This is a genomic window from Vibrio harveyi NBRC 15634 = ATCC 14126 = KCTC 12724 (genome assembly GCF_001591145.1).
Classification (GTDB): domain Bacteria; phylum Pseudomonadota; class Gammaproteobacteria; order Enterobacterales; family Vibrionaceae; genus Vibrio; species Vibrio harveyi.
This window is the reverse complement of the sequence record NZ_BCUF01000042.1, coordinates 1-53,507: the sequence shown is the minus strand read 5'-3', so window position 1 is coordinate 53,507 and position 53,507 is coordinate 1. Positions and strand designations below refer to the sequence as shown.

Sequence of the window (53,507 nt, the reverse complement as noted above, 5' to 3'; positions counted from 1 at the left end):
TGCGGTATTGAAGATGGTTGAGCATGCCACCGCCAGTTATTTCGAAATCCAACCCTTTGCCGTTAAAGACGCTATCTAAGCCCGGCAAGGTGGATTGCGGATAGAAGGTCATATTGAAGTCGCCATAACCCACTCCACCTAGGTAACGCACCGTGTCTTGCGCCCACGTCCGGCGGTGCCCTAAGAAGCCCATCCAAGTGCCGTTTTCGGTGGCAAAACCACCGATTGCAGTAATGGCTGGAGTTAGTAGCTGCGCACCACCATCGAGAGAGGTTTCTGCCAGTTTGCGCCTCTTCTCCCGTTGCTCATCGGATTCATGCAAAAACACGCCAGTGAAGTCCAAGCCATAGCCCACGGCGGGCTCGGTAATCACTATCGGGACGGGCAGAAATCCATAAGCGTTTTCAGCCAGATATTCTCCCATGTCCAATTGCCCATCAATGGGATCAAAAAAGTTGATTGCCTGAGCCATTGGAGAGGCGAGCAAAAAGCTGAAACAGGTGGTACTAATGATAACTGACAATGTTTTTTTCATAGGGTCCTATTCGGGTCTATAAACCCTAGTAAGCGAATAGCGTTCCCTTACAAGTTAGACACCAATCAGAGCAATTGCAATGGTGGTTTTGTAAAGAGAAGGTGAGTGTTTTTAAAACGCAAAAAGCCACCCAATAAGTGGGTGGCTTTGTATATTAAACCATTCAGTTTTTTATCGTTTTTCTTATGTCACAACCAAGGTTAAGCAAATAAGTACTTAGCGTGGAAGTTCAAGTGTTCAGCGATAAAGCTAGAGATAAAGAAGTAGCTGTGGTCGTAACCTGGTTGCATGCGCAGTTCAACTTCAGAATCATGAGCTTTTGCTGCCGCCAGTAACGCATCAGGCTTCAATTGCTCAGCAAGGAAGTTATCAGCATCACCTTGGTCTACCAAGATTGGCAATGGTGATTTCGCTTGTTTGAGTAATTCACTTGCGTCGTATTGTTTCCAGCTTTCAATATCGGTGCCTAGGTAAGCGGTAAACGCTTTCTGACCCCAAGGGCATTGCATTGGGTTACTGATTGGACTGAAAGCAGAAATTGAGCGGTACTGCTCTGAATTTTTCAAACCAATGGTAATTGCACCATGACCACCCATGCTATGACCCGAAATCGACTTCACGTCAGAGACAGGGAAGTTGCTTTCAATGATCGCAGGTAGCTCTTGGGTGATGTAATCGTACATGTGGTAGTGACGCGACCACGGCTCTTGAGTGGCGTTTAGGTAGAAACCCGCGCCTTTCCCCAAATCGTAGTTCTCGTCGTCTGCAACGTCGTCACCACGTGGGCTAGTATCCGGTGCCACAATGGCGATACCTAACTCAGCAGCCATGCGAAACGCACCGGCTTTCTGCATGAAGTTCTCATCAGTACACGTCAAACCAGACAACCAGTAAACCACAGGCACTGGGTTTGATTTGGTTGCATTTGGCGGCAAGAAGATCGCAAAGCGCATGTTGCAATTTAAAGCGCGAGATTCGTGTGTATATTGTTTATGCCAACCACCGAATACTTTGGCTTGGCTTAGGCTTTCAATGGTCATGGATAATCTCTCGATAAAACAATGTTTGTTTGAAACTGTGAGTATTTAAAACAATGATTTTTAACGGTGGACAAGACCGTTAAAGACAGCGGATGGCTCTCTTCCCAAAAGAAAACGTGTCCAAGAGAGAAGAGAGCCTGTTTCAAATTTTCAAATATCAGTCATATTACGTGAACCGTTATCTTGGATTATTTATCCATGTGAAGAACGGTACGGATAGATTCACCTTTGTGCATCAGTTCGAACGCTTCGTTCACGTCTTGTAGACCCATCGTGTGCGTGATGAATTCTTGTAGACCGAACTCGCCAGCCATGTAACGGTTTACGATTTCTGGAAGCTCAGAGCGACCTTTAACGCCACCGAAAGCAGAACCGCGCCATACGCGACCAGTCACCAGTTGGAATGGACGAGTTGAGATCTCTTGACCTGCACCAGCAACACCAATGATTACTGACTCACCCCAACCTTTGTGACAGCACTCAAGTGCTTGACGCATCACATTTACGTTACCGATACATTCGAATGAGTAATCAACACCACCGTCTGTCATCTCAACGATAACGTCTTGGATTGGCTTGTCGAACTTCATTGGGTTGATGACGTCTGTAGCACCAAGTTGTTTCGCTAGGTCGAATTTACTTTCGTTGATGTCGACACCGATGATGCGGCTTGCTCCAGCCATACGAGCACCGATGATTGCAGAAAGACCGATACCGCCTAGACCGAATACAGCAACTGTGTCGCCTTTTTCAACTTTAGCTGTGTTTAGTACCGCACCCATACCGGTGGTTACGCCACATCCTAGAAGACAAACTTCTTCAAGTGGTGCTTCTTTGTTTACTTTCGCTAGTGAGATTTCTGGAAGAACCGTGTACTCAGAGAAAGTAGAACAACCCATGTAGTGGAAAATAGTCTCACCGTTGATAGAGAAACGGCTTGTACCATCTGGCATCAGACCTTTACCTTGCGTTTCGCGAACTGCCTGACATAGGTTAGTTTTGCCAGATTTACAGAACTTACACTCACCACATTCAGCGGTGTAAAGTGGGATAACGTGGTCGCCAACTTCAACGCTTGTTACGCCTTCGCCAACCATTTCAACGATACCGCCACCTTCGTGACCAAGGATTGAAGGGAAGATACCTTCTGGATCGTCACCTGATAGTGTGAATGCGTCAGTGTGACAAACACCAGTTGCTACGATGCGTACTAGCACTTCACCAGCTTTTGGAAGTTGTACATCAACTTCTTCCATTTTAAGTGGCTCGCCAGCAGCCCATGCAACCATTGCTTTTGATTTAATGTGAGTTTGACCAGGTTTGATTTCAAGCGACATTGGATGTTTCCTTTATATTCTCAGTATATGGAGTGACGTCATAAGCGTAGTTGAGGTTTGTTCACTGCGCTGCGTCGTTTTGTTGGTGCCCATTTTAGGTGTTTCATGAAAAATGATAATCCGGCTAAATTGAAAATGATTTTTACGTATGTGTAATAATGAGTTCGATAACGTCATTGTTAGTGCGAGTGAGGTTAAGAAGAATGACAAAAATCGCATTGGTGTTTGACCTCAAGTGCAGTTGAGGGTTTAGTGTTGTTGCCACCGTAAAAACGTTGAATTGGAATGGGTATGAACCAAACAGATCTTCAAGCCTACTTAAAGAAAGTGGGTATCTCTCAATCGCTGAATATCAATACTGATACTTTGTTATTACTACACAATGCTCAGCATCGTCGTTTGCCTTTTGAGAACTTTGATATTGCGCTTGGGCGTGGCATTTCAGTTGCTGAACAAGACATTATTAACAAACTGATTTATCGCGAGCGTGGTGGCTATTGCTATGAATTGAATGCATTACTTTTGAATGTACTGAAAACCATCGGCTTTGATGCACGACCGTTGTTGGGGCGCGTTCATTTGTCTGGCACACCATCAGGTCGAACGCATCAATTCACTTTGGTGATCATGGGGGAAGATAAGTGGATCGTTGATGTGGGGTTCGGTTCTAACACGCCACGCGCACCACTACCCTTTGTACTCAACCAAGATATTCACACTGATCTTCAAACATTCAGATTTATCGAACATGAGTTAGTTGGCTATATGTTGCAAGTTCAATCCTATGATGACCCTGAGCAATGGATTGATTTGTATAGTTTAGACTTTGAACACGTATTTGACGGTGACATCGTATGCGGCAATCACTACACATCGACTTCACCAAATTCCCATTTCACTTCGAGTCGAGTTGCGGCGTTGGCGACAGATAGCGGCATCATTACTTTGTTCAATCACAGTTTAAAGTACCGAGCAAATGGTGAGGTCGTTGAGATTGAGCTGGAAGCGGGAGAAACGTATCTATCTGCGCTTAAAACCCATTTTGGTATCGCTCTTGATGCTGATTACTCATCTTTAAAGCCAGTGTAAGAGTCGTAACTGAGGGGGAATCGTGCTCGAAATGAGACTTCAAGCATCGCGTTACGCTTAATTTCCTTACTTATCGGCTCAAAAATGGAAAGCGCAGCTCAACCTGCGCTTTTTTTATTTGCGCTATATCTCAGTAAGTGAGTTTTCAAAGGTTTACTTTTAACCTTGAAGAATAAATGAGGTAAATCATGCGCTTTGAATACTTGCTTGATGATGAAGTCACCCAAGAACTCGATGCTAAGTTAAGAGCTTTGCTGTCCACTTGCTTCACCAAGGAGCAAGACAAAATCTTTCAAACTCAACGTTATTTCAATGAAATACCTCGTCACCGCTATCTAATTTGGGATGGCGATAAACTCGCTGCCCACGTTGCCGTACACGAAAAACAAGTCATGATTGATGATCAATCTTTTCCCATTAGTGGTATTGCAGAAGTCTGTGTTGACCCCGGTTCTCGCGGGTTAGGGCTGGTGAAAATCTTGTTGGAAGCGGTTCATCAGGATGCATTGGAGCGAGGCGACGCATTTTCTGTTTTATTTGGTCGCACGCCAGTTTATCGATCCAGTGGTTATACACCCATCAATAACTTGAAGATAAAAGTTGCCCCAAATCATTGGGTCAGTACTGATGACACCATGGTATGCTCTCTGAAAATTATTTGGCCACAACAGACGGTTCATTTAGTCGGCTATCCTTTTTAAACGGGTTTTCTCCGCGATTAACTTTGTGTGAGAATACGTAATAAATTGAATTCCATAGGATCAAAATCATGGCGAATTGGGAAGGCGTCAGCGAATTTGTCGCCGTCGCAGAAACCAACAGCTTTACCGGCGCAGCCAATAAGCTCAAAACATCGGTCGCGCAAATCAGCCGTCGTGTATCAGCGTTAGAAGAACGCTTAGCAGTGAAATTGCTTCATCGTACTACGCGTAAAGTGTCGTTAACTGAAGCTGGTCAACTTTATTACCAACAGTGTAAGCACCTTGTGGAAGGGTTAGAGTTAGCTGAGTTGGCGGTAACTCAGATGCAAGCCGAACCGAAAGGTGTGCTCAAAGTGACTGCGCCCGTGACCTATGGGGAAATGAATCTTGCTCCGCTGCTGCACCAGTTTTTAGAAAAGTACCCGCAAGTAAATCTCGATCTGATTCTTACTAACCAAAAGCTCGATTTGATTGAGCAAGGTGTCGATGTGGCGATTCGTTTGGGACGCTTGCAAGACTCGAGCTTGATCGCTAAACGCCTTTCATCGCGTCAGCTGTATGTGTGTGCCAGCCCGGCTTACTTAGAGCGCTCTGGTGAGCCGCATACCTTGTCTGAACTGAGCCATCATCAATGCTTGGTGGGTACCGCTGACTATTGGCACTTCAAAGAGCAAAAACGTGAGAAGTCTCTGCGTGTCTCTGGTCGTATTAAGTGCAACAGTGGTTTTGCCTTGGTGGATGCAGCGAAACGAGGCTTAGGCTTGGTACAACTGCCAGACTATTACGTGCAAGAGGCGTTAGACAATGGCGAGCTGGTGGAAGTGTTAACCGATTATCGAGACGATCGCGAAGGTATTTGGGCGCTCTATCCGCAAAACCGTAACCTCTCACCTAAAGTTCGTCTGCTGATTGATTTCTTGGCTGAGAGCCTAAATTAGAAATAGGTATTTATGTGTTTAAAAGCTAAGTAGCAAATCTTGTTACTTAGCTTTTTTTGCGTTCTTAAATCACTGTTCGTTTAGCTCGGCATCTTCGCGTTTGATGACCTTATGACCATCTTCTGATACGCCTTGTTTCCAGTAACTGCTGAGGTAAAGGTTTTCACGCTCCACTTCTTTTTCGTTACGGAAGTATTGGCGTAGCGCGCGCATTGAATCGAAATCACAAGCACACCACACTGCTGCTTCACCCGTTTTCCACTCCAGTGAGCGAACCTTATCTTCGAGTGATTGCTCGGTGATCCAATGAATTTCCATACCAGCTGGTGCTTCGAGAGCTTGGATATCCGCTTCAGAAATCACGCTGATCACGGCATAGCCTTTTGCGTCTTCTGGCAGAGTGCGAATCTTCGCTGATAGCGCTGGCAACGCCGTCATATCCGCAGCCATAAAGAACCAGTCGGCTTCAGTGTTTAGGTTCGAGATACTGCCAGGACCGGCGATATTGATGGTGTCGCCTTCTTTTGCGGACATCGCCCAGCGCGCTGCAAATCCACATTGTAGGTCTTTAGTAATGTGGCGAACGAAGTCGACTTCAATCGTGCATGCTTGTGGATCGAAGCGACGAATGGTGTAGGTACGCATAACTGGACGGTTTTCTTCAGAAAAGCCTTGGATGTCAGTACCGCCTGTTTCGTTGAACAGCAGCTTGATGTAGCTGCCTTCGCAATCTTGTGGAAAGTTGCCTAGTGCTTCGCCTTGCAGGGTAATACGCTGCATGTTAGGCGTTACTGTTTGTGTGTTGATAACAACGAGGCTTTTGGGTTGTGGTTTCTTTTTCATTTTAATTCACATTTCACTACGTTTGATAACTATTCTCTTTCTCATCTAAGATTAACAGCATCTCAGTAAGGCAGATAGCGTCTTTATCTAAATTTACACTCTGATGTGAAAACCGGCGATTTAATTCCGACAGACCTCGCCCGAATGAACACTTCGTCATCCATGTTTATAAGATTTGGGTTTAAAGAATAAAAAAGGGCACCGAAGTGCCCTTGGTAGAATGAGAGAGGTTGCTTATTGCGTTTGCTCTAACAAATGTGTCTTCAAGAATCGATCCATCGCTTGGTAACCATCGAGGCGATTTTCAAGAGAGCGGAAGCCATGACCTTCATTCTCTTTCACAATGTATTCCACTTCGACGCCACGTTCACGAAGAGCATTGACGATTTGGTCAGATTCGCTTTTCACTACACGTGGGTCTTTCGCGCCTTGTAGAACCAATAATGGAGCTTTGATTTGGTCAACATGGAATACTGGTGAGTATGCTTTCATCATCTTCGCATCTTCTGGGTTATTCGGATCGCCAACTTGCTCATGCAGCATAGCTAGGAATGGTGCCCAGTATGGTGGAATGGAATCCATGAAAGTAAAGAGGTTGGACACACCAACGTAGTCGATACCACACTTATATAGGTCTGGCGTGAACGTCACACCAGCTAATGTGGCGTAACCACCGTAGGATGCGCCGTAGATACATACTTCACCATCTTGTGCGTAGCCTTGGTCAATCGCCCATTTAACGCCGTCAGTAATGTCATCCTGCATCGACTGACCCCATTGCTTAAATGACTTCTCCCAGAATTCACGACCATAACCTGTTGAACCACGGAAGTTCATCTGTAGAACGGCAATACCACGGTTTGCAAACAACTGAACTTCTGGTTGGAAGCCCCAGTGATCGCGAGCCCAAGGACCACCGTGCGGCAGAACAAGCAGTGGCAAGTCTTTCGCTTCACGGCCTTTTGGTAACGTTAAGTAGCCATGGATGGTTTCACCATCACGAGCGGTATATGTGATTGGCTTCATCTTCGCCATATCTTCTGGCTTATGCCAAGGTGCGTTTGCAGCTAACTTCTCAAGTTGGTCTGAATCACGATCGTAGTAGTAGTAATTAGGACGGTCGGTGTCGCTGTAGGTCACGACGATCATTTTTCTCTCGTCGCGAGTGGTGTTGTTCACCGAGATTTCAACACCCGGTAGCTTTTCTTGCAGACGCTCAAAAGTCTCTTCATAACCTTTATCAAGGAAATGGTACTGACGTTTGTCTGTCACATAAGAGATCGTTGTGAGCTTGTTGAGTGCATTTGAGTAACTTGCACTGGTGACGTCCACTTCTGGGTGAGAGAAGATCTCGCGCACTTCTTTATTAGCCTTCACATCATATTCGATGATCGCTGATTTATCGCGAGTGATACGTGAGGCAACGTACAGGTTCTTGTTATCTGGTGTAAATGAGATTGGAGAGAAGTCTTCTTTGAAGGTGAGGTTCTTTAATGGACGGAACTCTTCATCCACGGTATCACGGTACAGAACCGCTGTATTTACGCCGTCTGAAGTTGAAATCACGCGGATGTTCCCATCGTGGTCTGTACCCCAGTAACGCACATTCCCTGGGTTTTGAGCCACAAGCGTGTTCTTACCCGTTTTTAAGTTATGACGATAAACATCAAACACTTGCGGGTTACGTTCGTTGGTCGTGATAAGAATGTCATCTGGTTGGCTTTCTAAAGTGTCGATCACATAAGCCACTACGCCAGATGTAGGTGTGATGGTTTGCTCTTCACCCGTTTTGACATTGACCGTTACGAGATAGAAGTTTTCATCACCGCCCGTATCGCGAGAGTAAATAATGGTGTCATCACCAACCCAGTAATAGTAAGCGATGTCACGACCAGTAATTGACGTAATACGTTTCACATCCTCTGGCTTACCAACTGGATGAACAAATACGTTTTTACGGTCTTGCCATGGTTTCATCATTGAAATGTAATCTCCAGCAGGGGAGATTTGGTAGCTAGAGACTTCAGCATTACGGAAGAAGTAATCTACGGGATATTCCGGTGGGATAACTTCGGCAGTCGTCGTGGTTGAAGTTTGGCTACAACCCGCGAGTAGTAGACCAAAAGCGGTAGCAAGAATAAGCTTGCGAGTACGCATTGTATAACGCTCCTTGTGTGACGGACCTGTCAGCATCGTGCTTGTCGGTCAGAATGAATCGATAGTCGCTATTCAAGAACAAAAGCGACAAAGCTGTGAAAGAAAAGCCAAAATCGAATATATCGATAGGGCCTATGTTTGAGGGTTTTTAATATTCTTGTCACTGCTGTTGCTACTATGACCCAATCCATCCTTGGAAGTGGCGATTTTTTGTACTTACCGAACAAGGGACTAGTCGAAATTTGGCATAAGTCACACTTATCTTTCGCTGTTTTGTCATTTATATCATTGGGATAGTCGACAAAAGCAAAAGTGCTGCCATGCCATAGTTGAATCCTTTCACTCGTTTGGAGGTAGTAAGCCAGCGCTGAAGCTGGATACCAGCAGCGGTCCAAAAGGTCACGGAAGGCAGATTCGCGAGGCAAAAAATACCCGCGATGAATGCCAGTTCTAGCCAAGAGCCACCACTGCTGTATACCGTGATTGCGGTTAATGCCATTGACCAACCTTTCGGGTTGACCCATTGAAATGCTACTGCACCTAAAAAGCTCATTGGGCGGTAATCATCGTTGACTTCCGTTTTACTGCTGGTGGCAATTTTATATGTTAGGTACAGCAAGTAAGTCAGACTCAATACCTTAAGAATGCTATGCGTGATCGGGTAAGCATGGAACAAGCTCATCAAGCCAATGCCAACTAAGATCAGCATTGCGCCAAAGCCGAGGGTAATCCCCAGCATATGGGGGATAGTGCGTTTAAAGCCGACATTGGCGCCAGATGTCATGAGCATGATGTTGTTTGGACCCGGAGTGAAGGTCGAGACAAACGCAAACAGCGCGAGTGCACCAAGTTGAGAGTATTCCATAGTGTGTTCCTACAAATATGTTTGCCACAAAGTGATGGGCAAGGGGTTACGTTTTCTGACCGGTCAAACACAATGATAGGTAGAAGTGTCATCAATTTTGTGCTTTTATTTGATGAAAATGCTTCGCTTAAACAACAAAAGAACATTATGGATAGATTTGACGAAAGAATATTGCAAGCACTGAAATCGGACGGAAGAATCTCCAATGTAGAGCTGTCTGAGCGCGTTGGATTGTCGCCGTCTGCTACTTTGCGCCGCGTACAAGACCTCGAACGCAAAGGAACTATCAAAGGCTATCGCGCAGTGTTGGACAATCAGCAAATGGGCGTTGGTTTTGTCGCTTATGTGTCGATAGGTTTAGCGTCGCACTCAAAGCAAGCGCAGCTCGGTTTTGAAGATCATGTACGTTTTGTTGATGAGGTGGTGGAATGCCATAACATCACAGGGGCAAATGAATATTTGTTGCGTGTCGAAACTCAAGACCTTGCGGCATACAAAGCGTTTCATGCAGACGTGCTTGGTGAATGCGAACATGTCAAAGCAATCACGACCATGGTGGTGATGGATACGCCAAAAGATGAACGATAACCGCTATAGGGAACATTGTGTTGTAGCACATCAATTTGAAGTGACTCGAAAGAGTGAGTCGAGTATGACTGCAGTCCACATAAAATGCTGGAAAGCAGGCAACAATCTGACAATTCCAGCATTTATTCTCACCTTCTAAATAATCGCATCCTGCTAGTTTTTCTACGTCGTTGCTTGGTTCGCGAGCAGCGTGATAGAAAATTTAAGGATGAATGATGAAATCATACGTAACCCTTCCCCTAGTGAGCTTGGGCGCGATTGCAGCGTTAAGCTCATTTAATGTTAATGCCCACGGCTGGGTCGAGTTTCCAAGCGCACGTCAAAATACCTGTTATTTAGACGGTGGCTTTTGGACCAATGAAATTCCAAACCAAGCGTGTCAGGCTGCTTATGACGAGTCGGGGGCATACCCATTTGTTCAGCGCAGTGAAGTGGCGGCTAACGTGCCAAATTATCGTGATATGGCACATGTACAAGCAATCGTTCGTGATGGAGAGCTGTGTTCTGCAGGCGATGCGGCGAAAAAAGGTCTAAACATTCCATCGCCAAATTGGCAGCGTACCAATGTCACCCCAGACGCCAACAACCAAATTGAATTGGTGTTCTATGGCAAAGCTCCACATAACCCTTCTTATTGGGAGTTCTACCTTTCCAAGCCAACTTATGACGACACGCAACCTCTTACTTGGGACGATTTAGAATTGATCGATACGGCTGGTGACGTTTATGTTGATGCAGAAAAACGCTACCGCATGCAAGTGACCTTCCCTGCTGATCGTTCGGGTGATGCGATCCTTTACACTCGCTGGCAGCGTATTGATGTAGCGGGTGAAGGTTTCTACAACTGTAGTGATATTACGTTGAATGGTAATGGCACCACACCACCAACTGACCCTGTCGATCCCACCGATCCGGGTAATAACCTCACGTCACTTGGCTATTTTGTTCCACAAGGGTTTGGTCCTGTCGAGGCGGGTGATACCGTGCGCTTTCGTACGTTTAATGAAACAGGTACTGAGATCGTCGACCTTTCACTCCCTATTAATGCCAATAACACGACGACATGGGCAGCAGAACTGGCAGATCAATTTAACTCACAGCAAACCGGTGATTGGTATGTAGGTATTTGGCATGAAGCGATGAATCACTACATGTTCGATACGAACAATGTTTATGCGAACCAAGTATTGGCTCCGAGTGCCAATTTTAGTTACGCATTATCGTTGATTAAAGGAGATACTCAACCACCAGTCGAGCCAACCAATCTTTGGAGCAAAGACGCGGTGTACAACCAAGGCGATGTCGTAACGCACAATGGTCGTGAGTGGACCGCACAATGGTGGACTCGTGGCGAAGAACCTGGAACAACAGGTGAATGGGGTGTTTGGCGCTAGCATTCTTTCTTCCCAAATAAATAAAACCCTTCTCGATTGAGAAGGGTTTCTTGTTTTTAACTGTCGGAACGACTAGCAGACCAAGGTTGCCAATTCATCGTGGCATGCTTTGCCAATTTGAGCATGGGGATGTCTTCATGTGTATCGCCATACGCGTAGATTGCTTGATATTGACTAACGTCGAACTTTGCTTGAACGCGTTCGACTTTCCTTTCCAAACTGCAGTCTTTACTGTGATAGAGCCCGCTAATGCGTTTGCTGTTCCCAAGGAGTTCACTGCACAGCAAGTGGTAACCTTGAGTGTCGCACCAAGGTTTTAAGTAGGCGTTAAGTGACGCAGAAACGACTACGATCGTATCTCCTTGAGCATGATGCCAATCTAATCGTGTTTTGGCTTCAGGGCGGATGTGTTGCACGATGATCTCTTGAGCAAACCGTGCTCCTAGTGTTTTCACTTCTTCGGTTTGTCGCCCCACAAAGGCAACAAAACTGGCGATTGGACGCATTCGTCTAGCAGGGAGGAACCCAGCTTTGTACATCGCATAAAATGGCAAGATGATAATGTTGCCTAGCCACTTGCGTGGACCCGTCACCGAGTAGTGAAGGAACAGGCTAAACATGTCCTCATCGGTGATGGTGCCATCAAAATCAAACAGTGCTAAAGCGGGCTTTCGAGAATCTGACAATCTACTGCCTTAAGGGTTAATGTGCGTGTCCGTGGGAGAAGTTTATCACCATCACGCCTGCAGCGATAAGTGCCATACCAATCCAAAGGCTGGTATCCATATGCTGGCGATACACTAGTTGAGAAATTAAGGTAACAGATACGATAGCTAAGCCAGCCCAAAGTGCGTGAACGATACCCACAGGCATACCGCCTTTCATTGCTTGTGCTAAGCAGACAAATGCTGCCAAGTGACCCAGCAAAACTAGTGTTGCTGGCAGTGGCTTGCTAAAACCGTCAGTCGCTTTAAGTGCAACATGTGAAAGGGCTTCTGCGCCCACGCCTAAAAGTAAGAAAAACCAGCTCATTGTTATCATTCGTCTTCAGTTGTTGTGGAGTGCGCTTAGTATATTGATGTCGAATAAAATGATAATCCTGCAAAAAATAAAATAACTTTTACTTAAATGTAATAATAGTGGCGTCTTACATACGCTTACACCAAGTCTTGGTTGTAGTCGTTACACTGCCGCCGTCTTTAGAGAGGAGCGTGTATTGATGCATAAAGCGATAGCGGCGACTGCGGTGATATTGGCATTGAGTGGGTGTGGCGGTGAAGGGATGTCAACGGATTCAATTCCCAAGTTCAAAGACCCTAGAGCAAGCTATCAAGTGGATGGGATCGATTTGCTCCATCACTCTATTACTGATGCAATCAGCGATGATTTACTTGGTTTTGAAGCAGAAAACTTATCGCGCAAAGTCACCTATACCCTAGACAGACTTTCTTTGGGTTTGCTGTGGGAGTTTAACGTGAGCACTTTAGAAGAGCTGCAAGCGCTAGTGCCCAATGTCGGTGACAGCAAAACCTCTTCATTCTGGAAATACCATCTCATGCGTCTTTCGCCTGATATGGTAATGGTGAGCACACCAGAGGAAATTGCGCACTTCTATTATGAACAAGAAATCATTGAAACACGCTTTGGTATCTCTACCTACAAGTTCAGTGAAAAACCAACACGTATCGCCATGGTGGTCTACCCTGAAGGCATCAGTATTGAAGCATTCAATGAAGGCTATCAGGCAGAATATGACGAGAGTAAAGGCACTTACACAGTGCGACTGCAATATGAAGACGCAAATCAAAGCAGTCATTACGAAAAGCTGATTGTCGAGCTGAACGGTGATCAAGTTCGACTTGAGAAGGGCACAAGTACGATGGAAGGTCTGGAAGTAAAAGACCACGCTAAGCAGAGCCATCGCTTCGAATATAATCGCAAACAAAACACACTCTCTATCCAATAACGATTTATTGAATATTGAAGTGGTGACTAGGTTCATTTCTGAGTAACGGTTGGGAGACTGGCTCGGAGGTCATGACTTCAATTCTATTTGCGCTTTACCAAGACCCTTTGCGCATTGGGGGGAAGAGATATTTCTTCCCCCCGTTTTTCTTGTGACTAACAGCGCCAATTAACTGCGATTTTCGCTTCTAGAAGGGGGAATAAAAGTGTGGTCTTGGACGCAATAGATGACGTTGGATGATTACAGCTTGGCTTTGATGAAGTCCAAACCATCAGTATCAACAAAACCGGAAGACTTGATCAGTCGACTCGGTTGAACCCCATAACGTCTCTTAAACACCCGACTAAAGTAATTAGGGCACCCAAACCCACTTTTGATCGCTGCTTGCTTGATCGACATACCTGACATAATGAGCGAAACTGACTTTTTTAACCTGATATTATTGGTTAACTGGGTAAAGGTAATGTTCGAGTTTTTGAGCTCAGTTAATAAGTAACTCTTGCTGATCCCTGTTTTTATCGAAACATTCTCCAACGTCCATGGGTACTCAGTGTCTGCTTGAATACAGTTAGTCATCTTATTTATGAGCTTTACAGATGATAAAATGTTCGCTTTATCGAACTCACTACAATTGCTTAAAAAAGACGTAAGTGCGAAGACGCTGATTGAGTGAACCATACATGACGAAACGTCAGATAAACAATATTCAATCGAAGAGTCGAAGTAGTCATTTGTATTAAATAACTTCTCTTGATCATCTCCCGTTCCAAAATCGAAGAAGTAATAATTATCTACAATGACTCTTAGCATTTCTTCTGTGTAAGTGAAGCGTTCAACTTCTATTTCTTTGTCCTTATTGATTGGTCTAAGTGAGACCCAACATTTAGAGTGCGCGGGAACATAAATAATGTCCCTTCCTTTAATCTGTATCATTCGACCACTCACACTAACAAAGCCTATCGCATTGGACACCCTGACTAATAAATGCCGAGAGACGTATGCTTCTATTAATAACTGTGGACTTTGATATTTGAGCGCTTTAAATGTAACTTTTTTCATAGGAATATAAACAAGTCTACGCGGACAAAACTGTTTCGAATCGAGGTGTTTCCTTTATCTCTCTAAAGTTCAATAAATCGAGAGTTTCAGAGAGTGAGAGCGGGTAATAATAGTTGTAACCTTGATGAAAGACCTCAGGATGAAGAAATGCGACTCGTTGAGAGGATGTTTCTACACCTTCTACAATGATCTTCTTGCTATGGAATTTAAGTAAAGGAATCAGCATTCCGATCATGGTCAAGCCATCTTGGTATAGCAAGTAACTCTTATCGAGTTTTATTGCATCCCAATCAATGCATTGCAACGCAGAGGTTTTGAGCTTCTCATCATGATGATAGTCGTCCAACCAGAATTGGTGTCCTTGTTTTTTGAGTTTAACGATGTTTCTTTTGGCAGCGTTGACCTCTTTAATACTTTCTATCTTCGTTACTTCGATGATGATGGGATTTTCAGTATTTTCTATGACTTCATCAACGAAGGATGAATCAAGTAAACAACTAAGAGGTAGGTTGAGTGATATATTTAGGTTAAACTGAGATAAATTTTCATTTAAGAATCTGATTTGACATAGAAAAATCTTTTTTATGAACTCATCATTGATATATTCAAAAAACTCCTCGCTATTCAACCTCTCCCCACTTGAATTAACTAAATGAGACAGCACTTCATAACCGTGAATCTTATAGTTCTTTGGATCTACGATTGGCTGAAGCTTGAACTCAAGGCTGACAAAATTTTGATTATTCCAGAAAACACTAACAATATTATTGTCAATTGATATTTCTTCTATTTTTATAGTCATCTGTTTTTATTCCTTAGGCAAACGTTTTTATAAAATACTAGATGACAGAATCACGTCAAAGAAATTATTTTAAAGATCCCAATAATATCTTTTTAAGATATTTTGTCAGAATTATGACGCCATCTCTATAGCGTCAGTGAAATCTAATTACCCACTAATATATATAATACTAATATTTTCATCTAACTCTTAATCGGCATGGTTTTTTATGCGGATTTTAATGGTTGGCTTTATTATTAAATAATAAAGCCAATTGCTTGAAGTGATAAAAGTGTCAATAAGTGAGCTTTTAACGAAAGTTTAAAAGGGAGGGAATAGGCGGTGAACTATCTCATTGATAGAAGATCGCTAGCCATATTGTCTCTTGCTCTGGGTCGGTCCAACTTACTCGATGCTTCGTGTGCGCTGGAATGTTGACGTGATCGCCCGCTTCCAAACGCTTCTTCGTGCCGTCCTCATAAGTCAGTTCGCCTACGCCTTTTAGCACCAATACCCACTCATGGCCTTCTTGATCGTACCATTCGCCTTCTGGCGTCGTTTGCCCCTTCGATACAATACGCTCGATTCGGAGCTGTCTGTGTGTGAGTAAATCTTCAAATACCTCTTCACTCAAATCACAAGGTAGGTCTTTTAAAAGGTTCATAATGTTTCCTAAATAACGATCAGGCCAAATGGCGAGAGCAATTGTTCTTGTTGCCAGTCGCAAATCTTAACACCGTATAAAGAGACGCGGCGGATGTCCAAACCCTCTAAATCAACATGGGTCAGGTCGCTTTCTTCTATATTAAAGCTGCCCCATTGTTCAGGGCTGAATTCTCCACGTGATAGATCCGCACCTTTAAAGCTTGCACCCATCAAGTTGGCACCATTCCATCGGTTCTCAAATAGATCGCATTTCTCTAGCAGTGCGCGCTCAAAATTAGTGTAAGCCAAGTTGCAACCCGTAATGTAGGCGATACAAAAGAACACAGTATTGCTGACGCGATTAGCGAAATTAGCACTTTGAAAGTTTGCACCCTTCAAATCGCATTTACGTAACTCAATGCCGACGCAGTCTGCGCCATTAAACTGAGACATCGCTAACATGCAGTTGCTAAAACTGGCATCTTTAAGTTTGGCATAGCGAAAGGTACAGCCTTCAATGTCGCTTGGTTGGATAAAGCGGCAATCAATAAACTTCACATCACTGAGATCGGCGTGGTCAAAGTTGCATTGATAAAAGCGGCAATTTTGAAAAGTGGTGTTTTGCAAATCGTGATGCGAAAAGTCTTCCTGTTCGAAAGTGAGATCGGTCTTAATCATGGCTTTTTATCTTTTCCTTACTTGGTTAGATGCAGACTATCACTCTAAGTAACTGATTTTCCAGAAATATAACTTCTTGTATTTCAGTGGTTTACAGACCCCGAAAATCGCCAATTTAAGCGGTCAAACGGGCTGTTTAAAGTCGATGTTTTGTAAAAATAATCCGAGCATATCGAGAAAAAAGTTTTGTTGAGCACAGAGGCTTACAGAAGAATTGAAATGAGAACTGCGACGTACTCTTCTCACACGCACAGTTTGCATTACAGAATTGTATCCGATTTGCATAATTTGTTGATCAAATTGGCGTTTTTGTATACGGAAAAGCTATATTTTTCACAAATTGATTTCCATCAAAATAGTAGGGTTTCTATATGCTATTTTGCGCGCAGCTCAAGAAAATAGTGATACTCGCGTGCTTCAAGGTTTTGGATTGATAACAGAACCGTCCGAAAAGGAAGAGCATAGCGGAGTACAAAAGAAACAAAGCCCTACAAAAGGAAATAACAATGAAAAAAACAATCTGCAGTTTAGCAGTGGTTGCTGCGTTAGTGTCTCCAAGTGTTTTTGCTCACAGTGAAGGTGACTTCATTCTACGTGTTGGTGCGGCATCGGTTGTACCAAACGACAGCAGTGACAAGATCCTAGGTTCTCAAGAAGAGTTAAAAGTAGATTCAAACACTCAACTGGGTTTGACGTTTGGTTACATGTTTACTGACAACATCAGCCTGGAGATTCTAGCGGCAACACCATTTAGTCACGATATCTCGACTGATCTTCTTGGTCTTGGTGATATCGCAGATACTAAACACCTACCACCAACAGTGATGCTGCAATACTACTTTGGTGATTCGCAAAGCAAGTTCCGCCCATACGTAGGTGCGGGTTTAAACTACACCATGTTCTTTGATGAGGGCTTTAACGGTAAAGCCAAAGATGTAGGTCTTACTGATCTAAAATTGGATGACTCATTTGGCCTGGCTGCCAATGTAGGTGTCGATTACATGATCAATGAAAGCTGGTTCCTAAACGCATCCGCTTGGTATGCAAATATCGAGACTGAAGCGACTTATAAATTTAATGGCGCAGCACAAAAGACTGACGTAAAGATCAACCCTTGGGTATTCATGATCAGCGGTGGTTACAAGTTCTAAGAAAAAGCAGTAGCAAAAGAACAATAAGATTATTGGCATGACTTTTAGGGGCAGTTGCGGGGATTGCCCCTCTTTTTTATCTATTCTTTCTGGTTTTCTTTTCCTTCCCGATACCTCTTCTCTCTCCCCATATGACTACGATAGTGGTGCACTACTTTGGTATTTGTAAACACGTGACCAAAAAGATGAATTTTCTGTTAATTCTCGGTTGCTGAGAAAAGTGCAAAATTACCATAGCTAGGTTTTGAAATTGTTCTGATAAATTCGATTGGAAGTGTTCGGTTAATTATTAATCGAACGCTGAAATAAAAATTACAAAATGAAGCTAAGGACTGGCTGACTAAGGAAAATTACTCATGAAGTGCGAAATTTTCACACGAGTATTTTCCGGTTTTGCTGTCTTTAGCTGAGAAAAATGTCTTTATTTTTCAATCGATAGACAGGAAGAACCTAAAATGAAAGGAACCACACTCATTGCAGTATTTGCTTCGGCAGTCTCGCTGTTCTCATACAGTGAGAAAATAAGTGCGGCAGAGAAATTTATTACTATCGGCACCGGTGGTCAAACGGGCGTTTATTACGTTGCTGGACAGTCGATCTGTCGTTTCGTAAACCGTGGCGCAGCAGACCACAGCATTAAGTGTAATGCTCCGGCCAGTGGGGGTGGCGTGGCAAACGTAAATGGTTTGCGCAGTGGTGAATACAACTTCGGTATCATGCAGTCAGACCATCAATACAAAGCCTTAGAAGGCGTGGCTCCTTTCCAAAATAACCAACCAATGACGGATATTCGTGCCGTTTTCTCCCTACAAAGTGAAGTGTTCACGATTCTTGCGCGCAAAGACGCGGGCATCACCAGTTTCGACGATTTGAAAGGCAAGCGCGTCAACATCGGTAACCCTGGTTCTGGTCAACGCGATACGTTTGAACAAGTGATGCAAGCAAAAGGCTGGTCGCAAGATGTGTTCAGTTTGGTATCGGATCTGAAGCCAGCAGAACAAGCTTCCGCAATGAGTGACAATAACATCGATGCAATGAGCTACTTCGTCGGTCACCCAAACGGCGCGATTCAGGAAGCATCAACCACCACCGATGCTGTGCTAGTACCAGTGACTGGTCCTGAAATCGACAAGCTACTTGCTGAGCGTGCGTACTTCACCAAAGCAACTATTCCGGGCGGAATGTACCGTGGCAACCCGAACGATACTCAATCTATCGGCGGTAAAGCGGTACTTTCAACCACAGCAGAGACGGACCCTGAGTTAGTGTATCAACTGACGAAATCTGTGTTCGATAACCTAGACCGCTTCAAACGCCTGCACCCAGCATTTAAAGACCTGAAAGAATCAGAAATGATTGAGGTGGGTCTGTCTGCGCCACTGCATGAAGGTGCGGTTCGCTACTACAAAGAGCGCGGCTGGTTGTAACTCTTAACACCTTCGATTTTTAGCAAGCGCTGCGATGGATTCTCAGCGCTTGCTTCTCTGTTGTTTGTGAGAAAATTATGGATAAGACGATCTCCACGTCCCATGCTGACATGCATCCGAATGAGCTGTCGGCAGAAGAACTGATTGCCCAAGATGTGGGTGCTCGCCTGCCAATCGGAATCATGGAAAAGCTGATTGCGGGTTTGGCGTTACTGTGGTCTTTGTTTCAACTTTGGATAGCGTCTCCGCTCCCATTTATTGTCGGTTTCGGTGTGATGAACGACACCGAAACGCGCGCCATTCACCTTGGCTTTGCCCTGTTGCTTGCCTTCCTCGTTTTCCCCGCTTTTAAGCGTTCTCCACGCGATCGTGTTCCTGTCTTCGACATCATGTTGGGTTTGATTGCTTGTGCCTCTTCGCTGTACTTATTTGTTATGTACGAAGCACTAGCACAACGTCCGGGCAGCTTAACCACTGAAGACTTTATTACCGCATTGATCGGCTTGCCTTTGCTTTTAGAAGCCGCGCGTCGAGTGCTTGGTCCTGCTTTGCCGGTGATTGCGTTGGTGTTTATCGGCTACAGCTTAGCTGGTCCGTATATGCCGGGTTTATTGTCCCATCGCGGTGTTCAGTTGGATGCGCTGGCTAACCACCAGTGGATCACCACGGAGGGTGTGTTTGGTATTGCGCTTGGCGTATCGACCAGCTTTGTCTTCTTGTTTGTTCTGTTTGGTGCGTTATTGGAACGCGCTGGAGCAGGGCACTACTTCATTCAATTGGCATTTAGCATGTTGGGGCACCTGCGTGGTGGTCCTGCAAAAGCAGCCGTCGTTGCTTCGGGCTTAACGGGTTTGATTTCGGGATCGTCGATCGCCAACGTGGTAACCACGGGGACGTTCACTATTCCTATGATGCGCAAAGTTGGCTTCTCTCCTGAGAAAGCGGGAGCAGTCGAAGTGGCATCATCGGTGAACGGGCAAATCATGCCTCCTGTTATGGGAGCCGCAGCGTTTTTGATGGTGGAATACGTCGGCATTCCTTATGTTGAGATCATCAAACATGCCTTCTTACCTGCCGCAATTTCTTACATCGCACTGCTTTATATTGTCCATCTAGAAGCGCTCAAGTTGGGCATGCAGCCAATTGATGCCGCACGCTCAAAACCTTGGCTAGCGAGACTCACGGGATTTGCATTTGGCGCGGCGTTGATTTCTGGATTGTCGATGGCAGTCTACTACGGTTTAGGATGGTTGAAGCCAGTATTGGGTGACTTTGTATTACCTGGGATGGCGTTAATTCTGGCTACGGTTTACTTGGCACTGCTAAAAGTCGCCGCAAGTAATGAGCCGCTACCAGAAGAAGATCCAGATGCTCCACTAGAACAGTTACCAAATACGCGCGCAGTCTTACTCTCTGGCTTGCATTACCTACTGCCTGTGGTGGTTTTGGTGTGGTGTTTGATGGTCGAGCGTCTGTCTCCGGGGTTGTCTGCTTTTTGGGGTAGTGTGATTCTGGTAGTGATCGTTTTGACTCAGCGTCCTCTTTTGAGTTGGATGCGTAAAGATGGCAAACACGATTATGGCAACTTCAAAGACGGCTGTATCGACTTGCGTGAAGGCTTGATTGCTGGTGCGCGCAATATGATCGGCATTGGCATCGCGACCGCCACCGCAGGCGTAATTGTTGGTGCGGTATCGCAAACGGGGGTTGGCTTAGTATTGGCTGATTTGGTTGAGATGCTGTCTATGGGTAACTTGCTGTTAATGCTGATGCTCACGGCGGTATTGAGCCTGATTCTAGGCATGGGCTTGCCAACGACGGCGAACTACATCGTGGTATCGAGCTTGTTGGCGCCTGTTATCGTTACGCTGGGTCAACAACACGGCTTGATAGTGCCGTTGATTGCGGTGCACTTGTTCGTGTTCTACTTCGGTATCATGGCGGACGTAACACCGCCAGTAGGTCTGGCGTCTTTTGCCGCAGCTGCGGTGTCGAAAGGTGATCCAATCAAGACGGGCCTAACCGCGTTTTACTATAGTTTGAGAACCGCGGCTTTGCCGTTCTTGTTTATCTTCAATACGGATTTGTTGTTGATTGACGTGGATTGGGCGCACGGTATCGCCATCTTTGTTATCTCTACTATTGCGATGTTGATATTCGCTGCTGCGACGCAAGGTTGGTTCCTGACTCGTAATCGTTGGTACGAAGGCGTGTTGTTGCTGCTCGTAGCATTTACCTTGTTTCGCCCAGGGTTCTGGATCGACATGGTGGTGGATCCGTACCAATCGAGCAATCCTGCCCAACTGGCACAAACGCTTGAACCGCTTGAAGAGGGCGGTGTACTCAGAATGCGAATCAGCGGTGAAGATGCGGTAGGTAAGATGCGTGAATTCTCGGTGCTGCTTTCGGTTCCTGAAGGGGAAACCGGACAAGATAAGCTGGACGCACTTGGCATAGCGACTTATCAGCAAGATGAACAAACTCTGATTGATATCGTTAGTTTTGCTAGCCCAGCAGAGGCGGCAGGATTGCAGTTCGACCAACAGATTGTCGATGTGCGTGTGCCAGTTGAGCGTTATCGCAAAGAGTGGATGTGGATTCCAGCAATGTTCTTGTTTGGTGTTGTGATTTGGCTACAACGTCGACGTGTGGCAATGCAGAACGACACAGCATGTTGATAGTTAAAGAAAAATAACCTAACAGCCCCGTTGGAGCCAAGACTGACGGGGCTTTTTTCTGTCTGAAATATTCATCATTTCTATTTTCAATGTCGCGAAATTATTAGCGCATTCTATACTTTATGTCTGATTACTTTGCGCATCATTTGAACAAATGATCAACGCTCAAAATCGGATCTTAACCTTTCAGATCATCTTGTTGTTCGAAAGCGGAAAAATCCTACACTGATCACATAATTGAACACTTGGACAATATAAATGAGCGACGATATCGCGAAGAAATCCTCTTCGAAATCTAAAATGACCAAAATCCTTTTCCTACTCGTTTGTGCAATCGCCTTTGGTGCGATGTACTGGTCTTGGCAATATTCCGACAGTCACCCGAGTACGGAAGATGCGTATGTAAGAGCCAAAATCCTATCTGTCGCTCCACAGGTTCAGGGTCAGGTGGTATCAGTAGAAGCGAAAGATTTCCAAGTCATCAACAAAGGTGACTTACTGCTTAAGATTGATTCTCGCCCTTACTTATTAGCAGTGAAACAAGCGAAAGCCGCTTATCAGTTGGCCGTTCAACAACACGATGTGGCAGACAAACAAGTGACCGAAGCCGTGGCTGGTTTGGATGCGGCGCGTTCTAACTTGACTGAAGCGCAAGTGGAGTACAAACGTACCGATTCTCTTGTGAAACGTAAGTTAGCGTCTGACCAAGACCTTGATACGGCGAAAAACAAACTCGCTAACGCGCAAGCTGGTCTAGAGCAAGCGCGAGCAACAGTTGAAAAAGCAATCGCAAACCGTGGTGAAGAAGGTGCAGAAGCGGCGGTTGTTCAACAAGCAGCAGCGCAACTTGCACAAGCTGAATTGAACCTGAGCTACACCGACATCACTTCTCCAGTCGATGGCATTGCAGGTGAAATCAACACTCATACGGGTTCGGTAGTAAGCATCGGTCAAACACTATTCCCTGTGATCATCAAAGACAGCTACTGGGTGCGCGCGAATTTCAAAGAGACTGACTTAACTCACATCAAAGCAGGTATGCACGCTGAAGTCGTGATCGACATGTACCCAGATGTGGTTTGGGATGCAAAAGTGGAGCAGTTATCGCCTGCAAGTGGTACCTCTTTCTCACTGATGCCACCAGAAAACGCAACCGGAAACTGGGTAAAAATCAAACAACGCTTCCCTGTGCGTTTAACTTTAGAGGTACCTGAAAGTGCGCCACAGTTGCGTGTGGGGGCGAGTTCTGAAGTCACTGTTGATCTAAAAAGTAACGCACAATGAGTAACGAAATTACGGCAGATAAACGGGGTATCGCCACCGTCGCCGTGATGCTTTCTGCCATCATGGTGCTGATAGATATGACCGTTGCCAACGTGTCGCTTTCGCACATGATGGGCGCACTAGGCGCAACGGCAGACCAAATCACTTGGGTGCTGACTGGCTACAGCATGGCAGAAGCGATCTTCATTCCGATGACCAGTTTTTGGGTATCGCGCTTTGGTGAACGCAAAGTCATGCTGGTGGCGGTGATTGGTTTTGTCATTGCGAGTGCCTTCTGTGGACAAGCCAGCTCGCTCGAAGAGATGGTGGTATTTCGTATCATTCAAGGTGCGTTTGGTGCTTCGGTTATTCCACTGGCGCAATCCACATTGGTTCAGATTTACCCTTCTGAGCAAAAAGGCAAGGCGATGGCGATCTTCTCTATCGGTATCTTGCTGGGTCCTATCTTAGGTCCGGTGGTGGGCGGTGTGATTACCGATAACATCAACTGGCGTTGGATTTTCTACGTTAACTTACCATTTGGTTTGGTGTGTACCGCGCTGATTTATCGCTACATCCACATCAGCAACAAGTCGAAACCAAACTTCGACTGGTGGATCATTGGCTATATGGCGCTCGGTGTAGGTGCGTTGCAGTTCGTGCTCGATAAAGGGAACGATGAAGACTGGTTTAACTCACGCATCATTCAAACCGCTGCACTGCTAGCGATAATGGGCTTAGTCATGTGGATCTACCGCAGCTGGAAGACTAAGAGTCCAATTGCGCCGCTGTGGCTCCTCAAAGACAGAAACCTCATGGTCTCATCTTTGATGATAGCGGTCGTTTCGATGGCGATGTTTGGCTTGACCACTCAACAGCCTATGCTGCTTGAGAGTTTGTTGAACTATCCAGTATCGACCACAGGTATGTTGATGGCACCACGAGGGTTAGCGTCCGCCTGTATGTTAATTTTGGTCATCATCATCAACCCGCAATTTGATCCAAGGTTGAAGATTGTATTCGGTTTAACCTGTATTGGAATTGGCAGTTATTTTATGACCCTATACTCGACAGAAATTGACACTTTCTGGATCGTGATGCCAAGTATGATTCAAGGTATGGGCTTAGGTTTGACTTTCTCGACTTTGTCGACGCTGGCTTACATGACGCTACCAAAAGAACAGTCAGTAGCAGGGGCGAGTATTTTTAACTTGTTCCGAACCATTGGTAGCTCATTTGGTATTTCCATCGCTACCACATACCAGTACCGTGATGGACAACAGCAATGGCACGCTTTGGGTGAAGGTTTCAATCCTTACAATCCTGTGTTGCATGATTGGGCTGCTAAGCAAGGATTGTCGATTACTGATCCTGCTGCATTGGAGCAGTACCAAAGCATGCTCCATCAGCAATCGCAAATGGTCGCGTTTGTGCACACCTTCCAGTTGGTCGGGGTGATGTTCGTGATCATGATGCCGATGCTGGTATTTATCCGTTCAAAGTAAACCTCTAAACATAAACTAAAGCGCCCTTAACTCAGCCAGTTAAGGGCGCTTTTTTACATCTGATTCTTAGGTGCTTAGGAGTTGATATCGAACAATCAACCGAAGGTGACTTCACTGAAATGCGGATTGTCTTTGAGTGCTTTCATCGCGACTAACTGTTCGGTTGGAAACGAAATGCGTTCACCTTCAATATCCAAAAATAAGCATTCTTGGCGTTCCATATCGTAACCAGTATCGAACGCGCTACCTTGGTGCTTCTCACCGTTCTTGAGCGTAATTTCTACGGGTAGCTTAAACATACAGGCGATTTCAATAAAATCGTATTGGCTGCAGGTCACCATAATTTTTCTCCTTTTCTGTTCTTTATCAAGACCGACTAAGAACAGGAATCCTTCTCTGAAACCTAATCTTCATCTTACGCCCTATTTTGGTCATGAAAAAGACACACAAGCAGGCTTAACTAAAACCATAGTTTAGTGAACAAGACGTAGATAGGACATGTCTGAAACGACACTTAAAAACACGTACTTGGCTCGTGAGCGCGCAACGCAATCACTGATTACTCCTCATACTTACTACGCGCAGTTGGCGCATCGCATCAACCACTCAGCTCAATTTGAAAATGGACGCGTCAAAGATAAGATGCCAAACGTGCCAAGCCCTCAGTCATTTTGGCAAGTGTGTTGGGCTTACATGGGCGGGCGTTCGCCGCTCAGTCCTGATAAGCAACTGCCTTATTCAGTGATAGAGCCCACGCGGTTTTTAGAGCGACAACAAGCGATGCGAGTCACTTGGCTGGGGCATTCCACTTTGATGATTGAGACCGATGGTGTGCGCATCCTGACTGACCCTGTGTTCGACTACGCGTCGCCGTTGATTGCGAAGGCGTGGTTTGAGCGCAATATTCCCAATACATCAGTTCGCGACAGCTTGCCGACTCCCGATGTCATCCTGATCTCTCATGATCATTACGATCACCTCGAAGCATCGACTATACGTTATTACTCTGATAGATCTGTAACATTTTACGTGCCACTAGGTGTCGGTAAGCATTTGATTCGTTGGGGCGTTAGACCGGATAACGTAGTGGAATTCGATTGGTGGGAGAGCGTTCAGTACGCCAACGTCGAGTTGATTTGCACGCCCGCTAACCATAATTCAGGTAGAACTTATCTGGATAAGAATGCCACTTTGTGGGCGTCTTGGGTGGTGAAAGGACAACAAGAGACGCTTTATTTCAGCGGGGACACTGCTTACGACAATCACTTTGTACAAATCGCTCAGCGCTGCGGACCGATAGACATTGCTTGTCTGGAAGTCGCGGCAGATGTGAAAGGCAATCAAGGTTATCCGGTAGAGAATTGGGGGCACATGCAAGCCCACCACACAGTGCAAGCTTTTAAAGATCTGCAAGCAAAGAAGCTGTTGCCAGTACACTGGGCAACGTATGAGTTGTTTACTCATAAATGGGATGAGCCGATTGAGGATTTGATAGCACATTGCCAAGTGGATCACATTGAGTTACTTACCCCTATGGCAGGCGAGAGTTTTTATGTCGCGCAACAATATAAAAACAACGCATGGTGGCAGGTGGAAAAATTATGTGAGCAAGCTAGAAAAATAAGGGTATAATATGACGACGCTTCAATAATATCCCTACCAATTTAACCAACTTTCTTGGTCCTTATAACAAGCTTTTTACTGGTCATCGAATCAATAAATTACCAGCAAGTCACCGTTTTTCTGTGATCTCTCACGTGACTAATTTTCTAAGTGCAACTTTTTGATACTCACCACCTAAAAATTTAATCTTTAAAAAGAAAACTTTTACTAAAAAACTAGGTGAACTTAATTTTACGCATCAAAACAATTATACTCATCGCATACTGATAAGGCTTGCAATAACTGGTTAAAGCTTAATCTTGGTGGGTAAAAATTGATCGGTTAATGCTTGGTAAAAAGTCTCATCATTGAAACATATTTAATAGATAGAAATTGCTGGAAATATTTGGAACCGGCATCACAAGAGTAGGGATTTCTTGAATATATCATCAGGGATGCTGACAAAAATAAAATAGGCATTGTTCGATGAATAATTCTGCAACGTATTTACTTGCTGCTTTGCGAGAAAAAATTAAAGAGAAGGGTATTTGTTATTCTGACCTCTCTATTGGAATGGGAATTCCTCTATCAACGATTAAAAGGCAGTTGCATAACACGTCTTTAGGGTTGGATAAAATACTCTCGTATGCCACTCATTTAGATACCGACTTAGTCGAATTGTCCATGCGTGGTAAACAGCTGCAACAAGAAAATGAGCAATTTATCACCGACACTAACAGTGAAATATTTCACCAGTATCCGTACCTATTTGATTTTTTGTATTTATTACGTCGGAAGGAATGGTCTCCGCAAGATATTGCGAGCAAATACCAATTGACCCATACCTCGATCACGCTTTATTTCCGTGCGTTGGAAATGATGGATTACATCGAGCTAAAAGGTGATGACCAATACCGTTTTAAAGACCAAGGTCGTTTTATTTTCGAAGAAGGTTCTAAGCTCGATACTTTGTTTGCTAAGCGCTTTCGAGATGAAGTGTTTAGCCATGATGTGCGACCACCGATTTGCATGGGACGCATTGCTATCACTGAAGAACAGGAAGAGAAACTGGCGAACGAGGTGTACAATAAACTGATAGAATTTGATGTGCAAAACAAGAGCGGAGAAGGCAGTAAGCGACTCCGAAACGTCTTGATGACTTACACTCCGGGCAATCAGATATTCCTTTCGGATACGATTCCGAATATTGACGGTGAATTATTAAAAGCCATCTCAATGGCGAATGAAAAATAGTGACTATTTAATCATAAAATAAAGAATTTATATTAAGTGGATGTGTTTGATAATGAATGCATCAAAGACCCACTATTATCCAAAATTAATGACCTGTTATTTAAATAGGTCAAACGAAGAAGAGACAAATTAACCGATCTCTTCTCAAATCCAAAAGTGAAATAAATAAGGCTGAATCTTCATCATCGAAACTCGGCAGGGCATGTCTCGACCTTTTTTCGTCTGATCAGGACCAAAAGCCAATAAATGAGGGATATAACATGCACTTTAAGACTTCTTTATGTGCGATTGCTGTCGGGGTTGCTCTAACACTAAGTGGATGCAACAGTAGTGATAATGACTCTAACGTGGATGCGCCATTGAAAGCGGCTGAATTCCATAACACCATCAACCGTGCAGGTGTGCCAGTGGCACTGCGCGATTTGCATGGTGGTCACCTTCGCTACATTCCTATGTTTGATAATGGTTCGTGGCATGGTCACACGCTAGACACCAAAGGTGGTGAGATCACGTTAGGTGGTACCGCGTTGCTAACCGAAGAGTATGTGTCATTCATGGCGGCGCGTTTCGACCGTTTGGCGTTAACGGTTGATGGTAAACCGATGCCGCTTAAGCTGACAGAAGCATACTCACAGCCAGGCGCGCTGATCCAAACATACACGGGTGATGATGGTGTCGAAGCGAAGCTGGAAATGCGCTTTGTCACCGACCGTACTTCTTTGGTTAAAACGACAATCAAAAACCCAAATAAACTGGCTATTCAAGGCGAATGGGATGGTGAGTTAATGCAAGTTTATCGCGCGGATGATGGTCAGCTATACAAGAACGATGACAGCACAGTTCGCAGCGTTGAAGAAGCTTACCCTACCTATTCTCGTGCTATCACAGCCACCGATAACGGTGTAGAAGTATCTTTTGGTGCAGTTCGTGACTCATGGTCTCTACTGACTTCGGGTGATTCGAAATTCGAAGTGACACGCTCTATCAAGCCAGAAACCTCAACCATCAGTGATGACAAAAAAGGTTTTGTACAAACCGCGTCCTTAGGTAACGGCGAAGAAATCACACTGTACACGGCTTACACTCACGTGCAAAACACCAAAGAGCAAGCTTCTGAGTTTGCTAAATTGGACGATGTGATGGCAGACCCGAACGGTTACATGCACAAATCGGCAATGCGCTGGGAAGAATACCTAGAAAAAGGTCTAACGAATGACGCGGCTTCTAAAGAGCATGAATTCGTTGCAGTAAAAGCGATGGAAACGCTCAGTGCGAACTGGCGTGGTGCTGCTGGCGCGATTGACCACGACACCGTAACACCTTCTGTTACCGCGCCGTACTTCTCTGGCAACATGACTTGGCCGTGGGATACGTGGAAACAAGCGTACGCGATGTCTCATTTCAACCCAGACGTTGCGATGGAAAACATTCGCACGGTATTCCAATACCAAGTTAAGTCTGACGACCCTGTGCGTCCATGGGATGAAGGCTACTTGCTTGATGTGGTGACATACAATTTACCGGCTGAACGTTGGCAAGGTATGTCTGCGGAATACAAAAAAGTCTTCCCACTGGCAACAGACGGTTTGAACTGGAACGAACGTAACACCAAACCATCTCTTGCGGCATGGGCAGTATGGGAAGTGTATACCGCACTAAAAGACGAACATAATCGTCCGGAAGAAGCGAAACAGTGGTTAGAAGAGATGTATCCGAAGCTCGTTGCATTCCACGATTGGTGGTTACGTGCTCGCGATACCAACAAGAACGGCATTCCGGAATACGGTGCAGCGAAAGACCCAATTCATACCGTATTTGAAGATGACGTGAATGATGGATCTTGGGGACCAGATGCGTCTGTAGACGACATGAAATTCCAGTACAAAGACGAAGCAAATGGTGACAAGTGGATCAAAGAGACTGGCATCGAAAAATACAATGAGTTGCTGACTTCTGGTGATTATACGGCGATGAGCATTCCGGCAAAAGTGGCTGCTGGTTGGGAATCAGGGCGCGATAACGCGGGTGTGTTTGGCTTTATCGATACCATCGATGACTTGCAAGGTAAGTCTGATCTACCAACGCAAGAAGAAGCAGAAGTGATTGACCAAATGGGTCGCTACGCTCACAACACCAATGATTTCGACAACACGTACGATATGGTGATGGGTGCACAAGGCTCGGAGATCACTTACCGCGATACTTCAGCTGCGAACATGGACAAACTGGCTCAGGCGAAGAAAGACTGGGAAGTGAAGTTCAACGAGAACACCAATGACGAGAACAAGTTGTCAGGTTACTCGCTCATGCAAGAGTCGGTAGACCAAGCCTCTTACTGGTACTCAGATAACCTGTACCTATCGCAAATTGCAGAGGTTCTGGGTAAAGCGGAGAAAGCTGCTGAGTTTAAAGCGAAAGCGGATGACACCAAAGAGTACATCAACCGTTGTATGTTCGATGAAGCGACAGGATTCTACTACGATATCGAAGTGGTACCTGGAGGTTTGAGTAACCAATGTGCGGGTCCAGCTCTAGTCAAACGCGGCATGGGTCCTGAAGGTTGGTCACCATTGTTCAACAACGCGGCGACACAAGAGCATGCTGATAAAGTGGTGAAGAACATGCTTGATACCAGCAAGTTTAACTCGCCGAAGATCCCGTTAGGTACCGCATCAATGGATAACCCAGCTTACGGTCCAGACATTTACTGGCGTGGTCGTGTGTGGCTCGATCAGTTCTACTTCGGTGTTCGTGGTATGGACAACTACGGCTACGGCGTGGAAGCTCGTCAAATGGTCGATAAGTTATTCAAGAACGCTCAAGGTCTAACGGAAGCAACGCCAATTCAGGAAAACTACAACCCAGAAACTGGTGCAGTACAAGGTGCAAATAACTTCTCATGGAGTGCTGCCCACCTCTACATGTTGTACAACGGTTTTGTGGGCAAATAAGTTTTGCGCCCCTGACAACGTAAAGCATTAAGCGTTGTAGATGACCCCCCTAGCATCTACAACCGCTTAACCCCTTCAAATTAGGCTCAATAAGATCAAACCGGACAGTGAAAGCTGTCCGGTTTTTGTAGAGCTAAAACACTAATTTTCCGCTGTTTTTGAAAAGTTGTTTACCATAGAAATTGCGCTACAGAGAGATTTTTCTTTACATATTGGTAAGTTAGTTGTCCGCATTTCATTCTGTCGATTTGCAATAGATAACATTTATAAAATGATCGTTTAACCATGCCGTAACAATGCATATGCTGCAAGTATTAGTGAGGTCATTTACATTCATGCAAAAGCATTAGAGTAACCCCAAATCTCGCCGCTGTTCAGCCGCTCCGAGCCAAAATCATTCCAACACTCTACTCTGCCGCCTGAATTTTCCTCACCTTGAAGAGCGTATTGATAAATACCTCACTTTCTACGTTGTCAGCATGACGTGTTGCGTTGCAACACCATCAAGGAAGGTGACATGAATTGTTTACAGACCAGCCTTTATAACTTGTTAGAAGATAATAACTTTGTGCCCTCTAATGAGTACAAAGCCTCTATTGCAAGCTACCTTTATTCGGATTCTTCCCTTACACCAAAAGCGATGAATGAGCTCACTCAAGAGATTTTTCAGAGCAAGCAAACCATGGCGTATTACCTGTTGCACAACGCCATCAATGAGGAAGAGGGCGCAGAGCGGCTCAAGATGATTGCCAATCGTTATGCGCAAGGGGAAATGAAGCAGCAAATCATGCACCATTGTCAAAACGACTTAAATCACTCCGCTATGTATGCCAGCTTAATCCCGTTGACGGGATACCAAACTGAGGTATACCAAGAAGCCAAGTCTAGTGATTTCAATTTTAACAACGTTAGCAACTTCTACGACGATATTAAAATTCACCTTTTCCGCGCGCATTCTGTTGAAATCCGTTCATGGTGTTTGCTGGTCGCGCAGCTTAGTTTTATTGATCAATCTGATGTCCCTTACCTGAAAGAGATGCGCCCAACCATTCAAAAAATACTGGATGATGAGGTCAAGCAGGTCTCTTATACGGCTCAGCATGTCAGCCAGTGGTTGGAAGAGGACCCGTCTTTGTGTCAGGTGTTCACCCAATGTATGAACCACACTTACCGAGAGACATGGGACTATCTAGCCTCAATGGCTGAGTTCATGCGCGATAGTGCGCCGTATTTTATGGTTTAAGCACATAGCATTAGAAATTTAAGAGAGGCTCAACGTTGTTTGTACTGTGTTGGGCAATAGCCACGCTTCACTTCTGGAGAGCGCAGTTTTAGGTGTTTGGTTTTCCTGCCGGAGACTCGGTGTCGCCAAAGCTTAAAACTGCTCGGTTGTAAGTGGTAGCGCATTAAGTTAATAACCCCTTTCTCGTCCAAACCAAATTGATGTTGGATGGCTTCAAACGGGGTTCTATCTTCCCATGCCATTTCAATAATTCTTGATAGCATGTCATCGCTAAAGGTCATTCGTTAATCCTGTTCTGCTGTTGGATACACACATACGTAACGCGCAGCGATTGGGATTCATTTAGGGATGTTTCTGGTCGAAAATGGGTGGTTTTCTGGTGCATTATTTCTGTGGTTTCAGCTCGACCACATTGCCTTCTGGATCTTCCAAGTAGACAGAGCGCCCGAAGCCTTGGGCACCATATCTTTCGCCAAACTCTGCAACATGCACATTGTTTTGGCGTAAGTAAGACAGCAGTTCTTTTTCCTCGAAAGGGGCAATTTGCACGCAAAAGTGGTCAAGGTTACGACCGTTTTGACTGGGCGATTTTCCACCTAGCTTTCCGAGTTCGCTATCGACCGTCACCAAATCAATGATCGCCATTCCTGCACGAAGCTGAGTTAACCCCAAGTCTGGTAATTCACGCTCTATTGGGCATCCTAATATATCTCGGTAAAAGTGCAGCATCGCGCCGAGATTGTCTGTTCTTAGTACCACGTGGTCGAGCGCTTTTACTTCAATTGGATTGCTTGTATTTGCCATGACGTTGCCCTTTTTTCCATGATGAGAAAAGTATACGCACTAAACCAGCAAGCTGATCGCCAGAGCCAGCATGACAAAGCCAATGATGAATTCCAAAATCTGCCAAGAACGCGCATGTTTGAAGATCGGGATAAGCAGTTTTGCGCCATAGCCTAGGCTGAAAAAGAATACGAAAGAGGCACAAACAGCACCTATCGCAAACTGCCATTTATGTGGTTCATATTGAGTGGAAATAGAGCCCAGCAACACCACTGTATCAAGATAAACATGCGGGTTTAACCATGTGAATGCCAAGCAAATCAGTGCTGTCTGCCATGCACTTTTTGAGGCATCACCTTCAGGGTTCATTATGTGTTTTTGTGTGAATGCAGAGCGTAGGCTACTGATGCCGTACCAAGTTAAGAATGCTGCGCCAGCGTAACGTGCAATTGTCTCGATCAAAGGAAACTGAGTTACCAAGTAACCGAAACCCGCGACACCAAGAGAAATTAAAATGGCATCAGACAAGGCGCATAAGAAGCACACTAAGAATACATGATGCTGTTTGATGCCTTGTTTTAAAACGAAGGCATTTTGCGCCCCAATCGCCAGAATTAAGGAAATGCCCAGCGTAAAACCAGCAAGATAGGTGGTCATTTTCTCTTCCTTGAATTGTGACCAAATCAGGTTTCAAACCATAACCTTGTCGCCAAATCGCTGCAAGGTCCAGATTAGAGACTTGCCAGAACTGTTCGATGGGGGGATACGTCGTAATTGTGAGAGTCGCGAGCAATTTGCATCGCATATTTACACTAATCTGGTGTTCCCAGTTACAATATGCACGTCCATATGAAAAAGGAAAAAACGATGAAAGCAGTTTGGTTAGCTGCCGGTGCTATGGCACTGAGCGGATGTTCTGCAATGAATCCAGCAAATGATGTATCTCGCCCATCAGCAGAGATGTTTCCAGAAATGGAGAGCATGACAAAACATGTTTTCTATGTAGACCCAGCAAGCAACGAAGCAGATAAGCGTGTAGAGTTGGTGGTTGGTAAAATGATGGAAACAGATTGTAACCGCGTATCTTTAGGTGGCTCTGTAACGGAGCATACATTGGAAGGTTGGGGTTATACCTACTATCAAGTTGATTCTTCAGCGGGTGGTGCTATCTCAACGTTAATGGCTTGTCCTGAAGATATGGAGAAGGTCGAAACGTTCGTGCAAATGCCGACTCATGATTTGTACCGTTACAACAGCAAGCTACCAGTCGTGGTTTACGCTCCCGCTGATTTGGATGTCGATATCCGCGTATGGGCTCCTGAAGAGTGATCTTGAAGCCTAGCAAAGCCGCTCTGACTTATAGTGGCTTGTTAGGATTAGCGGGTTGTTCGTCGTCTGCACTTTGCGCCTGAATATTCATATCAAAGGTGATGAAGCCATCTTGGCTGTCAAAGAGGTATCTCAAAGCGCACCCCGCCTCAACAAGTCATTTAATAAGTGAAAGGCTTGGTTCAGTACCAAGCCTTTTTTCTATATCACGCTTTTTCGTCGCTGTGCGACACCGATTACTGTTTTGGAGAGCGGCTGCGAAATGTTTTGGGCGTAAGTCCGGTGTGCTGTTTGAATACCTTCGAAAAATAGCTACCACTTTGATAGCCCAAGTCTAAGGCGATTTTGGTGATGGACTCATTAGGGTTGGCTAAACGTTCTTTGGCAAGGCTGATGCGATAAGCTTGGATCCAGCTTGCGACGCCCATATTGAACTGCTCTCTAAAGGATTGCTTTAGATAACATTCATTCGTCGCGAGTTCTTTAGATAAGCCCGGTATGTTCCAATCAATATGGGGCTGCGTTGCAATGAGATCGCACGCTTGCTCGGCGAGAGACTTAGGCTCTTTGTGCACCATGAGTAACGCAAGCAGCTCTAAGATTTTTCCTCTTAGCCATACTGTTCGGGCTATACCTTGGAAGTCATTGTTCCAAATCGATTTGGCAACGTTAAGAATCTCTCCTGTAAGTGGCATTTGCCAACCTGTTTCATAAAGATCGAAAGGCTTGAATGATGAGCCCCTATTTTGAGGAAGAAGATTTTTAGTCAAGCTATGGTGTAATGGGAAATGAATTCGAATGTTCTCAATTCGACCTCCTTCTCCTAGCTCAATAGGGTTTACAGGTTCAGGCTTCGGCAAAAGGGATGCTATGCATCGAGAAGCAAAAGATGCTGCAGGGTAATCAGGGTATTTTGGGCTGTAGGCGTGGTTAATACCAGCAAAGCTGATATAGAACCCCGCGTCTGCCGGATCATTGAACTGAATGTCCGTTGTTGCTGTACAGTTAACGATGTAGGCATTCACACCATCATCGAGAGCAACAACATCAAACGTTCCATCTACGCCGCCTACTAAGTTTAAGCTCTTCACGATATTACTCATTGTTTCAGCCTTCGTCGTTTTCTCGTGAGCATCTTCCTGAGCAATTAATATAAATGATAATAGATATCATTTGTAGAGATTATTGAACTAAGTCGAGTTCACAGAGAAAGAAGCTCTGGATATACCTAGAGCATCTTTAACGACAGGGCTTGGTTAGATTTGTGAGATGAGGCTCGCCTTCTCATTTGGTTTTAAGACTGGGATTATGAAGATAGCGATGAGGCTAAAAGCGATCATTAACATAAAATGCACTGAATACCCGAAAGCGCCGATCAGTGCCCCGCAAATGATAGCCATCACGATTGCAATGAACATATCCATCGATTGGAAAAGAGAGAAGTTCACACCTGACTGATGTCCGGAGGCAAACCCCATCATTAGAGTATAAAGCGCAACAAATTTAGCCGACGTAATGATGCCATTAACGACAAAGATACCCGCGATTAACCATCCCTGCTCAGCAATATTTAAGTCGTATGCTAAATAGAAGCTAAAAAACACAACTTCAAAGACCATCATTAGTAGTAACACATTGAGTGATCGACTTTTTTTGATTAACCAGCCACCTAGCACTACGCCAATTAAACCGGTAATCACTCCTCCACCTGCAACCAAAAGACCCAAGTTTTCTAGCTGTATACCGCTGTCGACTAAGAAAGGCATCATCATTGATAATGCCCCTCTCGTTCCGAGTTGCGATACGGTCACAAGGAGCAGTCCAATCCTTACTTCAGGGTTAGAAAATGCAGCTTTAAGGGAGGGAGTACGAGCTGTTGGCACGCTTTTCTGATTGGCGCCGTGATTCCAGAATAAACAAAGCGTTGGCATACTGAATAATAAAGTCAGAAGAGCCAGACCGAATAATGCGGTTTGCCAATCGAGCAATGAAGTCGCATAGATAAATAATCCACCGCCAAAAACAGCCCCTAGATACGAACCACCAACTTGCATGACGTTGCCTAGGTATCTTCTTTTTGCTTCCAACTGGTCAATCGCCAGACCGTCTGTAGCGATATCAGCGAAGCTGGAAAATAAGCTGATAACCAAAACGCCAGCAAACAGGGTCATTCGATTCTCGATCGTTCCAATGACGCAAAGCGCAACGAGTATGGCAATTAAAACTAGCTGAGAACCAAAAATAATGATGGCGTGATTTTGTAAACTCGCTCCCTTTTTGCGTTGCCGTTCGATCCAAGGTGACCACAAAAATTTAGCGACCCAAGGAAGCATTGCAAGGTAGAACAACCCTATTTGGGAGGTATCTATGCCCTCATGTCGCATTATCGCTGGCAAGCCTTGAAGTGTGAACATACTGACTAAGCTTTGGATGGTATAAACGCTCGCCAGAACGGCGAGCAATGGTTTGAGTTTGATTCCTTGAGCGCTAACCATAGGTTTCATTACCACTCGTACTTCGCTTTCACACCAACTTCTCTACCTGTACCGTAATTGCTGTATGTCTGACCATAAGAGAATGCGTAAGTGGTGTAGTCTTTGTCAGTAATATTGTTGCTAAAGAGCGAGATAGACAGAGCTTCGCTATAGTCGTAGTTAATGGATAGATCGACGAGAGTGTACGCACTTTGTGATAGTGAGTTAGCTTCGTTAAAGTAGATTTTAGAGTTATAACGAGCTTGAGAGTTGATCGAAATGTCGCCTTTGATTCCTGTTACTGGTAGGTAATAGTTAAAGCCCAACGTTGCCGTGGTGTCTGACGCGTAAGGCAGTCGATTCCCTTCAAAGGTACTGTTGTTTGATTCAAATGTTGAACGTCCAAAAGTCCCGGCAGCAGTGATGGTCAGATCATCGGTTGGGTAGAAAGCGAACTCAGCTTCGATACCTTTACTCAGAGCCTCACCCATATTTTTAAGAGTTTGATGCCCAGGAGTACCGGTATATAGTTGAATATCATCCGTTTTAATCCAGTACAATGCGCCACTAAAATCGATTTTTTGATTCGCAAAGTTGGTGCGCCAGCCTAGCTCGCCATTCAGTGATTTTTCCGCGTCGTAACCGCTTGCATCTGCATTGCTCAGAGGAACAACGTTGTAGCCCCCCGGTCGGTAACCACTGGTTATGGAAGCGTAAAGTCGAGTGTCCTCATTCGCTTGCCAACCAATTGCAGCTTTTGGTGAAACCGTCGATTCTGTCTGTTCCTTGTTATAAGGATTGATAAACCATGCCGGGTTACCGTTGAAGTCAGAGTTTACTTTTAGGTATGAAGCTCGGACGCCAAGAGTGACATCCCACTGTGGTGCAAACTGGTAGTTTGTCTGCCCAAACAACGCGTACGTGTCATAGTCCAATTTATTTCGTGCGTTATTGGCTGAAACGTCCAAACGGCGATATTCCAAGTAGCCGCCAACTACGTAGCTAAAACGATCGTTGTATTGTTGGTTTAGACGTAGCTCTTGGCTGAACTTGTTTTGATCTTCTTGGTAGTAGCCATAGACATATTCGCGGTCTATCTCGCGTGTTTGATAAGCGGTGATACTTGTGATTTGAGAGGAATCTAAATCGTAACCAAGATTCAGCGCGAAAGTATTAACGTCTCGCTTAAGTTTGGGGATTGGTGCGTCTTTTACACCAGAGTCATGTTCACTCTCAGTGAGGTACCACTCCTCATGACTGTCGAGCTTATCTGCGGCGACTGATAGGGTTGCGCTAAGTTTTGAGTCATTTGGTAAGTAGTGAAAGCGAACTTTTAATGCTTGCTCATCTGCATCGTTTGCGTCTTTTTCCCCGCTGGAGGCGTGTTTAATATCACCTTCATCGTAGACATATCTAGCTGCAATATCCGCTGAAATGGAGTCAGATAAACGGGTAGTGGCGACAGCATCAACTTGCTGACTCAAATTAGAATATAAAGCAGAAGCTTTAACTTCGGTGGCGTCAGTTTCACGACGAGTCACGATGTTAATGACACCGCCTTGCGCGTTCCCACCGTAAAGTGTGCCTTGCGGACCGCGCAGCAATTCGACTTTTTCCACGTTAATCAGCGGTTGAGTGACAAAAGCGTTATCTTGCAGGACGCCATCAACATAAATGCTCACGGTTGGCGAATAGTAGTCAGGTGAACTAATCCCACGAACGGTGGTGTTGGCGTAAGTTCGGTTCCCGCGAGTTTGTATAAGCAGTCCAGGGAATACCATCTCGAGATCTTTGACCTGATAAATGCCTGCATTTTCGAGTTCTTCTCCCGTTTTGACCACAACTGAATTGTTCACTTGCGATAAAGGAGTATCGAACTTGGTTGCTTCAACGATAACCACTTCCATTGCTGGTGGCGTCTCTTCGGCATAGGAGTATGAAGTACCCAAAATTGTGAGGATAGCGCTCGCAATGACGGTGCGCGGCGAAGAAATCTTGTACATACTGTTTTCCTTGAATCTGAATAAGTTAGCACTACTCACAGCGCTGAATTTTTAATTGTTATGTTGAGCTTCCCACAGAGACTGGTAGTGGGAAGAGGTTGCGATTAATTGGTCGTGCGAGCCAAAACCCTCAATGCGACCGTGGTTCATCAAATAGATGCAATCTGCATCAGCAATGGTGTCCAAACGATGCGCTACTGTGATCATGGTTTTAGAGGCAAAACACTCGGTAATGCTATGCAGTATTTCCCGTTGTTTGGGTTGGTCGAGTGCGGATGTAAACTCATCAAGCAGCACAATGGGCGCATCATGAAACAACGCTCTTGCGAGGGACAAGCGTTGACGTTCTCCACCCGATAAATCCTTGCCATTCTCGTTTATTTCGGTGTTTAGTCCTTGTGGCAAGCGAGCGATCAGCTCATCAAGTCCTGCGGTAGTGATTGCAGTTTCTAACTCTTCGGTGCTCGCGTCTTTTTTGGCGATGAGCAAGTTTTCTTTTAGCGTCCCAGCGAACAATTGCACATTTTGGGTAACGTAGGAGATGTGCTGGTACCAGTGCATTGTCCCTGTTGCTTCTACCGTGCAACCACCAATTCTTACCGCTCCATGAGTGGGGATGTGGAATGCAGCAAGTAAATCTAGCAAGGTGGTTTTTCCCGCTCCACTGGTACCGATGAGCGCGATATGTTGCCCATATGGAACCTGCAAATTGATGTCTTTAAGAATGGTGTTGCCATCCAGAGTTAACTCAACCGCTTTGAATTCGATGTCGTGGTGATGTGCTTGAACACCATGCACAGGTTGCTGCGGTTCTTGGCTTAGGGCATATAGACGATCGGCAGATTTAGCCATGTATCTGAGTAACGTAGAGAAAATAGTCATGCGTACAAATGGTCGGATACAAGCGACGGCAGCAATGATTGAAACTAACCACTCCCCGAGCGTAAGGTTGCCCAGGCTCATTAAGTAAGCACCGAGCGCCGCAACCATCGGAATAGAAAGCTCAAGTAACAAGCTTGCTAAAATGACGCCAATTCCACCAGCCCATTCAACCCCTAACCCTGTTTTGCGCAAGTCTACTAATTCTTGATTAAGTGGAGTCGCTAATACTTCACTGCGACCAAAGCGTTTTAGCGTTGGTAAACAAGCTATGTATTCGAGCAGTTTGTTGGTGCAAGAAGCGTTTTTATCGACATGGCGTTGTGCTTGTTTGGAAAAGTTATCTTCGAATTTCCACAGCAATAAGCTCGCGATCACCATAACAATCAGCATAAGTGAGGCTAGGTAAGGTGAGCAAAATAGCAGTACACAAAGCATCGCGAACGGAACCACCAAAGCTGCGATCAAGTCAGCAATTAGGTGACTAAAAATGTCTTCGAATGCTTTTAAATCACGAGTGATTAGCTTAATGCGCTCTCCCAGACCTTGCCCTGTGATCTTGGAAAACGGTTGGCTACGAATGTCATGTAGTAGCACTTTTCTCAGGTGGTGAGTAATGTCATAAGCGCCTAAGAAGCTTTGTTTGGCGGATTGTCCTAACCGCCATTGAACGACAACCGTGATAAGTGAAACTGCGAATAGGGCTTCAAGAGAAAGTAACCATGTTTGGGTAAGGGCTCCGAATATCAGTAGCCAACAAAATAATGGCAGAATCTCACTGAACACTTTGCCAGCGATGCCAACCAAAAACGTTTTTGGATTGATATCTGCATGATCGAGTAGCTTGAGAATGTTACGCACAGACGGTCTCCTCAAGATGAATTTGTTTAAGCTGCCCGTGTGATAATGAAAACGCTCGGTTAGCGATAGTTAATGCTTGTGAACCATGACTGATGACCAATTGGATTTGCTGCGGTGCATGTTGACGTATTGCTTCTAGAACACGATTTTCCGTTACCTTATCTAGATGAGAAGTCGCTTCATCTAAAACCAGAATGGCAGGGCGTACTAGCATGGCGCGAGCGATGGCTAACCGCTGTAGTTCCCCTCCACTAAAATTGCGTTCGGTTTCATCCATACTGGAATACAAACCATTCGGAAGCTGTTCGATAAGTGCAGAAAGTCCAAGCATATCGAGGAGTTTGATAATCACGGAGTCGTGTATCAATCGATCTCCTAAGACCAAGTTTTCGCGTATTGATGCGCTGAAGAAAACAGGGTGTTGGTCGACAACTGAGATAAATTGGCTTCGTTCTCTATCGGACATCGAAGACACGGCTTTTTGGTTAATAAACCAATCGCCTTCGTATGTTGCTAATTCTCCGTAGAGCGTTGCCAGTAGACTACTTTTCCCTGAGCCTGATGCGCCTTGAATTACGATGCACTCGCCATGAGATAACTGAAGGTTCAGTCCACTGACGATATCGAGTGAGTCACGTTTGACTGCTAAGTTTTCACAACAAAGCTCGACATAAGGCGTTGCAATGGATTTGAAATGTTGATCCGACGTTGCTGAGAACAGAGGTAGTATTCGCTCTAGAGAAGAAAAGGACTGCTGCACTTGCCCAAATATCTGTGTTAGATCCAACCATGGTTTAAGGATGCCGGCACAAAGAATCACGATCATCGCGAGCTCGACCGGGCTTAATGAACCTTGGGTCAATTTGACGATGGCGAATGGAATAACAAGAACCAAAGACGCCTGAGCTAAGGTGGTAAAGGTGACCCATGCTCCAACCATTTGATTGGTATAAGCGTTAACCAGCTTGTGGTGCTTAGTCATGTTATTGCTTAACTGGCGGTAAGAGTCCGCGTCAACGCCGAATAGTTTCATCACGCCGATGCTACGCAAAAACTCTAGTTGCGCTTTGTGCATATTCGCAACGACTTGATTGTACTTTTTTTGTCTATCTGAAAAGCCACGCATCATGACTGTTTGGGCAATCACGGCGAGGGGGAGGGGACTTAATGCGATTAAGCCTAGTTGCCAGTCGATGCTGACCATAAAACCAAGCAAAACAAACGGAAGTAAAGTACCAGTAATAATATCGGTCGTATGATGAGCAATAAGAGGTTCAAGGCTCTGACAATCGTCGCTGAGTCGTTTTTCTATATCTCCACGATGGTATTGCATCAGTTTAGCGGTTGGCATTTCGGACAGAGCACGAACGAGCTTCTGCCTAATGGTCTGAATAATTTGATAAGCCGCAAGGTGCGCCTGCCATACCGAAATCGTATAGAAAAAATAGCGCACACAGACTGCAATGGTCATAAGGGCTAAGTAGAAATAGAGACTTTGGGTATTTAGGTACTTGCTCAATGCGGCGTATAAGCAAATCCAAGTGGTGAGTTCTGCGAACACACACAACACAGCGCTAACACCGGTATAAGTGATGCGTTTTTTTTCCGTTTTTAATAATGAGATGAGTGCTTGAGTGACGCTCATCTTGTCCGTTAGATGCATAGATGACTCCTTAATGGGAGGTATTCTCATCTAAGCGTTATTTTAACAATAGCAATATCGGGAAATAGAAAGCGAATATCGGGAATCTTTATGTGCTAGCAATATTAACGTGGGAGTTAAAAAAGAAGAAATATAGATTGGTTGAGCTTAATGAACTGATTTTATTGCAAAAAAAAGACTGGCTTAGTGCCAGTCCTTTTTCATTCTTAGACGTTTAATTATTCGTAATCAGACGCGTAAGTCTCTTCGTAAGTGTGTGAGTAAAGCTCGAATAGGTTACCAAACGGGTCTTCCATGTAGATCATTTGAGCTTGTTTGCTGTCGTCTTCTGGGTGGTAGCGCATGATGTCCATGCGAGCTTTACCACCAAACTCTTCAATACGTTTGATTGTTTGTGGGAACTGCTCTTTCGCTACTTGTAGACAGAAGTGGAAGATGCCTAAACGAGAGAAGTCTACTTCGTGACGCTCTTGACGCTCTTTCATTTCAAACAACTCAACACCGATGCCGTCAGACGTCACTAGGTGAGCGATGTTGAAGCCTTTGAAGCCTTCACCGAATACGGCGATACACATACGACCGATTGCTGATTCGCGCTCTTCGATAACTTTTGTGTTGTTCATTACAATGCGAAGACCAAGCGCTTTAGTGTAGAACTCTACTGCTTTGTCCATATCGCCAACCATAATGCCTACGTGATTCATTTTCATAATTCTGCTCCAAAAACTGTGATGTTTAATTCGTGTTTCGTTTCGATGGAGGTGAGTATATGGAGAATTTCTAATTACATGAAATTATCATTAATTTTTATAATGATAATATTTTGTTATTGGTGGGTGAGGAGAAGAATAAACAAATGTATTCCGCGATCTTATCAAACGGTTATCTTATAAATTCCTTTGCTTTTTGGATTGTTTTATATCGATTGTGAATGGTTTTGTGAGGTAAACTTCAGACCGAAGTTGCTGCTAGTTATCTGTTTTTATTGATATTAACTAGTTGTGTTTGAACGTTGGTAGTTAGGGTTTTAGGGGAGCCTTAAATCTGAGCTCACATATAAAAGGAATAAGGATTTGTACATTTGGAAAACATCAAAGCTGTCTGAGGAGCTAAGAGACAACAAAGTGCCAGACAGTGATTGGATTAAATACGCTTTAATATTCTTAATCTTTTATACGGTAACCCCGTACTTGATGATCTTGGCACCGTATGCAAGCAATGAAGCTATGATAACTGAGGCTATCGGTATCTTAGTCGTGTCAATTTTGGGGGTAGGTGTCACGTATAGAACGAACAATAGAGATGGTAAAACCTACATTCTTCGCTCTATCGCTTTATCTATCCCTTTGTCTTTTAGGTTTGTCGCTTTATCTGTGCTTGTTGGGATGGCTATCGTATCTTTTGATTTTGGCGATCAACATTATTTTATTATTGAATTACTTTCGACATTCTCTGTTATCGCTTTGCAAGCACTCTACTTTTGGCGCTTGAATGTTCATCTACAGTACATCAACTCATAGCTTTGCATTTTCTACTTTGGTTACAGGCTCTGAGATTAAGCATAAGACTGACTGACGATTAGCTCTCTTAACCATTTATGGCTTGGGTCGTTGTCGAGTTGCTTGTTCCAAAGTAGAAAGAACCCACCGGGCTCCATCTCTATCGGGAGCGGCTTGATCACAATGTCTGATTTACCTTCGAACTCGCGAATGCTTTTGTAGGGGTAGGTCAGTACCAAGTCGCTTTTTTCACACAGTTTTACCGCGCTGGAAATGTCGGACATGTTGACGGCGTTATCAATGCGCAGTCGTTTTGTGTCGAGCACCTCGTGCAGTAGCCAACTAGACACACCTCCTGTGATGACTTGTATATGGCGATACTTTAAAAACGCATCAAGGTTCCATTCTTCCTCTAATGCAGGGTGTCCTTTTCTCAATATACATGCCGAAGTATCGCGCATCAGTTCCGCGTAATTCAGTGTGTCAGGGATGGTGTCGACATGGGTTTTCGAACGATCATCAAACTCAAAAATACCCACACCAAAATCGATTTCTCGCCTTTGTAATCGAGTAATACTGCTGTGGCTCCAATCGGCACTTTTGATGGTGATGTTCGGTGCACTGGATAACGCCTGAGGCAGAAAACGTGGGTAAATTGTGGAGTAAGCGGTTTCGATAAGATCGATACTAAAAACGCGAGTCGAGCGTTCTGGGTCAAATTCTTCTGGTTCACGAAGCTGATCAATTTGCATCAGGATTTGTTGCAGTTTGCTCTCCAATGCCAATGCTTTTGGGGTCGGCAATAAACCTTTGGATTCTCGCTCGAATAAGGGGTCATCAAACTCCTGGCGCAATTTAGTAAGTTGTTTACTGACGGCCGATTGAGATAAGAATAGCTTTTCTGCGGTTCTGCTCACGCTGCGTTCTTGCAGTAAAACGTACAGACAAATCAGCAGGTTCATATCATTTTTGATTAAGTGGGATAGATTTATCATGATATTCCTATCATTCAACTTACAAATTGAAGGGTATGAATAGAAACTATATCACTTAATTGAATTGAGCCAGAAATACTGACTCGTTGCCCATTTAATGAATCAAACTGTTGAGGTATTGACTGAGCTCTTTCCTAATCTCTAGCTCTGCTTCCGATAGGTATTTGGGCATGTGTTTATCAGCCACGGTAATGTTTCGTTCGCGAACTTGATGGGTATCGCCGATGGCGTCAAATACGCAGCGCAGCAAGTTCATCGATTGTGACATCAAGGCTTCGCTTTCTTGTTGTGAGAGCAAAGGCTCTGCGTCAAAACCAAGCGCGCATAGGATGTCGTTAAAGTGCATCGCATAACCTGAGCCAGAAACATCAAATGTGGTGCTCTTGATGCCATTGGGGCTTCTCTCCCAAAGATAAGGAGGATGCTTGAGTGTGCCAAAGCCAATTGCGATGACGCGGTCTGTGTAGTGCAGTTCCAACCGTCTGTCCCAAATATCACCCGCTTTTCCTGCCTCAATCACGACTTCAATATTGCCCTCCGGAGGTGTGAGTTCGCCTTCGATATAGAGATGGGTTTCAGCGCCTTGTGTGTACTCCAATTGCGATTCGTTAATACGTTCGGCACGGATCTGTTTTAGTTCAACTTGCGAGTCTCCTATGCCGGATTTATGCAGGTAGCGAACTAGCCCAGCAATCGCATGGATGCCCATATCAAAGCCATAACCTCCGCCGCCGCTGGTGGCTAAGTTAAGTAGCTTTCTCGCGTTGAGTAATTCAATTCGGTTTTCAAAACGGAAGTCTTGGATTGCTTCATGCTTGTCGATGGGGTTGTCGGCTGCAATCGCGATAACCTTGCGCGGGGCAGAGTCAGGTAGCGCGATAGATGAATCGGCAAAGAGTGCTTCCAACGAAGGGGAAACCAAAGCGGTATCAATAAAGTAAAACAGTGCTCCGCGACGTTTAAGCTTAGGAATGACTTGGTTAAAGCCTGTGTCGATTTCAGCTAAAGAGAAGGACGGTTTCTCAACCACAAACAACAGGTTTTGAATGTCGAGGGCATTACTCACTTGTTCAATGATGGAAAGATGTGTGCCGACCGGTGTTAGAACGAAGGCGGCAACAACATCAGTGTGTGAATGAGCCTGTAAAAACATATCGAAACTGGCGTAGCGAGCGGAGTAAGGGAATTGAAACTGCGATGCACAGGACTTGGGATGTTGAACTGCAGGGTCAATGGCGACGACATCAAAGCGAGAACTTAAGGTGTGCAGAAGGTTCTTATACAAACCCACCACAGACGATTTGGCGCTCCCCAATCCACCAAATACCAATACGACCTTGTTCATAAGCGGCTTCACTATTCACACGTTTCATCGTGCCAGATTAACAAATTTTAATAGCGAATTAGCTACTTTTTACCAATCAATAATCCCACATTTTGTTTTCGCAAATGCAACGCTTTGGTCTTGAGACTACTCAAATTACCAAAGGCATAGAAGGGAACGTGCAAGACGGTTTTAAAGCCCGCTTCAATGATCATATCGTGCCAAGTAGTACGACTATGGAAGCAGACACCAACGCCCGCAGTGTTCGCACCTAGTCGTTGAGTGAGCGGTGCTAGTAGCTTGGATGAGGTAGATCGATAAATCAGTGAACTGGGTAAATTGTTCACTAAAAGCCCTTCGTAGAAGTTTTCAAACATGACAATCAGCCCTCCTGGGGTTAAATGCCGGTAGGCACAATGAAGAGCCTCTTGCTGTACTTGCTTGGTGGACTGATAGGTGTCGGTAACAAAGTGATGCAAGACCCAGTTGAACTGGATGATATCAAAACTGCTTTCAAGCGCAGCATCTTGGAAAAGGTGGCAGACCAGATGTTTGTTTGGGTTGGGACGGTTTTTGGCGATGAGTGACGCTTCTGGCTCGATAAGCGTGACTTGAGCATTGGGATAATGATTCAAAATCTTATCTGCATACATTCCATTCCCGCCACCTACATCGAGTAGGTGAAAAGGCTGCTGGGTAGGATAGAGCATGTTGAGTTGTTTGGTTAGTACTTCAAACATGCCTTTATCGATGTATTCCGTGTCAAATGAGGTGGTTTGCTGCGCATCCAATTGGCGAACTTTTTCTTGCATGTCATTTTCCTCAAAGCCAAAAGATTGAGGTAGCAAGAATCACTCCGCTGTTTTTAGTGATTATGAGTCTCAAAATGAGAAAGTATCGAAATTCATGTGCTTATGTTTTTATCTCAGCATAAAAACAAGGGCGTAATTGTTAATCAGCCAACGCTTCTATCGCTTGCTGGACCGACACAAAATGGATTTTGATGATGCAACGTTGTGCTTTGCTAAATTCGTGCTTTTGAATCAGCTCTGTCACTTGCTGCACATTCAATGTTTGTGGCAAAAGGTCCAATTCCACCGTGTTGTTGGCACTGGTTTTCAATGCAAAGCAATGACCTTGCGTATCAATCACTATGTCATCCTGACCCCAAATCAACGCTTGGCATTCTGCATTTAGCTGCTTTGGTGAAGCTAAATACACCAGTTCATCGTCACCATCGAGTTTAAGTAAACAAGGCCATGTGATCATTGCGTTACCTTAGGTATTGAGTGTGAATGGTCTGAAGTTGCGCGTGAGCCGAGTAAGCCAGCACAAGGCATGTACGATACACAAAGCCTTAAGAGAGCAAAAGGCTTTCTGTCTTCGAGATGGTTTTCGGGTTTTCAGTGTTGTGCATGTTGAGGCTAAGCGTAATTACCAATGATGTCGATTAAGTCGTCTACTTGATGTGCCACATAATCTGGCTGGGCGTTCCAGTGCTGCGGTTGAGCGCCACTGTACGCTGCTGCTACGGCAATCACTTTGCAGTTGCTACCTAAATGTTGCTCGATATTGCGTGCAAAAAGCGTGTCCGCTTCGTGGTCACCAATGTACATCAGCAGCTGTTTATCCGTGTGCCCAAAGATGGATTCAATGCATTTGATGCCACCAAAAGGATCCGGCTTCTGATGTCCATTGGACACATCATCGTAGCCCACGACGGCTTTAAACGGTGCATTGATTTGGTTGGCGCTAAGTACGTTGCGAATGTTGGATTGCGAGTTCTGAGAGCAGACTCCGTGTGGCAGGTGCGCGAACGCATTCACCACATTGGCAATACCATTGAATAGATCCACTGGTGTTTGGTTTTGTTCTTGGTGCTCTGCCCACATGGTGCCGGCTATGAGCATTTCGTCTTGGGACATACCATAGTAGTTTACGTACAGTTCTTGCCAGTTTTTCGCTGCGTGATTGGCATGATGATAATCCGCTTCACTGCGTAGGTATTTCGGTAAGTTATCCCCGGTCAGGTGCGGCGCTACAACGGACAATATCGCTTTGGTGATGTCGATATTTTTCGGAACAGAATTTACTAGGGTGCCATCGTAATCCCACAATACGGCGTCTAACTTCATGCAAAACCTTTTGATACAGCAGAGGGTGAGTAGCTTTAAATCTTGCCAGTCTTAGGGGGGAGATAACCAGATCTTGCTCATGTTTTCATAAGCTTGCTTTGAATCGCTCGGAAAGGAGGGAAAAGAGACCAAGCGAAAGAAAAACAAAAAGCCAGCAAGGTGATGGTTGCTGGCTTTCTAGTGCGTGCTGCGTAGTACAAGGCGTTAAGCGATGTGCGACATCTCGTTTAGAGTGAAGGTGTCTACCGCGCCTTCTGTTGCTTTCATGTATTGTGCTAGGTGCGCGTTGTCCATGTGCTTGCGCCATAGTTCGCGTGATTCCCAGTTTTCGTAGAAGGTGAAATGCGCTGGGTTTTCGTTATCTTGGTGAAGGTCGTAGTTGATGCAACCTTCCTCGGCACGAGTGACATCAATCAGTTTCAGTAGCTCAGCTTTTACCAATTCTACTTGGTCTGCTTTGGCAATGATGTTAGCGACGATGGTCAATTTAGCCATGGTGGAAATCCTCTGTTGATCGTGATGTATCGTGTTGACGAGGTAAAGATTAGTCGCGAATCACCAAATGATAAACAGCACAATGATTGATTTATTATCAAATATAAATTGATAATCCTGCTTCAATTTTGTGCTAGCTGTGTTTAAAAACTGGAACCAGGTTGCTGTAAGAATTCCACTTCTTCTGCGGTGCTATCACGGCCCAAAATCGCATTGCGGTGTGGGTAGCGACCAAAGCGATCAATGATCACCTTATGCTTTAGTTCGAATTCGTAGTTAGATTCTCGCCCCAGAGCTTTGAACAGCTTTTCTGCCTCTTCATGAATCCGCTTAGACTCACTGTGCATAAATGGCATATACAAAAAGCTGCGTTCAACGTCGGTCAATTCTTGGTCCAACCCTAAACGAATCGTCTCTTGCGCCAAGGCAAGTGCGAGGGCATCTTGAGCGAACGCTTTTGGCGTGTTGCGGTAAACATTGCGAGAGAATTGGTCGAGCACAATGATCTCTGCGAGGCGACCTTGTGCCGTCTCTCGCCAGTCAAACAATTCAGATTGAGCGGCTTGCTCTAAGGTGGTGAGAAAGCGCGTTTCGATCTGTTTATCGACGTCTGCATTACTCACAAACCAGTCTTTTGGTTCCAGTTCTTCAAACCAGAAATTCAGGATATCTTGGTACATGGTTGCTTCCCTGATAGAAAAAGAGCTAGGAGTATATACCCTAGCTCTTGGTTTCGCTTATCGACCGTAAGTCTCTTCGATGTAGTGCTCAAATTGCTCGCACATCTGCTCGTCTGAGATCGAGTTGCTTGCAAGCTCTTTGCTGCCATCCACCACTTTGATGCTGGCATTTAAAGACGCTACCGGAGCACGTTCACGAGTTTGCAGCGAAGCAATCTTCTGCTGCTGAACTTCCCATGCTTGTTCTGGGGATAGGTTACACATGTCTGCCAGATACTTAGCGTTAAAGCCTTCACCCGTGAGACTAACGATAGTCTCGTTGTGCGATAGGTGGTTACCCGCATGCCAATAATGTTTCGCCAGTAGTGGACCAATCTCTGGGTTGTCAGTCAGGTAGCCAAACTTATCGAGGAAGTAAGCGCGAGTCTGGTAAACCGCCATATGTGCTAGCAAGTAACCGTGGTAGGCACACGCTGCTTCATCAGACAGAAGGTGTGGAATCGCCATCAATGGGCGTGGGCTGCACTCCAAACCAAGGATTTGCTTTTCGCAATCGCGTGCCAGCTTTGTGATGCGTTCTGGCGTCAGTTCTTCATCGCTTAATTGGTAAAGTGCGCGTTCAAAATACGGCACGACCAAAATGCTGCGCTCTTCGTACGCTTTGAATGGCTGACGGCTATTGATCATCGCTTGGATGATCTCATCCGGTACTGGGTTACCTTCTGCGTCCAACGCGTATTGTTTTAGCCAATCGGCATCGGTCAGCAGGCTGTCACAGAACATAGATTGTGTTTCTGCGTATGCCATGGAAGTTGGTGCGAACTCTTGAGAGAAACACGGCGCGTTCATCTTGACGTTAGCGAAATGCGCAGCGTGCCCCCCTTCGTGGAACAGAGTATTGATGCCATCATAGCCGCTGCCCACTTGGTCTGGCTTCGCGTTACTGGTGAAGTTTACCTGCGCGGCAACCCATTCGCCTTGGTTGTAGAACGATGGGATAGGGCCATGACAGAAACCGTTCGGGTATTTGCCTTTACGATCAAGCAGGTCTAGCGTCAGCTCTGCGCCTGAGTATTCGATATTTAGGCGACCGAATGATTCTACCCAGCGACGTAGTGATTTTGAAAACGGTACGTACGGGTCTAAGTCACGCATGACGTCACCGGCAAACGAGTACACAAAGTTATAGCCAGTCAGTGCGCTTTGACCTTTTTGCTCTGCAAGGTTTGCCAAGCTGCTTAGGTGAGCATCGCGCGTGCGCAGTTCAAAGTCATCTAAGATGCTGAACAGTTGCTCAGAGCTCATCTTTTCCGTCTTCTTCACTGAGTAGTCAAAGAAGGTTTCGTAGCCCAAAGAACGTGCGAATTGATTACGCAGTTTGATCAGCTCAATAAAGCCGTTTTGCAGCAACCATTGCTCAAGGTCGAGTAGCGTTTGATGTGCTGATTGACGCACTTCTTCGTGATTATTGGCGCGAATGGTCGAAGACAATACTGGCAAAGAGCCCTCGGTTTGTTCACCGTTTTCATTGGTAAACGTCAGGACGTGATTTTGCTTTTTCTCGAACAACTCGGCTTCAAATGCAATCAGAGCATTCTTTTGGGCTTGAGCTTGTTCGCCTTCAATCGCGTGCGATTCAAATGTTGCCAACCATCCTTGCAAACCAATTTGCGTTTGCTGTTTCTCTTGTGGATCAGCGATCGCTTCAGCCGATTCAAGTTGCGCTTTGATGGCTGAGATTTGTTCGGCGTTGCTCAAGAAATTGGTCCAAGCGGTTTGTGCTTTTGTCGAACCATCGTGGTCGTCGCTGATGCCCATGTAGGTTTCCCAAAAGAAGTCTTCTTTGGTGCGATGGATAGCGAGGTAACGTTGGTTGAGGTCGTTTAGGTATTCCGTTGCAGTCATTTTGATCCTTCAAATGTTTGCTTTATTGAGGTTTTTATCGTCGTTGATTATGGCACGTCTAAATAGCAGAAAGGAATGTGAAATCCATTTGTCTTCTTTATGGCTTGTAAACAGTAATTTACCGCACTTTTTACATGTGCAGACGTCAGTCACAAAGTTTTTCCGTTTTTGATTAGAAATCGTGGAGCGCAGTTTATAAAATTCGGTCTTTCGCAGTGGTGCTAAAGGTAAGGAAAACAATAATGAAAACAAGAATAACAATGGGTCTAATGGGTCTAATATTAGCAGGATGCTCAACGACGCTGCCAACCAATGACCGAGTTCAGGTCATCGAAAAAAACTGCGCTGTGATACTGAGTGAATCGGCAAACGCAGAACAGCGTCAGAATGCCTACAACCAGTTAATCGAAAGCTATGGTGAGCGTTATGTGGATGCCAACAATCCAAAACAGTCGGCAAGTTGGAACTTGTTTCGCCAAAGCGTCATTCATGATGAAAGTGGTCAGTTAACGCGTGAATTTATCGAAGTGAGTGACTGGGGTTGTGCGAATGGCAACTATCTAGAAGAGGTGCGTCTGTTTGTAGAGGAAATCCAAGCAAGTGCACAGAAATAATGACGCCTAACCCGCACCGACAGCAAACTAAACCAGTTTGCATATACTCAATGTGTTAGCGAATACAACGGAAGGTGTCATGTTAACTCCTCATAGACGGATTCTTGGTGCTGTGTTGCTGTCTGCATTTAGCGCATGGGCGAATGCTGCTGAGCAAACGGCAGACATGGTGTACATCAACGCTGGTATTTATGGTCATCCGCAAGCCGATGCTGTCGCCGTGCGTGACGGGCGGATTGCTTTTATTGGCGATAAAGCCAAGGCACAAGCGTGGGTTGGTGATGGCACGGAAGTGGTGGATTTAAGCGATACCTATTTGTTACCGGGCTTTGTCGATAACCACAACCATGTGTTTGAGGCGGCTTCCGAAGCAGGCGGTACGTGCTTGTTGCAAGCTGGCGTTTTGTTGGATGAGCAAATCCCACAACTGCAAGACTGCAAAGAGTTTGTCCAAGATGGCGAGTGGTTGATGGGCTACGGTTTTACGCTTGATGCTACTTTGTCGGAAGAAAACCAACGCACACCTCTCGAAGTGATCGATGAGGTGTTTCCTGATACGCCTGTGGTGTTAATGGAGCAAACCTCTCACTCGATGTGGGTTAACTCGGCTGCGCTGAAAGCGGCGAACATTGATAAAACCACGTCCGATCCGCAAGGCGGTCGCATTCTCAAAGATCCGGATACAGGCGAGTTGAATGGCATCTTGCTCGATAACGCGGGTGATTTAGTGATGGAGCTGGCTTGGAACAGTATGAGTGCGCAGTTTGCGGTGAGCTACCAAGGCTTGTTGACCGGATTAGAAGAAGCTGCGCTCTACGGCATTACCACAATTGGTGATGGACGAATGTACTGGAAGCGAGGTTGGTATGAAGTATGGAAAGAGAGCGAAAAACGAGGCGATTTGACCGCTCGTGTTTCTTTACGACCATGGATCTATCCGACCGACAGCATGGACTCTCAACTGACGTATTTGAAACGCATTCAGTCCGACGACACCTCTCGCTTGTTACTGGTAAACCAAGTCAAAATGTACAGCGATGGCATCTTTATAAATGGCACCGCAAAAACCCTTACACCTTATCTTGATACTTACTTGCCTGATTCACCATATGGGTTGAATTACATCTCACCAAAAGTGATGCCAGAATGGCTAAACAAGCTCGATAAACTCGGTTACAGCGCGCACATTCATGCTATCGGAGATGGCGGCATTCGCGAATCACTCAATGCGATTGAAAAAATGCGCAGCCAAGGTAACCAGCGTCATTATACTTTGACGCATGTGGAACTGGTGAACAGCAAAGATGTACCAAGGTTTGCCAAGTTGGACGTTACGGCAGACTTTCAAGTCGGTTCCGATTATGTGGCGTATCACGATCATCAATGGGCAGAAGCCTTTTTAGGCGCTAAGCGAACTAGAGCCTTAATGAACCTGCGCGCGCTTTATAATACTAAAGCTAACGTGACGTTAAGCAGTGATTGGAATGTGCATGATTTGAACCCATTGGTTGGCATCTCCAACAGCTTGGTGATGGGAGATACTGGCTTGCCAAACGTTACCGCTGCGATTGATGCATATACAATTCATCCGGCTTACAGCTTGGGTTTAGAGAAGGAAATTGGCTCAATAGATGTTGGGAAATCGGCAGACTTTGCCGTATTGGATCAAGATATTACCCAATTGAAAGCACAAGACATAGCACAAGCACGTGTCCTCATGACAGTGCTGCGCGGGGAAGTGGTGTATGAACAAATTGATGATGAATAAGCCGAGCGATAATTCACTCGGCTAAAAGGTTCTATAGATTATTCTTCAGGGTATTCGCCCATACCTTGCGTTTGTCCTTCTGCTTTCCAATGTTCGCCTGGATCAAAGGCTTCATCGCATAGATCGACGGTGTAGCCCATTTCGGTTATTTCTTTCAAGGTGAGGTTGTCAGCAATTTTGGCAATGTCGCCCGCCTTGTTCCGCAGTTCCATAGTCTCCCTCCGGTCACTGTTTGGTTGTCGGTTCAAGTCGCGCCAAGTACAAAAACTTGGGTGGCTCGACTATAAGTATAAGCAGTGATGGCTGACTTTTTGGCTTAATAGCCGTAAATAATTTAAGGTTATACCCAAGTAACCTCAAGATGCTAGGTTCAGCGAGAATGACTTGGTTTGTAGACGCGGCGCCGATTT

49 protein-coding genes and 1 pseudogene are annotated in these 53,507 nt (G+C 45.1%); 19 read left to right on the top strand and 31 right to left on the bottom strand.

The features are described 5' to 3' along the window. The 3 genes and pseudogenes from VHA02S_RS19225 to VHA02S_RS19215 form a co-directional block, all read right to left on the bottom strand. Positions 1-472, bottom strand: a pseudogene (locus tag VHA02S_RS19225) (BamA/TamA family outer membrane protein); the annotation flags it as partial. A 263-nt stretch (positions 473-735) separates the two neighbouring features. Next, positions 736-1,575: an S-formylglutathione hydrolase gene (gene fghA / locus VHA02S_RS19220; protein WP_005447282.1), complete on the bottom strand. Its 840-nt coding sequence runs from the start codon at positions 1,573-1,575 to the stop codon at positions 736-738. Between the two features lie 188 nt (positions 1,576-1,763). Further along, on the bottom strand, positions 1,764-2,912 hold the full coding sequence (locus VHA02S_RS19215) for an S-(hydroxymethyl)glutathione dehydrogenase/class III alcohol dehydrogenase (protein ID WP_005447284.1): 1,149 nt from the start codon (positions 2,910-2,912) through the stop codon (positions 1,764-1,766). A 291-nt stretch (positions 2,913-3,203) separates the two neighbouring features. Here VHA02S_RS19215 and VHA02S_RS19210 point away from each other — a divergent pair, with 291 nt between their 5' ends. From VHA02S_RS19210 to VHA02S_RS19200, 3 genes are all read left to right on the top strand, one after another. After that, positions 3,204-4,001 carry an arylamine N-acetyltransferase family protein gene (locus tag VHA02S_RS19210; RefSeq protein ID WP_038898302.1) on the top strand — a complete coding sequence of 266 codons (798 nt, stop codon included), beginning with the start codon at positions 3,204-3,206 and terminating at the stop codon, positions 3,999-4,001. Positions 4,002-4,189: 188 nt separating this feature from the next. Further along, a complete protein-coding gene (locus VHA02S_RS19205) occupies positions 4,190-4,702 on the top strand; it encodes a GNAT family N-acetyltransferase (protein WP_005447287.1) in 513 nt (170 codons plus the stop codon). 68 nt (positions 4,703-4,770) lie between these two features. Then, on the top strand, positions 4,771-5,640 hold the full coding sequence (locus VHA02S_RS19200) for a LysR family transcriptional regulator (RefSeq protein WP_005447289.1): 870 nt from the start codon (positions 4,771-4,773) through the stop codon (positions 5,638-5,640). 69 nt (positions 5,641-5,709) lie between these two features. On the opposite strand, the gene VHA02S_RS19195 is transcribed toward VHA02S_RS19200, so the two are convergent. The 3 genes from VHA02S_RS19195 to VHA02S_RS19185 form a co-directional block, all read right to left on the bottom strand. Then, complete coding sequence (locus VHA02S_RS19195) at positions 5,710-6,483, bottom strand: siderophore-interacting protein (protein ID WP_038898301.1); 774 nt, start codon at positions 6,481-6,483, stop codon at positions 5,710-5,712. Between the two features lie 234 nt (positions 6,484-6,717). Further along, entirely contained in the window at positions 6,718-8,640 is a 1,923-nt protein-coding gene (locus VHA02S_RS19190) for a S9 family peptidase (RefSeq protein ID WP_009695962.1), read from the bottom strand. Positions 8,641-8,920: 280 nt separating this feature from the next. Next, entirely contained in the window at positions 8,921-9,505 is a 585-nt protein-coding gene (locus VHA02S_RS19185) for a LysE family translocator (protein ID WP_009702356.1), read from the bottom strand. A 147-nt stretch (positions 9,506-9,652) separates the two neighbouring features. Between VHA02S_RS19185 and VHA02S_RS19180 the strand changes: the two genes are divergently transcribed. Continuing rightward, positions 9,653-10,093 carry an Lrp/AsnC family transcriptional regulator gene (locus VHA02S_RS19180; RefSeq protein WP_009695964.1) on the top strand — a complete coding sequence of 147 codons (441 nt, stop codon included), beginning with the start codon at positions 9,653-9,655 and terminating at the stop codon, positions 10,091-10,093. Positions 10,094-10,308: 215 nt separating this feature from the next. Then, a complete protein-coding gene (locus tag VHA02S_RS19175) occupies positions 10,309-11,487 on the top strand; it encodes a lytic polysaccharide monooxygenase (protein ID WP_038898300.1) in 1,179 nt (392 codons plus the stop codon). A 56-nt stretch (positions 11,488-11,543) separates the two neighbouring features. Here the strand turns inward: VHA02S_RS19175 and VHA02S_RS19170 are convergent, their stop codons facing one another. Further along, on the bottom strand, positions 11,544-12,173 hold the full coding sequence (locus VHA02S_RS19170; RefSeq protein ID WP_017818360.1) for an HAD-IB family hydrolase: 630 nt from the start codon (positions 12,171-12,173) through the stop codon (positions 11,544-11,546). A gap of 16 nt (positions 12,174-12,189) precedes the next feature. Continuing rightward, positions 12,190-12,519: a DMT family transporter gene (locus VHA02S_RS19165; protein ID WP_005428450.1), complete on the bottom strand. Its 330-nt coding sequence runs from the start codon at positions 12,517-12,519 to the stop codon at positions 12,190-12,192. Positions 12,520-12,706: 187 nt separating this feature from the next. On the opposite strand from VHA02S_RS19165, the gene VHA02S_RS19160 reads away from it, so the two are divergent. Next, positions 12,707-13,453 carry a hypothetical protein gene (locus VHA02S_RS19160; RefSeq protein WP_009702360.1) on the top strand — a complete coding sequence of 249 codons (747 nt, stop codon included), beginning with the start codon at positions 12,707-12,709 and terminating at the stop codon, positions 13,451-13,453. 240 nt (positions 13,454-13,693) lie between these two features. On the opposite strand, the gene VHA02S_RS19155 is transcribed toward VHA02S_RS19160, so the two are convergent. The 4 genes from VHA02S_RS19155 to VHA02S_RS19140 all read right to left on the bottom strand — a co-directional run bounded on the left by VHA02S_RS19155 (position 13,694) and on the right by VHA02S_RS19140 (position 16,616). After that, the gene (locus VHA02S_RS19155; RefSeq protein ID WP_038898299.1) at positions 13,694-14,386 is read right to left on the bottom strand and encodes a helix-turn-helix transcriptional regulator; all 693 of its coding nucleotides are present in this window, start codon (positions 14,384-14,386) and stop codon (positions 13,694-13,696) included. A 142-nt stretch (positions 14,387-14,528) separates the two neighbouring features. After that, positions 14,529-15,314 carry an EAL domain-containing protein gene (locus VHA02S_RS19150; RefSeq protein WP_017818362.1) on the bottom strand — a complete coding sequence of 262 codons (786 nt, stop codon included), beginning with the start codon at positions 15,312-15,314 and terminating at the stop codon, positions 14,529-14,531. Between the two features lie 331 nt (positions 15,315-15,645). Next, a complete protein-coding gene (locus VHA02S_RS19145) occupies positions 15,646-15,957 on the bottom strand; it encodes a cupin domain-containing protein (protein ID WP_038898298.1) in 312 nt (103 codons plus the stop codon). 8 nt (positions 15,958-15,965) lie between these two features. After that, on the bottom strand, positions 15,966-16,616 hold the full coding sequence (locus tag VHA02S_RS19140) for a Qnr family pentapeptide repeat protein (RefSeq protein WP_005447311.1): 651 nt from the start codon (positions 16,614-16,616) through the stop codon (positions 15,966-15,968). A gap of 506 nt (positions 16,617-17,122) precedes the next feature. On the opposite strand from VHA02S_RS19140, the gene ompW reads away from it, so the two are divergent. The 5 genes from ompW (at position 17,123) to VHA02S_RS19115 (ending at position 24,640) form a co-directional block, all read left to right on the top strand. Continuing rightward, positions 17,123-17,767, top strand: a complete 645-nt coding sequence (ompW, locus tag VHA02S_RS19135; RefSeq protein WP_005447312.1) for an outer membrane protein OmpW — start codon at positions 17,123-17,125, stop codon at positions 17,765-17,767. A gap of 455 nt (positions 17,768-18,222) precedes the next feature. Then, positions 18,223-19,194, top strand: a complete 972-nt coding sequence (locus VHA02S_RS19130; protein WP_017189728.1) for a TAXI family TRAP transporter solute-binding subunit — start codon at positions 18,223-18,225, stop codon at positions 19,192-19,194. Positions 19,195-19,271: 77 nt separating this feature from the next. Continuing rightward, positions 19,272-21,872: a TRAP transporter permease gene (locus VHA02S_RS19125; RefSeq protein WP_170922489.1), complete on the top strand. Its 2,601-nt coding sequence runs from the start codon at positions 19,272-19,274 to the stop codon at positions 21,870-21,872. A gap of 258 nt (positions 21,873-22,130) precedes the next feature. After that, positions 22,131-23,156 (top strand): HlyD family secretion protein, encoded by a 1,026-nt coding sequence (locus VHA02S_RS19120; RefSeq protein WP_038898296.1) that lies wholly within the window; start codon positions 22,131-22,133, stop codon positions 23,154-23,156. Next, a complete protein-coding gene (locus tag VHA02S_RS19115; RefSeq protein WP_009695971.1) occupies positions 23,153-24,640 on the top strand; it encodes an MDR family MFS transporter in 1,488 nt (495 codons plus the stop codon). Before VHA02S_RS19120 ends, VHA02S_RS19115 begins: the two co-directional genes overlap by 4 nt. Positions 24,641-24,735: 95 nt before the next feature. Here VHA02S_RS19115 and VHA02S_RS19110 read toward each other — a convergent pair whose 3' ends face one another. Continuing rightward, positions 24,736-24,981: a Rho-binding antiterminator gene (locus VHA02S_RS19110; protein WP_009695972.1), complete on the bottom strand. Its 246-nt coding sequence runs from the start codon at positions 24,979-24,981 to the stop codon at positions 24,736-24,738. A gap of 157 nt (positions 24,982-25,138) precedes the next feature. On the opposite strand from VHA02S_RS19110, the gene VHA02S_RS19105 reads away from it, so the two are divergent. From VHA02S_RS19105 to VHA02S_RS19090, 4 genes are all read left to right on the top strand, one after another. Then, positions 25,139-26,272: an MBL fold metallo-hydrolase gene (locus VHA02S_RS19105; protein WP_038898295.1), complete on the top strand. Its 1,134-nt coding sequence runs from the start codon at positions 25,139-25,141 to the stop codon at positions 26,270-26,272. Between the two features lie 456 nt (positions 26,273-26,728). After that, positions 26,729-27,496 (top strand): hypothetical protein, encoded by a 768-nt coding sequence (locus VHA02S_RS19100; protein WP_005447325.1) that lies wholly within the window; start codon positions 26,729-26,731, stop codon positions 27,494-27,496. Between the two features lie 260 nt (positions 27,497-27,756). Then, a complete protein-coding gene (gene ygjK, locus VHA02S_RS19095; protein ID WP_038898294.1) occupies positions 27,757-30,447 on the top strand; it encodes an alpha-glucosidase in 2,691 nt (896 codons plus the stop codon). A 517-nt stretch (positions 30,448-30,964) separates the two neighbouring features. Continuing rightward, positions 30,965-31,690, top strand: a complete 726-nt coding sequence (locus tag VHA02S_RS19090; protein ID WP_005447330.1) for a hypothetical protein — start codon at positions 30,965-30,967, stop codon at positions 31,688-31,690. Between the two features lie 29 nt (positions 31,691-31,719). Here VHA02S_RS19090 and VHA02S_RS19085 read toward each other — a convergent pair whose 3' ends face one another. The 3 genes from VHA02S_RS19085 to VHA02S_RS19075 all read right to left on the bottom strand — a co-directional run bounded on the left by VHA02S_RS19085 (position 31,720) and on the right by VHA02S_RS19075 (position 33,130). Next, complete coding sequence (locus tag VHA02S_RS19085; RefSeq protein WP_038898293.1) at positions 31,720-31,971, bottom strand: TIGR03643 family protein; 252 nt, start codon at positions 31,969-31,971, stop codon at positions 31,720-31,722. 103 nt (positions 31,972-32,074) lie between these two features. Then, a complete protein-coding gene (locus tag VHA02S_RS19080; protein ID WP_038898292.1) occupies positions 32,075-32,494 on the bottom strand; it encodes a VOC family protein in 420 nt (139 codons plus the stop codon). 39 nt (positions 32,495-32,533) lie between these two features. Then, the gene (locus VHA02S_RS19075) at positions 32,534-33,130 is read right to left on the bottom strand and encodes a LysE/ArgO family amino acid transporter (RefSeq protein ID WP_009701836.1); all 597 of its coding nucleotides are present in this window, start codon (positions 33,128-33,130) and stop codon (positions 32,534-32,536) included. A gap of 210 nt (positions 33,131-33,340) precedes the next feature. Between VHA02S_RS19075 and VHA02S_RS19070 the strand changes: the two genes are divergently transcribed. Next, the gene (locus VHA02S_RS19070; RefSeq protein ID WP_038898291.1) at positions 33,341-33,802 is read left to right on the top strand and encodes an ecotin family protein; all 462 of its coding nucleotides are present in this window, start codon (positions 33,341-33,343) and stop codon (positions 33,800-33,802) included. 236 nt (positions 33,803-34,038) lie between these two features. Here the strand turns inward: VHA02S_RS19070 and VHA02S_RS19065 are convergent, their stop codons facing one another. From VHA02S_RS19065 to VHA02S_RS19040, 6 genes are all read right to left on the bottom strand, one after another. Then, positions 34,039-34,905, bottom strand: coding sequence for a helix-turn-helix transcriptional regulator (locus tag VHA02S_RS19065; protein WP_009695980.1), 867 nt, complete (start codon positions 34,903-34,905; stop codon positions 34,039-34,041). A gap of 153 nt (positions 34,906-35,058) precedes the next feature. Continuing rightward, positions 35,059-36,306: an MFS transporter gene (locus VHA02S_RS19060; RefSeq protein WP_017818369.1), complete on the bottom strand. Its 1,248-nt coding sequence runs from the start codon at positions 36,304-36,306 to the stop codon at positions 35,059-35,061. Further along, positions 36,306-38,279: a TonB-dependent receptor gene (locus VHA02S_RS19055; RefSeq protein WP_050567803.1), complete on the bottom strand. Its 1,974-nt coding sequence runs from the start codon at positions 38,277-38,279 to the stop codon at positions 36,306-36,308. The genes VHA02S_RS19060 and VHA02S_RS19055 overlap by 1 nt, the downstream gene beginning before the upstream one ends. Positions 38,280-38,330: 51 nt before the next feature. Continuing rightward, positions 38,331-40,019 carry an ABC transporter ATP-binding protein gene (locus VHA02S_RS19050; RefSeq protein WP_038898290.1) on the bottom strand — a complete coding sequence of 563 codons (1,689 nt, stop codon included), beginning with the start codon at positions 40,017-40,019 and terminating at the stop codon, positions 38,331-38,333. After that, complete coding sequence (locus tag VHA02S_RS19045) at positions 40,012-41,682, bottom strand: ABC transporter ATP-binding protein (protein WP_038898289.1); 1,671 nt, start codon at positions 41,680-41,682, stop codon at positions 40,012-40,014. Before VHA02S_RS19045 ends, VHA02S_RS19050 begins: the two co-directional genes overlap by 8 nt. Before the next feature lie 218 nt (positions 41,683-41,900). Further along, positions 41,901-42,392, bottom strand: coding sequence for a VOC family protein (locus tag VHA02S_RS19040; RefSeq protein WP_005428296.1), 492 nt, complete (start codon positions 42,390-42,392; stop codon positions 41,901-41,903). A 363-nt stretch (positions 42,393-42,755) separates the two neighbouring features. Here VHA02S_RS19040 and VHA02S_RS19035 point away from each other — a divergent pair, with 363 nt between their 5' ends. After that, positions 42,756-43,202, top strand: coding sequence for a hypothetical protein (locus tag VHA02S_RS19035; RefSeq protein WP_029788768.1), 447 nt, complete (start codon positions 42,756-42,758; stop codon positions 43,200-43,202). A gap of 35 nt (positions 43,203-43,237) precedes the next feature. On the opposite strand, the gene VHA02S_RS19030 is transcribed toward VHA02S_RS19035, so the two are convergent. From VHA02S_RS19030 to VHA02S_RS18995, 8 genes are all read right to left on the bottom strand, one after another. Then, positions 43,238-44,176, bottom strand: a complete 939-nt coding sequence (locus VHA02S_RS19030) for a LysR family transcriptional regulator (RefSeq protein ID WP_005447345.1) — start codon at positions 44,174-44,176, stop codon at positions 43,238-43,240. Between the two features lie 94 nt (positions 44,177-44,270). After that, complete coding sequence (locus VHA02S_RS19025) at positions 44,271-45,521, bottom strand: hypothetical protein (protein ID WP_038898288.1); 1,251 nt, start codon at positions 45,519-45,521, stop codon at positions 44,271-44,273. Between the two features lie 62 nt (positions 45,522-45,583). Next, a complete protein-coding gene (locus VHA02S_RS19020) occupies positions 45,584-46,312 on the bottom strand; it encodes a class I SAM-dependent methyltransferase (protein WP_005447350.1) in 729 nt (242 codons plus the stop codon). Between the two features lie 139 nt (positions 46,313-46,451). Further along, a complete protein-coding gene (locus VHA02S_RS19015; protein ID WP_038898286.1) occupies positions 46,452-46,769 on the bottom strand; it encodes a DUF4144 family protein in 318 nt (105 codons plus the stop codon). Positions 46,770-46,924: 155 nt separating this feature from the next. After that, positions 46,925-47,635, bottom strand: a complete 711-nt coding sequence (locus VHA02S_RS19010; protein WP_038898285.1) for an HAD family hydrolase — start codon at positions 47,633-47,635, stop codon at positions 46,925-46,927. A gap of 204 nt (positions 47,636-47,839) precedes the next feature. Then, the gene (locus VHA02S_RS19005; RefSeq protein WP_009695991.1) at positions 47,840-48,130 is read right to left on the bottom strand and encodes a putative quinol monooxygenase; all 291 of its coding nucleotides are present in this window, start codon (positions 48,128-48,130) and stop codon (positions 47,840-47,842) included. A gap of 143 nt (positions 48,131-48,273) precedes the next feature. Then, complete coding sequence (locus VHA02S_RS19000) at positions 48,274-48,810, bottom strand: DUF924 family protein (protein WP_038898284.1); 537 nt, start codon at positions 48,808-48,810, stop codon at positions 48,274-48,276. Positions 48,811-48,867: 57 nt separating this feature from the next. Next, on the bottom strand, positions 48,868-50,715 hold the full coding sequence (locus tag VHA02S_RS18995) for a M3 family metallopeptidase (RefSeq protein WP_005447361.1): 1,848 nt from the start codon (positions 50,713-50,715) through the stop codon (positions 48,868-48,870). Positions 50,716-50,957: 242 nt separating this feature from the next. On the opposite strand from VHA02S_RS18995, the gene VHA02S_RS18990 reads away from it, so the two are divergent. Together VHA02S_RS18990 and VHA02S_RS18985 are read left to right on the top strand one after the other, a co-directional pair. After that, positions 50,958-51,329 carry a hypothetical protein gene (locus VHA02S_RS18990; RefSeq protein ID WP_038898282.1) on the top strand — a complete coding sequence of 124 codons (372 nt, stop codon included), beginning with the start codon at positions 50,958-50,960 and terminating at the stop codon, positions 51,327-51,329. A gap of 79 nt (positions 51,330-51,408) precedes the next feature. Then, positions 51,409-53,097, top strand: a complete 1,689-nt coding sequence (locus tag VHA02S_RS18985) for an amidohydrolase (protein ID WP_050567802.1) — start codon at positions 51,409-51,411, stop codon at positions 53,095-53,097. Positions 53,098-53,135: 38 nt separating this feature from the next. On the opposite strand, the gene VHA02S_RS26210 is transcribed toward VHA02S_RS18985, so the two are convergent. Beyond that, a complete protein-coding gene (locus VHA02S_RS26210) occupies positions 53,136-53,309 on the bottom strand; it encodes a hypothetical protein (RefSeq protein WP_005428284.1) in 174 nt (57 codons plus the stop codon). Between the last annotated feature and the right edge of the window lie 198 nt (positions 53,310-53,507).

Bases quoted from the DNA above. Each gene is read 5' to 3' on its own strand.
- fghA (WP_005447282.1), bottom strand. From the start codon at position 1,575: ATGACCATTGAAAGCCTAAGCCAAGCCAAAGTATTCGGTGGTTGGCAT.
- VHA02S_RS19215 (WP_005447284.1), bottom strand. From the start codon at position 2,912: ATGTCGCTTGAAATCAAACCTGGTCAAACTCACATTAAATCAAAAGCA.
- VHA02S_RS19210 (WP_038898302.1), top strand. From the start codon at position 3,204: ATGAACCAAACAGATCTTCAAGCCTACTTAAAGAAAGTGGGTATCTCT.
- VHA02S_RS19205 (WP_005447287.1), top strand. From the start codon at position 4,190: ATGCGCTTTGAATACTTGCTTGATGATGAAGTCACCCAAGAACTCGAT.
- VHA02S_RS19200 (WP_005447289.1), top strand. From the start codon at position 4,771: ATGGCGAATTGGGAAGGCGTCAGCGAATTTGTCGCCGTCGCAGAAACC.
- VHA02S_RS19195 (WP_038898301.1), bottom strand. From the start codon at position 6,483: ATGAAAAAGAAACCACAACCCAAAAGCCTCGTTGTTATCAACACACAA.
- VHA02S_RS19190 (WP_009695962.1), bottom strand. From the start codon at position 8,640: ATGCGTACTCGCAAGCTTATTCTTGCTACCGCTTTTGGTCTACTACTC.
- VHA02S_RS19185 (WP_009702356.1), bottom strand. From the start codon at position 9,505: ATGGAATACTCTCAACTTGGTGCACTCGCGCTGTTTGCGTTTGTCTCG.
- VHA02S_RS19180 (WP_009695964.1), top strand. From the start codon at position 9,653: ATGGATAGATTTGACGAAAGAATATTGCAAGCACTGAAATCGGACGGA.
- VHA02S_RS19175 (WP_038898300.1), top strand. From the start codon at position 10,309: ATGAAATCATACGTAACCCTTCCCCTAGTGAGCTTGGGCGCGATTGCA.
- VHA02S_RS19165 (WP_005428450.1), bottom strand. From the start codon at position 12,519: ATGAGCTGGTTTTTCTTACTTTTAGGCGTGGGCGCAGAAGCCCTTTCA.
- VHA02S_RS19160 (WP_009702360.1), top strand. From the start codon at position 12,707: ATGCATAAAGCGATAGCGGCGACTGCGGTGATATTGGCATTGAGTGGG.
- VHA02S_RS19155 (WP_038898299.1), bottom strand. From the start codon at position 14,386: ATGATACAGATTAAAGGAAGGGACATTATTTATGTTCCCGCGCACTCT.
- VHA02S_RS19150 (WP_017818362.1), bottom strand. From the start codon at position 15,314: ATGACTATAAAAATAGAAGAAATATCAATTGACAATAATATTGTTAGT.
- VHA02S_RS19145 (WP_038898298.1), bottom strand. From the start codon at position 15,957: ATGAACCTTTTAAAAGACCTACCTTGTGATTTGAGTGAAGAGGTATTT.
- VHA02S_RS19140 (WP_005447311.1), bottom strand. From the start codon at position 16,616: ATGATTAAGACCGATCTCACTTTCGAACAGGAAGACTTTTCGCATCAC.
- ompW (WP_005447312.1), top strand. From the start codon at position 17,123: ATGAAAAAAACAATCTGCAGTTTAGCAGTGGTTGCTGCGTTAGTGTCT.
- VHA02S_RS19130 (WP_017189728.1), top strand. From the start codon at position 18,223: ATGAAAGGAACCACACTCATTGCAGTATTTGCTTCGGCAGTCTCGCTG.
- VHA02S_RS19125 (WP_170922489.1), top strand. From the start codon at position 19,272: ATGGATAAGACGATCTCCACGTCCCATGCTGACATGCATCCGAATGAG.
- VHA02S_RS19120 (WP_038898296.1), top strand. From the start codon at position 22,131: ATGAGCGACGATATCGCGAAGAAATCCTCTTCGAAATCTAAAATGACC.
- VHA02S_RS19115 (WP_009695971.1), top strand. From the start codon at position 23,153: ATGAGTAACGAAATTACGGCAGATAAACGGGGTATCGCCACCGTCGCC.
- VHA02S_RS19110 (WP_009695972.1), bottom strand. From the start codon at position 24,981: ATGGTGACCTGCAGCCAATACGATTTTATTGAAATCGCCTGTATGTTT.
- VHA02S_RS19105 (WP_038898295.1), top strand. From the start codon at position 25,139: ATGTCTGAAACGACACTTAAAAACACGTACTTGGCTCGTGAGCGCGCA.
- VHA02S_RS19100 (WP_005447325.1), top strand. From the start codon at position 26,729: ATGAATAATTCTGCAACGTATTTACTTGCTGCTTTGCGAGAAAAAATT.
- ygjK (WP_038898294.1), top strand. From the start codon at position 27,757: ATGCACTTTAAGACTTCTTTATGTGCGATTGCTGTCGGGGTTGCTCTA.
- VHA02S_RS19090 (WP_005447330.1), top strand. From the start codon at position 30,965: ATGAATTGTTTACAGACCAGCCTTTATAACTTGTTAGAAGATAATAAC.
- VHA02S_RS19085 (WP_038898293.1), bottom strand. From the start codon at position 31,971: ATGACCTTTAGCGATGACATGCTATCAAGAATTATTGAAATGGCATGG.
- VHA02S_RS19080 (WP_038898292.1), bottom strand. From the start codon at position 32,494: ATGGCAAATACAAGCAATCCAATTGAAGTAAAAGCGCTCGACCACGTG.
- VHA02S_RS19075 (WP_009701836.1), bottom strand. From the start codon at position 33,130: ATGACCACCTATCTTGCTGGTTTTACGCTGGGCATTTCCTTAATTCTG.
- VHA02S_RS19070 (WP_038898291.1), top strand. From the start codon at position 33,341: ATGAAAGCAGTTTGGTTAGCTGCCGGTGCTATGGCACTGAGCGGATGT.
- VHA02S_RS19065 (WP_009695980.1), bottom strand. From the start codon at position 34,905: ATGAGTAATATCGTGAAGAGCTTAAACTTAGTAGGCGGCGTAGATGGA.
- VHA02S_RS19060 (WP_017818369.1), bottom strand. From the start codon at position 36,306: ATGAAACCTATGGTTAGCGCTCAAGGAATCAAACTCAAACCATTGCTC.
- VHA02S_RS19055 (WP_050567803.1), bottom strand. From the start codon at position 38,279: ATGTACAAGATTTCTTCGCCGCGCACCGTCATTGCGAGCGCTATCCTC.
- VHA02S_RS19045 (WP_038898289.1), bottom strand. From the start codon at position 41,682: ATGCATCTAACGGACAAGATGAGCGTCACTCAAGCACTCATCTCATTA.
- VHA02S_RS19040 (WP_005428296.1), bottom strand. From the start codon at position 42,392: ATGAAAATGAATCACGTAGGCATTATGGTTGGCGATATGGACAAAGCA.
- VHA02S_RS19030 (WP_005447345.1), bottom strand. From the start codon at position 44,176: ATGATAAATCTATCCCACTTAATCAAAAATGATATGAACCTGCTGATT.
- VHA02S_RS19025 (WP_038898288.1), bottom strand. From the start codon at position 45,521: ATGAACAAGGTCGTATTGGTATTTGGTGGATTGGGGAGCGCCAAATCG.
- VHA02S_RS19020 (WP_005447350.1), bottom strand. From the start codon at position 46,312: ATGCAAGAAAAAGTTCGCCAATTGGATGCGCAGCAAACCACCTCATTT.
- VHA02S_RS19015 (WP_038898286.1), bottom strand. From the start codon at position 46,769: ATGATCACATGGCCTTGTTTACTTAAACTCGATGGTGACGATGAACTG.
- VHA02S_RS19010 (WP_038898285.1), bottom strand. From the start codon at position 47,635: ATGAAGTTAGACGCCGTATTGTGGGATTACGATGGCACCCTAGTAAAT.
- VHA02S_RS19005 (WP_009695991.1), bottom strand. From the start codon at position 48,130: ATGGCTAAATTGACCATCGTCGCTAACATCATTGCCAAAGCAGACCAA.
- VHA02S_RS19000 (WP_038898284.1), bottom strand. From the start codon at position 48,810: ATGTACCAAGATATCCTGAATTTCTGGTTTGAAGAACTGGAACCAAAA.
- VHA02S_RS18995 (WP_005447361.1), bottom strand. From the start codon at position 50,715: ATGACTGCAACGGAATACCTAAACGACCTCAACCAACGTTACCTCGCT.
- VHA02S_RS18990 (WP_038898282.1), top strand. From the start codon at position 50,958: ATGAAAACAAGAATAACAATGGGTCTAATGGGTCTAATATTAGCAGGA.
- VHA02S_RS18985 (WP_050567802.1), top strand. From the start codon at position 51,409: ATGTTAACTCCTCATAGACGGATTCTTGGTGCTGTGTTGCTGTCTGCA.
- VHA02S_RS26210 (WP_005428284.1), bottom strand. From the start codon at position 53,309: ATGGAACTGCGGAACAAGGCGGGCGACATTGCCAAAATTGCTGACAAC.